Below are 56,942 nucleotides of genomic sequence, written 5' to 3' on the forward strand. Positions count from 1 at the left end.
AAAGCCAAAGCCAAAGCCAAAGCCAAAGCCAAAGCCAAAGCCAAAGCCAAAGCCAAAGCCAAAGCCAAAGCCAAAGCCAAAGCCACTAGTTCCCTGCGAAGCGCTAAAGCCAGAGGTAGTCTTGGCTACTCCTTCTGAAACGCAAACAACCAAAGAATCGCCCCCTGTATCGGCGAGCCCACCCAACTCACGTGATACGTGCCGGCCGCCGCCACTTGCCGATAGGCCACGGCACATTGCACGCCGCTGTTGTCGGGCAGCAGCAAATAGCTGTCGATCATCTGGAAGCCGTTGTCGGGGCGGGTGGTCATGGTTTTGATGCCGGCGTCGCCCCACCACACGGCGACCAGGGTGGCGGGGCCGGTGGTGGTGACGTCGCCGCTGGTCATGACGAGCGTGGGTGCCGGGTAGTTCTGGGCCATGTCCTTGAGTACGCCGGCGTCGCGGACCTCAACGAAGGGCACGGAGATCTCGCCTTCGGGGTAGCCGGATTTGTCGATGCGCACGGTGTGGCCAGCGCCGCCTTTGCCTGCCGTGGCGATGTAGGCGCTTACATCAAAGGCGCCGCCATAGCCGTTGAAGGTCACTCGGCTTCCCACGCGCTTCCAGCGGTTGGCGTAGTTGTCCGTCGGGGTATTGGCGTTTTTGGCGTACCCGCCGTTGAGCACAATGAAGGTGCTGCCGGTCGGTTGGGTTTCGATGGGAGCGGTGATGGCGGGCGATACGCCCATGCCTTCGGAATGGGTGAGCAAAGTGTGCGCGCCGAGAGTGGGGGCGTTTTGCGGCAGCGTGTCGGATGCGTCGGTACGGCTCGCTGGCGCACTCTGCGCGGCAGTGAGAGCAGGGAAGGCGAGCAACAGGGCAACGACGGTGGCATGCCAGTGTTGAGCGCAACGACGACGCAAGCCATGCGGCATGGCATAGCCCGCCATCGTACGGATGGCCGATATTGCGGATGTCCTCATGCTGTGCCCACAATTCGTTGTGCCTGATGTCGATGCTGGTTTCGCCATGGCAGGGGAATCCGGCAGGTCGTTGGTGGTGTGCCACCCGGAGGGGGACCGGCTTGGCTAACGAGACTGATTTTCTCGATATGTATCGGACGCTCGGCCTGCGCCCTGGCTGCTCGCTGCCGATCTTCAAGCAGGCGTACCGGCGCCAGGTGGCGCGCATGCATCCTGATCGCCAGGGTGGCGTCTCCGATCCGGCGACAGCGGCACGTTTGCAGCGGCTTATCTCGCAGTACGACGCGGCGATGGTGTTCCAGCGCGAGCACGGTCGCCTGCCAGGTGCCATGCCACAGGTGCGTTTCACGGTACCGGAAACCAGCGTGCAGGCCGCTCGCACGCCCGCAGCGCGACGAAAGAACAAGTGGCGCGCGGTGTTGGTGTTTGCCTTGCTGGTATTGATCGTGGCCTTGGCGTGGCAGTTCATCAATGAGGGGCCAACGTCCGAGCCTGTGGCCCCTTCCTCCGACGTCCAGGCCTAGTTTCAGGGCACTGTGGCGGCTGCAGGCGAATGGGCGTGCGGCCCGTCGCGGGACGAAATGCGGGCTGTGGAGGGAGATCCAGTAAACGTCCATGGCGATCACTGGTATCGCGCTTCCTTCCAGGTCTGCTCTGCGCATGACCGTGTGGTCGATGGCTATGGTTTGCGGTTTCATACGCTCGGGCCCCCTCCCGCACGCCGGATCGGACAACCTCCGAGGCGTGACACCAGGGAATGAGCTTTGCAGCCCTAGCGAGCGCCTCGGCCAAACAGAACCACTTCCACCGTCTGGATAAGAATCAGCAGATCCAGCAGCAGGTTGTGGTTTTTCACATAGAACAGGTCGTACTTGAGCTTTTCCGCTGCCTCTTCGACGGTGGCCCCGTAGGGGTAGCTGAGCTGCGCCCATCCGGCGAGGCCGGGTTTAAGGCAATGGCGCAGGCTGTAGTAACGGATCTGCGATGCGAGGTCGGCGACGAACTGAGGACGCTCGGGGCGTGGCCCCACGATGCTCATGTCGCCCTTGAGTACATTCCACAGTTGCGGCAGTTCGTCGATGCGCAGCTTGCGGCTGATGCGGCCGACACGAGTAACGCGGTCGTCGTTCTTCGCCGCCCAGCGCGCTATGCCGTCGCGCTCGGCGTCGGTGCGCATGCTGCGGAATTTAAGCAGTTGGAAGGTACAGCCGTGTGCACCGACACGTTCCTGGCGATACAGGATGGGTTGGCCGGGGCCCGATTCCAGACGAATGGCCAGCACTTCCAGCAGCATCAGCGGCCAGCTCAGCAGTAGCAGCAAGGTCGCTGCGCCCAGGTCGAAACAGCGCTTGCTCAACTGGCGCAGAGGCGTGGCATTGAACCCGTCGGAGAACACCAGCCAGGACGGGTCGAGAATGGTGAGCTGCAAGCGTCCCGACTCGCGCTCAAAGAACGAGGTCAGGTCGGTGATGGTGACGCCCATTTGCCGGCATTCGAGCAAGTCGTCCATGGGAAGGTGCCCGCGACGATCGTCGACGCCCACCACAATCTCGTCGATCTGATCTCGCTGGACCAACGCAGGCAGTGGCAGGCTGGTACGAACCAGATGATTCTCCGGAACGGCGACGGTTTCGCTGGCATGAGGGATATAGCCCACCACGCAAAAGCCGCGGCGATCGGTGCGGCGACGCATCTGGTTGTGAATCTGGGAGGCGCGCGTGCCGGCGCCAAGGATGATCACGCGCCGCTTCAGCGCCTCCACTTCTACCAGCTGCAGGAACAGCAGGCGCAGGCCGAACACCAGCACAAAGCCCAGCGTCAGTGCGATGGCCAGCACGCCACGTCCGACGTACGCCTGCGGCACCACGTAGTAGCCCACCACCAGTAGAACGCCGCCGAGTACAAACGCAACAGCCTGCCTTGCCAGCAAGCCAAAACGCGTCATGCGGATGTGCGCCTGGTATTGGCCCATCGCCACCATGCCGGTGACGATGATGGCGGCGAACACGAAGGCGCGCTGCGGCAGATGTACCGTGAACTCGGCCAGCTCGTCTGCGTTGTTCGCGTACCGAATATAGGTCGCCATGGACAACGAAATGGCCAGCAGCAGCAGCTCGCAAAGGCCGAGCATGACGAGCCACCGTACGGATTGGCGACGCAGGAAACGAAGCATCGGATCCCCCCTTACCCCAAGATGTCAGCTAGATCCATTTAGCGTGCAAAAAGGCTAGCGCCTGCTCGTGGCGCAGTCGATGCAACTTACGGAGGAGCGACGGGACAACCGTTCGGCTGTCTCAGCCATGTAACAGGTCGTGCTAAGCCGTGCGATGGGTGGCGCGCGTCGATGGCAAGGTGTGCAAATGGACGCGTGTAATGGCCAACGGTGCGGCCAGTGCACCAGCCAAGGTGGCGGGCAACGCCAATGCATGAAGTCGACAGACCGGTGCATCGCTCACTGCGTTCGGCGGGGCAATGGCGCGGCCCAGTGGCGCGTCGACAGTCGAAGGCGCCACTCGCAGGCCTATGCCGAATGCCTTGAGCAACGCTTCTTTGCGCGTCCATAGCGAGAGCATCGCATCCGTCCGGTCGTCCTGCGGGAGCGCTTGCAGTGCATGCGCTTCGGCGGGTGTGCATAGCAACTCGATCAGATCGCACAGTGATGCGCGGGGTGGTGATTGTTCGATATCCACGCCCACCGTCGATGCTCTCGCGATAGCGATGGCTACCTGTGATCCACTGTGGCTGAGGCTGGTGGCGAAGGGCGTATCTGGCAGCAGGGGTTGACCGTGCGTGCCCCTGCTCAGGGGGACCTCGTCAGTGGCGCAGTCGAGGATCAGCCCAAGTGCCAGCCGCCAGAATGCGTGGGCGAATGCGTAGGTGTTGCGATCCTGGGTGTGACGAAATCGATGGGCACGCGCTACCTCGTGTTCGGGAAGCAACTCGATGGCCTCGTGAATCAGCGGCCACCAGGGTGTGCTGTCGAACTGAATCACGCGCGCTTCGCCGGGGTGGGGTGGTGTGAGACCCGCGTGTTGCAAGGCCGCCATCGCTTCGTATGCGAAGGACGACGGCATGATCTCCGGGCGCATGAGCGGCGGCCTCGCAGGCTAGGCGAGGCCAGTGGTCGCGCAGGTGGCGAGCAAACCACGCAACTCGTCGGCCAGCCGCAAACTCAACGCCACGATGGTAAATGTGGGAAACGCCCACCCGCCGGTGGGAAACACCGAGCTGCCGGCGATGTGCAGGTTGTCCACGCCGTGCACTTTGCAGTCGCGATTGACCACGCCGGTGCGTGGATCGTCGGACATGCGCGTCGTGCCCATGTGGTGGGCAGTGCCGTGCACCTGCGGTTCTAAAGCGTGGCTGTCGGCCAACCACGGCTCGAGATGAAAACGCCCGCAGCTGGCGCGCTCCAGCTCGGCGCCAAACAAGGTCGCGGCCGAGCGATAGGTGTGATGGTCGAGCTCGGTGAGACGCCAGTCCACGTGCACCTTGCGCTGGCCCAGCATATCCAGTTCGTGACCTAGCACGATGCGGCTGTCGGGATTGGGCGCCTGCTCGAAGTAGCCGACGAGATCGATGTGACTGCTGGCCACGGTGGGCCGGTCCGCCAGCTTGTGCGCAAAGGCCCGCACGATATCGCCGATACCAAGACCCAGCTTGAGCGTGGTAAGGCCAAGGCTTTGCGGTGCCGCAATCGCTTCGGCCGCCGGCGCGTTGCGCAACGCTTCGGAAAGGCGTGCTTCCAGCAGTGCGTTTTCGTCCTGCGCGGTTTTCTTCAATGCGGAGCGAAGCTCGCGCAGGGCACGGATGCCACGCGGCAATGGCCCTTCCACGCCGAAAGGATGGACGCGGCCGTTGAGCAAGCGATGCCGGCGTTGATAACGCGGCGACAGCGTGATCTCGGGAAAGGAAGGCGCCCCCTTGCCGGGGCGGCGTTCATAGGGGCGGGTCACGTGATGCAGTTGGTCGGCGGTGAGCCGGCCAAGCGTGCCGCTTGGGTGATCCATGAAGTAACGGCCCACCACATCGCGCTGGTTGCCCAGGCCATGCGGAATCGTCGAGTTCGATAGCAGCAGCTGGCGAGCGTTCTCGATGCCGCCACTGGCAAGCACGTAATGCCGGGCACGCACCCGGCCACGATGACCACTCAGCGAACCGATGCTCGCTTCGTGTACGTGGTCGCCGTTGGGCGATGCTTTCAGCTCCAGCAGGTTGGCATGAAGCAGCACCTGGACGTTAGGCGCCTGATGCAGTTCGTCGCGATACGCGTCGCCGAACAGGATGGGGCTGCGCGCGAACAGCTGGTTGACGAGCTTGTCGTCGTCAAACGAGATGGGGGTGCGTGGCGTGGGAGCGGAAAACGTGCCTTCGGTGAAATCGATGGCTCCCAGCTGGCAGTACGAGCGCGCGCGTGCGTAATAAGGCTCCAACTCGGCGTAGCTGATGGGCCAACCGCTGTGCGGCACCCATTCGCGCGCCATCAGGTCTTCCTTGCTGAGGGGAATGCAACCGCCACCCCACAGATTGCAGCTGCCGCCGAATACGCGCATGCGCGATGTGCCAGGGTCGAATTCCGCGGAGCCCTGTGCGCTGCCTTCGCATAACGCCTGGCTGCGATCCTCTGCAGCGAATCCGCCGCTTTCAAGCAGGCACACACGCACCTGGGTGCCGATGAAAGTTCGTGCGATAGCGATGCCGGCAGCGCCTGCACCCACCACGCAGAGATCCACTTCCACATCCGACGGATGTGTCCCGCTCATGTAGTCGATGATCACACCAACCCCCAAAAGCCGATCCATTGATCCACGTGATTAAGGCAACACCGGAGTGTTGCCCTAAGACATCATGTCGTTTCGTGGATCTGGTCCTTGGCATATCCGCCAGCCGCTCCGGGCTGACCGCGGCCTTAGCCGATCACACGCGGTAATACTCCCTGTACCAGCGTACAAAGTTGGCCACCCCTGTTTCTACCGACACCTGCGGCCTATAGCCAACGGCCTGTATCAGGTCCGTTACATCCGCTTCGGTGTCGGGTACGTCGCCTGGCTGCAAGGGCAGCAATTCCATGACGGCCTTGCGACCAAGGCAGTGTTCCAGCACTTCGATGTAGTGCAGCAGTTCTACCGGGCGCTCGTTGCCGATGTTGAAGAGGCGATAAGGCGCGACACCGCTACAGGACGGGTCGGGCATGTTGCTGTTCCAACCCGCATCGATCGAGGGCACTTTGTCCAGCGTGCGGATCACACCTTCGACGATGTCATCCACATAAGTGAAACTGCGCTTGTGGCGACCGTGATTGAACACACGGATAGGCTCGCCCGCAAGAATGGCGCGGGTGAACAGGAACAACGCCATGTCCGGGCGGCCCCACGGCCCGTACACCGTGAAGAAACGCAAGCCAGTAGCAGGGATGCCGTAGAGATGCGCGTAGCTATGCGCCATCTGTTCGTTGGCTTTCTTGGTGGCGGCGTACAGCGTGAGTGGATGTTCGGCGGATTTGTGCTCGGAGAACGGCATGGCCGTATTGGCACCGTAAACCGAACTGGTGGACGCGAACACCAGATGCTCCACGCCGTGCTGGCGGCAGCCTTCGAGCACGTGCAGGAAGCCCACGACGTTGCTGCTGGTGTAAACGTGCGGGTTCTCTGCCGCATAACGCACCCCGGCCTGCGCCGCCAGATGCACCACGCGTTGCGGGCGGTGCTCGGCGAAGGCGCGTTCCATGGCATGGCGATCGGCCAGGTCGGCATGGATATGCGTGTAGCCCGGGCGATCTGCGAAGCGCGCCAGTCGCGCCTTCTTCAGCGTGACGTCGTAGTAGTCGCTGAGGTTGTCCAGGCCGACCACTTCGTCGCCACGAGCGAGCAGGCGCTCAGCAACATGGGAGCCAATGAATCCGGCGGTGCCGGTAACCAACACTTTCATGTGATAGTCCTCAGAGCCTGTTCCATGTCTCCGCGTGGCCCGCGCAGGGAGCTGTTTGCGCGCCAGCCAAGGAAGAACGAAGGAGTGTATGTCGATACACGACTGAGTGATGACGATGGATGGTGGGCAAACAGCCCCTGCCCGAAGGGTTGGAGTCTGATGGCCGCCAGGGAGCGGCCTGCGGCTCGACCTGACAGCCAGTCAGGCCCAGCGCCTCAGTCCACTCCCTGGCGGCCATCAGATTCCAACGCGGGCTACGCGGAGACATGGAACAGGCTCTAAAGCCTGCCGTCGACGGCTTCGCGTGGCAGCACGTACTTCACGTCGTAGACCACCGATGCCGGCTTGCCGAATGCACGGATACCTTCGGCGCCCAGCGCCACAAACTGACGGTGTCCCACGGCGACAATAATCGCGTCATAGCTGCCGGCGGCTGGTTGCGCCACCGGCGTCAATGCATATTCGTGTTCGGCTTCGGCCACGTTGACCCATGGATCGTGCACGTCCACCTCGGCGTTGTACGAGCGCAAGGCTTGCACGATGTCGACCACGCGCGTGTTGCGCAGATCCGGGCAGTTTTCCTTGAAGGCCAGGCCAAGCACCAGCACGCGTGCGCGCACCGGGTTGATACCCTTGCGCACCATCAGCCGGATCACCTCGTTGGCGACGTGACCGCCCATGCTGTCATTGGTGCGGCGACCGGCGAGGATTACGTCGGGGTGGTGACCCACCTCCTGCGCCTTATGCGTGAGGTAGTAGGGGTCCACGCTGATGCAGTGCCCGCCGACCAGGCCCGGACGGAATGGCAGGAAGTTCCACTTGGTGCCAGCCGCCTGCAGCACTTCGAGCGTGTCGATGCCCAGCTTGTTGAACAGGATGGAAAGGTCGTTGACCAGCGCGATATTGAGGTCGCGCTGGGTGTTCTCGATCACCTTGGCCGCTTCGGCCACTTTCAGCGAGCTGGCCTTGTGTGTGCCGGCGGTAATGATGGAGCCGTACAGACGATCGACGAAATCGGCCGTTTCGGGTGTAGAGCCGGAAGTGACTTTGAGAATACTCGTGACGCGATGCAGCTTGTCGCCCGGGTTGATGCGCTCCGGGCTGTAGCCCGCGAAGAAGTCGCGGTTGAATGCCAGTCCGGAACCCTTTTCGAGCAGGGGGACGCACACTTCTTCGGTGCAGCCGGGATACACGGTGGATTCGTACACCACGATGTCGCCGCGCTTGAGTACTTTGGCGAGCGTTTCGCTGGCGCGAATCAAGGGTGTGAGATCAGGTCGCTTGGCCGAGTCGATCGGCGTGGGTACGGTAACGATATAGACGTTGCGGTCGGCAAGGTCTTCGAGCTGTGAACTGAAGCGCAGCCGAGTGGCTTGCGCGAGCTCGTCGCCGCTGACCTCCAATGTGTTGTCGTGGCCGGCACGCAGTTCGTCGATGCGCCGCTGATGAATGTCGAACCCGACGGTGTCGTAGCGCTTGCCAAATTCCACTGCGAGCGGCAGGCCGACATAGCCGAGTCCAATGATGGCGAGCTTCGTGTCTTCCAGTTTATGCATGCCGGGCTTCCACTGTCTGGTTGGAGAGGGGCAGAGACGTGTTCCCGAGGTCTTCCGGCGGATTACCTCCCGAAATGACCAGAACGTGTACCCCTGATATCAGGCTGACGTGATGTTGATGCATCAAGTGACACATCGCGTCGGCGGCGCAAGGCTAACAGGGTCGGTTGCTCTTTCCGCTAGGCCAGAGGTTGCTTGTCGGATGGCGGATGCGCGAGCTGTGACGAGTTTGTGCGTTGGTTGTTCTGGCAGTCGCTGGTGAAGCTGTGGGTCCGTCCATCGAGACAGCTTGTTGGCGAACGCCGATGGCGCCACGCCGCACTGGGGTATGGCATGTCCTGCAGGCGACAGCGCTGAGGCGTGGCGTGCCGAGGTGCGACACAGTGGCACACGCAAGGTATTGCGAATCATTCTCAATATTGTTACGGTGTATGGGTGCAGCCTAGCTAGAGGGACTTCCTCGCCACGGCTCGCGTTCCCCATTCCCAAACCTTGCAGCGAAAGGGCTCCCCATCCCCGGGACGGCCCGCGTTCGCCTGCCCGAAGGATCGAGCATGACCTCCAAAGCACGTGTGTCTTCCGCGGCTAACCCGCCCATCCGGCTGGTGATGAGCACGCTGGGTCTGGCGCTGGTCTCTACGTCCGCCATGGCGGCAGCCTCCAGCGACATCGCCAGTGACACCACGGCCGATCCTCAGGACGCACAGAACCTCGATGGCGTGAAAGTGCGTTCCACTGTCGTCAACACCACCTCGCCCAAGTTCACCGCGCCACTGTTGGATACGCCGCGCTCGGTGACGGTGATTCCGCAGGAGATCATCCAGCAGACAGCGGCGACGTCGTTGCTCGATGTGCTGCGGCAGGTGCCGGGCATCACGTTTGGTGCAGGCGAGGGCGGTAACCCGAATGGTGATCGGCCGATCATCCGTGGCTTCGACTCGGAGAGCTCGGTGTTCATCGATGGCATCCGTAGCTCCGGTTCGCAGTCGCGCGAGATCTTCGACATCGACCAGGTGGATGTCATCAAGGGGCCGAGTTCTGTCTATACCGGTCGCGGCGCCGTGGGTGGCAGCATCAACCTGGTTACCAAGGCGCCCAAGGCGGATAACTTCGTGCGTGGCACGGCCGGTATCGGTACGGACAACTACTACCGCGGTACGGTCGACTGGAACCAGCAGGTGGGCGCAGATTCGGCGATCCGCCTGAATGTGATGGGGCACAGCAACGATGTGCCGGGCCGCAATGGTCCCGATATGGCGCGCTGGGGCATTGCGCCCTCGGTGACCTTTGGCTTGCATGCGGCGACCAGTGTGACGCTGAGCTATTACCACCTGCAGAGTGACGACACGCCCGACAGCGGCATGCCGTACAACAACCCGTTTGCGGCCAATAGTCCGTACGCCAACCGCAATGGCGACGGCAGGCCGTACTCAGTGCCGCGCGGCACCTATTACGGCTGGCTGGCTCGTGATTATCAGAAGCAGAGCAACGACATCGGCTCGATCCTGATCAAGCACGACTTCAACGACGGTTGGACGCTGCGCAACACCACGCTGTACGCACGTTCGACCAATGACTATATCTGGACACAGCCGGATGACAGTCAGGGCAATTTCCTGGTGAATGGTGGCATCTGGCGCCGCAACAACAACCGCGACAGCAGCACGACCAATCTCACCAACCAGACTGATCTCACCGGCGAATTCGAAACCGGCATGCTGAAGCACAGCTTCGCCGCCGGTATAGAGCTCAGCAGCGAGAAGACGCAGCGTACAAGCTACCTGGTCGATCCGGCCCAGAGCGCATCAGACACCCATAACACGGGTTCCATCGTCAACGGCGCTTGCAGTCCGAAGTACGGCATCGGCGCAGCTTCCGGCTACTGGTGCACGGATGCCCAGCACCCGACACCGAACGATCCGTTCAATGGCGTGATCATCGGTGGCCAGAATCCCACGCGCGTCGTAACCGACACGCGCTCGGCATGGGCGTTCGATACGGTGACGTTCAACCCGCAGTGGTCAGTGAATGGCGGCGTGCGCTTCGACAGCTTCAGCACCCGATCCGTCGCTACCACCACCACGACCGGTGTGGTGACGAACCTCACCAACGATGCGAACTTCTGGAACTACCAGCTTGGCGTGGTCTACAAGCCTGCACAGAACGGCAGCGTTTACCTGTCGTGGGGCACCTCGTCCAATCCGCCGGGCGTGGATGCGGGCGATGGCGCGGATGGCATCGCCGTCACCAATGCGGATCTGAAGCCTGAGAACAGTCGCAATCTGGAACTGGGTACCAAGTGGGATGTGTTGGATCAGCGCCTCTCGCTCACGGCCGCGGTGTTCCGCACCGAGAAGGACAACGCCCGTGTGGCAACGGGTGGTCGCGGCAGTCCGTTGATCAACGCTGGCAAGCAGCGTGTGGATGGTGTGGAGCTGAGCTTCAGCGGTCAGCTGACGGAACGTTGGAACGTGTTCGGTGGCTACACCTATCTCGACAGCAAGCTGGTGAAGACCGGTCCGGGTGATGCAGCAAGCCAAGGCAATCGATTCCCCAATACGCCTGAGAATAGTTTTACGTTGTGGACCAGCTATGCGATCACCTCCCAGTGGAGCATTGGCGGCGGTGCGTATTACCAGAGCAAGGTGTACGGCAACACGGCCAACACCAAGTGGGTGCCGGGCTATACCCGCTTTGACGCCATGGCGTCGTATCAGGTCAATAAGCACCTGACGTTGCAGCTCAATGTGCAGAACCTGACCAACAAGTACTACTTCGACAAGGCCTATGCCTCGCACTACGCCTCAGTGGCGCCGGGGCGGGCGGGCATACTCACGGCCAACTTCAGTTTCTGATAGGGTCAACGAAATCGGTGGCGCGCTTTCCGGTGCGTCACCGATCTGCAAAGTTGAGGAAACACCATGTTGCTCCACGTTCCCGAAGTGCTTACCGCCGATGAGCTGGCGCATTGCCAGCAACGCCTGGCGCAGGCGCCATGGGCGGATGGGCGGGTAACAGCGGGGCATCAATCGGCACAGGCCAAGGACAATCTGCAGCTGCCTGACGACTGCGCTGAGGCGCGGGAACTGGGGGCGCTGGTACGCGATGCGCTGGCGCGCAACACGACGTTTTTTGCGGGCGCCTTGCCACGCCACATTTTTCCACCGCTCTTCAATTGCTATCGCGGCGGGCAGTCGTTCGGTTTTCATGTCGACAATGCGATCCGCTACGACCGCAGCCAGGGCACGGGCACGCCGATTCGTACCGATCTCTCCGCCACGCTGTTTCTCAGCGAGCCTGATAGTTACGAGGGCGGCGGTCTGGTGATTGAAGACACCTACGGCACGCACACGGTGAAACTCGCGGCGGGCGACTTGATCCTGTACCCTGCCAGCAGCCTGCACCGCGTGGAGCCGGTGACCCGCGGTGAACGGGTGGCTGCATTCTTCTGGATACAGAGTCTGGTGCGCGACGAGACTCGTCGCCGCCTGCTGCTGGAACTGGATGTCTCCATTCAGAGTCTGACTCAGGTCAACGCCCCTCAACAGGATCTCTTGAGACTGACGGGCGTCTATCACAACCTGCTGAGAAACTGGTCAGAGACATGAGCGTCAAACAGGGGGCTGTCGCGGACGAATTTCCTCAGTTACTGAGGTCCGCGCCGGCGCGTGCGCATGGGCTGCTGCTCGCGCAGGCGCTTATCGGTGACTGTGCGTCGCAGTTAGCGGTGGGCCAGATGTATCTCGAGGGCATTGGTTGCGAGCGCGATGGCGCCGAGGCCAGGTACTGGTTCCAGCATGCCGCGCATCAGGGTGAACCGATGGCGATGAACATGCTGGGGCGCTGCCTTGAGAATGGTTGGGGCGGCACCGTGAATTATGAGTTGGCCGCCGTGTGGTATCGGGAAGCAGCCGAGCATGGCTCGGACTGGGGCATGTACAACTATGCCCATGTGCTCGCCAATGGACGCGGCATCAAGCAGAACCGTGCGGAGGCGTTCCGTTGGTTCGGGCGCGCTGCGCAAGCGGGCCATGGTCGCGCCATGCATTTCCTTGGGCAATATTACGAACACGGTTGGGAAACCGAGCCGAACTCGTCACTGGCCAAGGAGCTCTATCGTCGCTCAGCGGAGAAGGGCGATTACCGCGGGCAGTGCAGTTGGGCTTCGGTGCTTACCGAGGAAGGGCGCATTGAAGAGGCGTGCACGCTGTTGCGCATGGCCATGGCGGTTGCACCGACCTATTTCGCGGATGCGCTGCGTTGCGACCTGAGCCAGTCGAGTCACCCGGAGTTACGGGCGCTAGCCGCTAGCGTGTCTTAGACACACACCGCAAATTATTCGATGACTTTGTAGTCTCCTCACCGTCATCCCCGCGAAAGCGGGGATCCAGCGACTTGGGCTCTTTTCGCCGAACGTAAAGGCACTGGTTGACTGGCTTCGCCGTTGTGAAGCACTTCTCGCCTTCGCGGGGATGACGGTGAGGGGTTGCGCACGATGAAGCACGCCGCGAAGCGCAATGCTCCTCCGGCTCCCGGCATGCACCCGATGCGTGATCGGGTGCAGCCATCACGCATTACGACCAATCGCTATCGTCGAAGCCGCCGTCGTTGCTGCCATCAAAATCGTCGTTCGACGCAAAGTCCTGATCGTTGCTGACATCGCGCGAGCGTTCGCCGTTGTCGTAGAAGTTGTTCTCCGTGACGTTCTCGATCACGGTGGACTGGCCACCACCGCCAAAAAAGCCTCCGCCGCCGTGATGGCCGCCGAGCAGGCTTTCAATCCCGTCGAACAGGAACATGCCACCGGCAACACCCGCCGCCGTCGTGGCGGCCTGCGTCAGGAAGCTGGGCGCGGCAGCAGGCGGTTGCGCTGGCGCGCCGCCAAACAGTCGATCGCGCCAGCTCGGCGCCGCAGCGGGTTGGGGCTGCTGCGGTGGCATCGGGGGTGGCGTTGCGCCCCATGCCGACGCTTGCTGACCACCCAGAAAGCTGCCGCCGCCTTGCTGTGAGGCGAGTTGCGCCTGCAGTTGCGCGATCTGGGCCTTGGCGCCTTCCAGGGCCTGCTGCTGCAGCAGGCTGCGCTGCACCAGCAGGTAGAGCGCGTCGGGCTGGTTGGCCAGTCGCTGGCGGATCAGTGCATCGGCTTGCGGATCCTTCATCACGCTGCCGGCGGCAGCGAGGCGCTGGAGAAAATCGTCGAGTAGCTGTTGTTCCTGCGGTGTCATGACTTACGAATCTCCGTGGGATGACGAGTGGCACCCAATGTCGCGCTCAGGTTACCGGGTGGTGCAGTGCCGGAAGTGTGCTCTGCCTGCGTGACATCAAGGGGTAAACGACTTTCGTTTTCCTTGCAGTCAGCCTTTTCGCAGGCTCTTTCGAAATTGCACGGCGTCAGGCGGGCGCTGTTCGTATCCCATACGAAAAAGCCCCGGGTCACGAAGTACCCGAGGCTTTCTGTCTGGAATGTTTTGGTGGAGCCAGGGAGGATCGAACTCCCGACCTCGTCATTGCGAACGACGCGCTCTCCCAGCTGAGCTATGGCCCCACATGAGCGAGGCATGTTACCAGCGTGTTCCAGTGCTCGCCAAGCCCCTGAGCGCGTTCCTCAGGGGTGCAGGCGGGCAAGTCCGTCATGCAGCACCTCGCGACGCCAGCCCTCGAGAAACTCCGGCCATGAGTCCGTGACGACGTATTCCTCCAGCACCTTGCGAGGGCACAGCAGGCCGGCCGGCAGGTCCTGCTCGACCGCGCACTTGTCCACGACCTCCTTCATGGCGGCGAGCGCTCGCTTGGCCTCGCCCTGGGGCGATTCGGGAATGGCCGCGGTTGCCGTTACCTCATCACCGTCGATGGGCTGCTGGAGCACTTCGAGCAACTCGTTGCGCTGAGGAGAGCGCAGTGCGCGCTGACCGCGCGTGCGTTGCTCCAGGTCGCTGGCGGTGCGCGGCGACTGCTGCACCAGATTCATCACTAGTGCGTCCTCGAGCAGCCAGGGGCGTGGCCGGTCGAGTGTGCGTGCGACCTGGTCACGCCACAGCAGCACGCGACGCAGCAGGGCGCGTTGTTCCGGGCGCCATTCCGACGCGCTGCGGAAGGCGCGTTGGGGTTGCGGGTCACCTTCGCGATAGCAGGCGCGGCGCTTGAGTCGTTCGCAGTCTTCGGCATGCCAGGTGGCGCGGTCACGCTGCGCGAGTCGCTCGGCCAGTTGTTCGTGCACCGGCTTGAGATAGACCACGTCCAGCGTGGCGTAGGCGCGTTGCGAATGGGTGAGCGGGCGCTGCAGCCAGTCAGAGCGCGTTTCGCCCTTGTCCAGTTCGGCACCGGTCAACTCGGCCACCAGAGCGCGGTAGCTGATACCCAAACCCATGCCGACAAAGGCCGCAGCGATCTGTGTGTCGAACAATTGGTGAGGACCATGCGGCAGCAAGGGCGAGAGTGCCTCCAGGTCTTCACTGGCGCTGTGCATCACGGTGACGGCATGTCCATCGCCGATCAGCGGGCGCAGTGACTCGCCAATGGTGAATGCCAGCGGGTCAACCAGCGCATACCGTCCATTCCAACCCAACTGGATCAGGGCCAGCTGCGGGTAGAACGTGTTACGGCGCATGAACTCGGTATCGAAACCCAGTGCGGCGTCGTCAGGCAGCGTGGCGAGCCACGCCTGCAAGTCGTCGCGCTGGTCGATCCATGCGGCGTCGGGGGATAGGGCGGTTTCTTGTTGCATGCGTCTTCCTGGTGATGCAGAACGCGCGCTCGCGCATTGTCCTGACATCGGTTTCTGCCTATGGTTAGGCGGTCCACGATAACAGGCCGCCCAAGGTCCCCCAACATGCCGAGTAAGGAAACCGTACGACGACAGCGTGCCCTCGGTGGAGCCGTTGGCGTCGTCGTGCTGGCCATGGCGCTGGTCTATCACTTCTTTCCGCGCGTGTTCCATGTCGAGCCGTCGGCAACGGCCGCGCATCGGGCGATGAATCTCGGGCCGATGACCTCGGCTACGCCAACCCGGGCGGCGCACCCCAATGCCGTGCCCGAGGTGGATGCTGGGCCGCCGCTCACGCTCGCCCCAACGAATGTCATCGTGTCCCGCCTAGGCAACAAGAACGCGAACCTGCCCGAGCAGCTCAGTGCGGATACGCCCGAAGTGGAGGCACTGCTTGCCCGCGCCGGCAAGGCGCTGCGCGCTGGACAGATTGCCGGTGACGAGAACAGTGCTGCGTCGCTTTATGAGCAGGCGCTCAAGCTAAAGCCGGATAGTCGCCGTGCGGCCCAGGGTCTGTATGAAGTGCGTCAGCGCCTGGTTGCCGAGATCAATCAGGACCTGGCTGTCGGTGATGCCGATGCCGCCAGCGATCTCCTCGACACGCTCAAGACGCTTCCTGATTCGAGCGACGATGTGGCCCAGTTGCAAGGCAAGCTCAAGACGTTGGCACAGGCGCGGCCGTTGTTGGCCAAGGCGGCAACGCTGCTGCAACAAGGCAACGTTGACCAGCCTGCCGGCAACAACGCGCTGGAACTCTATCGACAGGTGCTGCAATTGGATCCAAGCAACGCCGTGGCAGAACAGGGCATTCTGCAAGTGCAGCGTGCCGTGCTCGATCGCGCGCTGGCCGCCGTGGCGCAGAACGATTTCAAGAGTGCGGATCAGGCCCTGGCCGAAGCGAGCCAGGTGTCGCCGGATTCGACGGCATTGCGTGATGTGCGCACCCGCGTGGATGGCATGCGCCAGTCCCGCGCCAACGGACTGTTGACTCAGGCGCGCTCGGCGCTTGATGCCGGCAACCTGACGCTGGCCCAGCAGTTGGCGGATCAGGCCAAGGCGATCAGTCCCGATCTTGCGGGGCTGACCGAATTCGGCGAGCGGCTGACCAACGCGCGGCTATACGCCAGCTACAAGCCTGGGCAGGTGTTCGCTGACCGCTTTGTCGACATTCCTGGGCAGACGCCCTCCATGGTGGTGATTCCCACCGGCTCGTTCCAGATGGGCGCGCCCGATGCGGAGGAGGGGCGTCAGGATTCGGAAACTCCTCAGCATGAAGTGACCATCGCGAAGGGATTTGCGCTTTCCCGTAGTGCGATAACCGTTGGGGATTTCCGTGAATTTATACGGGCAACCGGTTATCAGCCGGACTCGGTGAAGCTCGGCGGCGCTAGCGTCTATGACGAGAGTACGGGGGCCATGCGCGACGACCCCGGTGCAACCTGGCAGCACGATTACGCCGGCCGCATCGCCGATAGCAAGCTGCCCGTCGTCAATGTGTCCTGGAATGATTCGAAGGCCTATGCGGAGTGGCTCAGCCAACGCACGGGCAAGACCTATCGGCTGCCCAGCGAGGCCGAATTCGAATACGCCCTGCGTGGCGGCACGACCACGCGTTACTGGTGGGGCGATGGCGCACCCGCCTCCAAAGTCGAAAACCTGACTGGCAGCGGTGATCGTTCACCCAGTGGGAGGCGCTGGAGCAATGCCTTCTCCGGTTACCGGGACGGCTACTGGGGGCCGGCACCGATCATGAGCTTCGCACCCAATCCGTTCGGGCTGTATGACATCAACGGCAATGTCTCCGAGTGGGTTCAGGACTGCTGGCATGACAGTTACCTACGGGCGCCCCGCGATGGCGGTGCATGGGTCAACCCGGGGTGCGGTGTACGAGTGGTGCGCGGCGGCTCGTGGGGCAGCTCGCCGGACCAGGTGCGCTCTGCCTACCGACAGGGGGCTGATGCGAGCTTGCGTAGCGGTCGCGTGGGTTTCCGCGTGCTGCGGGAGCTCTGATCGGGTTGTCCGTTTGAAGGGCATGTCGCAAGACGAGCGAGACCCCTTCGATGGCGGCTATAGCACGGCTTGTGCTGCCCCCTGCACGAACCGTAAAATGGCCCGCTTTCGTGTAAGGGAATCATCGACTTAGGGTGGAGTGTCCGGAAGCTGGCGGGACGGGGTGTGAGGGTGTTTTTGCCTATCTTTTCCCTTGGAAATCCGATGCTTGCGGGAAGCTCCTCAGAGTTGTTCTGATGCGAAAGTGGCGGAATTGGTAGACGCACTGGATTTAGGTTCCAGCGGGTAACCCCGTGAGGGTTCGAGTCCCTCCTTTCGCACCATCCCTTGTGTTTTGTGCAGGCGGCCAGTGGCTGCCAAGCGCCCTTTGAGGCGCTTTTATTGGTATTCCAGGAGACGTCATGCAGGTTTCGGTTGAAAACGTCGGTAAGCTCGAGCGCAAGCTCACGGTGAAGTTTCCCGCAGAGCGCTTCGAGTCGCAGGTAAGCGCGCGGATCGCCGAAATGGGTCGCACGGTGCGCCTGAAGGGCTTCCGCCCGGGCAAGGTGCCGACGGCGGTAATCCAGCAGCGTTTCGGTGACCAGGTGCGTGGCGAAGTTCTTTCCGACCTGATCGGCAGCACGTTGCGTGAAGCCGTCAACCAGGAAAACCTGCGTCCGATCGCCAACCCGTCGATCGACACCACGGGCCGCCCGGAAAATGGCGAAATCGCCTACACCGCCACCTTCGAGGTGATGCCGGAGTTCCCGGAAGTCGACGTGGCCAAGCTTGAAGTCTCGCGCCCGGTGGCCGAGGTCAGTGACGCCGACATTGAGAAGATGGTCGAAACCCTGCGCGCCCAGCGCCGCAGTTTCGACCCGGTCGAGCGCGCCTCGGCTGAAGGCGATTTCGTGATGTTTGAATATTCGGCGCAGGCCGGCGACTACCGCTTCCCGGCCGAGGGCCTGGAGCGCGCCGGCAGCGTGCTGGGCTCGGGCAACCTGTTCAAGGCGCTGGACGACGTGCTCGCCGGTCGCAAGGCCGATGACGCGTTCGACGCTGATGTCGAATTCCCGGCCGATTTTCGCAATGAAAACCTGGCTGGCAAAACGACCCAGTGCCACTTCCAGATCGTGAAGGTGCAGGAGCCCAAGCTGCCGGAAGTGAACGCCGAGTTCGCTCAGCTGTTTGGTATTGCCGATGGCGACCTGGAGCATTTCCGCAAGGAAGTTCGCGCCAACCTCGAGCGCGAGCTCAAGGCCACCCTGATGGCCCGCCTCAAGTCGGAAGTGGCTGAGAAGCTCGCCAACGCGTACCCGGATCTGGATGTGCCCAATGTCATGGTGCAGTCCGAGGCGCATGCACTGGCCCAGGGCAGCGTGCCGCGTGGACAGCAGGTGCCGCCGCAGCTGATCGAGGCCGCAGCACCAATGGCTCGCAAGCGCGTCATTGCCGGTCTGCTGATGGGTGAGATCGCCCGCAAGCAGTCGCTGGCCATCGACCGTACCCGCGTGGCCGAGCAGCTGGCAGCCATTGCCTCGACCTACGAGGAGCCGGAGAAGGTCATTGAACTCTACAACCGTGACCCCCAATTGATGTCTGGGCTGCAGAACCGCGTAATGGAAGACCAGGTCGCAGAGTGGGTGGCAGATCACGCTACGACCACCGTGCAGAATCTGGGCTTCGATGAGGTGATGCGCCCGGTCAGCGCCTGAGGCATCCTTCAGGCCACACACCGGAGAACGACACGCATGGCTATGGACCCGATCCAGAACCTCAACCTGGTACCGATCGTCGTTGAGCAGACCGCTCGCGGCGAGCGCTCGTACGACATCTACTCGCGCCTTCTCAAGGAGCGCGTGATTTTCCTCGTGGGCGAGGTGAACGATCAGGTAGCCAACCTGCTGGTCGCACAGATGCTGTTCCTTGAATCGGAAAATCCGGACAAGGACATCCATCTGTACATCAACAGCCCGGGCGGTGCAGTGACCGCCGGGCTGGCGATCTACGACACCATGCAGTTCATCAAGCCTGATGTCAGCACCATGTGCATCGGCCAGGCCTGCAGCGCAGCGTCGCTACTGCTGATGGCTGGCGCCAAGGGCAAGCGCTACTCGCTGCCCAACTCGCGCGTGATGATCCACCAGCCGTCGGGCGGCGCCCGCGGTCAGGCGACCGACATCGAAATCCAGGCCCAGGAAATCCTGTACCTGCGTCGCCGCCTGAACGACATTTACGTTCAGCATACCGGTCAGCCCCTCGAGAAGATCGAGCGGGACATGGAGCGCGACCGCTTCATGAGCGCCGAGGCCGCAAAAGAATACGGTCTGATCGACCAGGTCCTCGACCGTCGCGCCGTCGACACGGTGAAATCGGCCTGATTTCAGGTAGTTGGTATCGGGTTTGCAGGCAGGTCCGCGTCTCGCTGCAGACGCGGAACGCTGTGCTATTCTCAAACCGTAATCGATTTTTCAGCAGGATCCAGGCATGAGCGACGACCGTCAGGGCCGTTCCAACGACAGCGGCAAGATTCTCTACTGCTCCTTCTGCGGCAAGAGCCAGCATGAAGTGCGCAAGCTGATCGCGGGTCCGTCCGTGTTCATCTGCGACGAGTGCGTAGAGCTTTGCAACGACATCATTCGCGAGGAGCTGGAGGAGAAGGCCGCCTCCGGGCGCAGCCAGCTGCCCAAGCCCCGCGAAATCATGGAAACGCTCGACCAGTACGTGGTCGGCCAGACCCGCGCCAAGAAGGCGCTGGCTGTTGCCGTGTACAACCACTACAAGCGCATGGAGTCGCGTCAGAAGAGCGATGACGTCGAGCTGGGCAAGTCCAACATCCTCCTGATCGGTCCGACTGGTTCGGGCAAGACGCTGCTGGCCGAAACGCTGGCACGCCTGCTCAACGTGCCGTTCACCATTGCCGACGCCACCACGCTGACCGAAGCCGGTTACGTGGGCGAGGACGTGGAAAACATCATTCAGAAGCTGCTGCAGAAGTGCGACTACGACGTCGACAAGGCGCAGTCGGGCATCGTCTACATCGACGAAATCGACAAGATCTCGCGCAAGAGCGAAAACCCGTCGATCACCCGCGATGTGTCCGGTGAAGGCGTGCAGCAGGCACTGCTCAAGTTGATCGAAGGTACGCTGGCCTCGGTGCCGCCGCAGGGTGGTCGCAAGCATCCGCAGCAGGAGTTCCTGCAGGTTGACACCAAGAACATCCTGTTTATTTGCGGTGGTGCTTTCGCCGGCCTGGAGAAGGTGATCCAGCAGCGTTCCGATACCGTGGGCATCGGCTTCTCGGCCGAGGTGCGCAGCAAGGAGCGCAAGGAAAACCTGGGCAAGTTGCTGGCGGAAGTTGAACCGTCGGATCTGGTGCGTTATGGCCTGATTCCGGAATTCGTCGGTCGTCTGCCGGTGGTGGCTACGCTTGACGAACTGGATGAACCGGCGCTGGTGAAGATCCTCACCGAGCCGAAGAACGCCGTCACCAAGCAGTTCAAGAAACTGTTCGAGATGGAAGGTGTGGAGCTGGAGTTCCGTCCGGAAGCTCTGCAGGCCATTGCTCGCAAAGCACTCAAGCGCAAGACGGGTGCTCGTGGCCTGCGCACCATTCTCGAGCAGGTGTTACTCGATACGATGTACGAGCTGCCGTCGCTGGAGCATGTCAGCAAGGTGGTTGTGGATGACGCTGTGATCGAGGGTCAGGCTGAGCCCTATCTCATCTACCGCGGCAATCTGAAACAGCCGCGCGCGGCAGGTGAGGGTGGCGACGCCGCCTGATCACGCGAAACATCGCATTAACCCTTGTGATGGCCCTGGCAGTATTGCCGGGGCCATTGCGTTTATGTGGTTTGTCATGCACTTGAGTGCGTGGGTGTTTGCCACCACTTGACGTACAGATGGCCCCGGCGCAGTGTCGGGACAAAAGACGCTATTCATCCCTGAGAGATTCTCTTCGATGGCAAAGAACGCCCCCAATCCCCTCGCCACCGGAGCCGCGCTCGACGCACTACCCGTGCTGCCGCTGCGCGACGTGGTGGTTTATCCCCACATGGTCATCCCGTTGTTTGTGGGTCGTGACAAATCCATGCGCGCGCTGGAGCGTGCGATGGAGGGTGAGCGCCAGATCTTGCTGGTGGCGCAGAAGAGCCCGGACATCGACGACCCCAAGATCGGTGATCTCCATGAGATCGGCACGCTCGCCAGCGTGCTGCAGTTGCTGAAGTTGCCCGACGGCACCGTGAAGGTGCTGGTCGAAGGCCAGTCGCGCGTTGCGATTGAGCATTACGACGAAGACGGCGGCATGCTTACTGCTACTTCGCGCGTGATTGAGCCGGTCTACAGCAACAAGGAGCGCGAGCTCGACGTCGTTTCGCGCACGCTGATCTCGCTGTTCGAGCAGCTGGTGAAGCAGAGCCGCAAGTTGCCCCCGGAAGTGCTCGCCACGCTGTCGGGCATTGATGATCCCTCGCGCGTCGCCGACTCCATTGCGGCGCACTTGTCGGTGCGTATGGCCGACAAGCAGAAAGTGCTGGAGACCGCGGACGTGGGGCAGCGCCTGGAGCTGCTGATCGGGCTGGTCGACGGCGAAATGGATCTGCAGCAGGTGGAAAAGCGCATCCGTGGCCGCGTCAAGTCGCAGATGGAAAAGAGCCAGCGCGAGTACTACCTCAACGAACAGATGAAGGCCATCCAGAAGGAGCTCGGCGAGAGCGAGGAAGGGCCGAACGAAATCGAAGAGCTGCAGAAGAAGATCGACAACGCGGGCATGCCCAAGCCGGTGCTGGCCAAGGCGCGCGCCGAGTTCGGCAAGTTGCGTCAGATGTCGCCGATGTCGGCCGAAGCCACGGTGGTGCGCAACTACCTGGACTGGCTGGTCGGCGTGCCGTGGAAAAAGAAGAGCAAGGTGCGCAAGGACCTGCAGCTGGCGCAAGACGTGCTCGATGCCGATCACTTTGGCCTGGAGAAGGTCAAGGAGCGCATCCTTGAGTACCTCGCCGTGCAGCAGCGTGTGAACACCATGCGCGGTCCGATTCTGTGCCTTGTTGGCCCGCCGGGTGTGGGCAAGACCTCACTGGGCCAGTCGATCGCCAAGGCGACCAACCGCAAATTCGTCCGCATGAGCCTGGGTGGCGTGCGCGATGAAGCAGAGATTCGTGGCCATCGCCGCACCTACATCGGTTCGATGCCGGGCCGCATCGTGCAGAATCTAAACAAGGTGGGTTCGAAGAATCCGCTGTTCGTGCTCGACGAAATCGACAAGATGTCGATGGACTTCCGTGGTGACCCGTCGTCGGCGCTGCTGGAAGTGCTCGACCCCGAGCAGAACCATGCATTCAATGACCATTACCTGGAAGTCGATCTCGACCTCTCCGAGGTGATGTGGATCGCCACGGCCAACTCGTTGAATATCCCTGGTCCGTTGCTGGACCGCATGGAAGTCATCCGCATCCCGGGTTACACCGAGGATGAAAAGCTGGGCATTGCGCTGAAATACCTGTTGCCCAAGCAACTCAAGGCCAATGGCCTGAAGGTAGAAGAGCTGAGTGTCGACGCGGAGGCCATTCGCGACATCGTGCGCTACTACACCCGTGAGTCTGGCGTGCGCAATCTCGAGCGTGAAATCTCCAAGATTTGCCGCAAGGTGGTGAAGGAGCTGACGCTGGCGCAGGTCAGCAAGAAGAAGGTGGAGGCCAAGAAGGCAGACGCCAAGAAGGCTGCAGCCGTAAAGACGGCCAAGGCGAAGAAGGCGGTCAAGGTGACCTCGGCCAATCTCGAGCAGTACCTGGGGGTGCGTCGCTTCGATTTCGGTCGCAAGGAATTGCAGAACGAAGTCGGCCTGGTGACCGGCCTGGCATGGACGCAGGTGGGCGGTGATCTGCTCAGCATCGAAGCCTCGGTCGTGCCGGGCAAGGGTCGTCTGGTCAATACCGGTCAGCTGGGTGACGTGATGAAGGAGTCGATCCAGGCGGCGTTGTCGGTGGTGCGTGCGCGTGCCGATCGCCTGGGCATCGATCCGGAATTCCACCAGAAGTACGACATCCATATCCACGTGCCGGAGGGCGCAACGCCCAAGGATGGTCCGAGTGCAGGTATCGCCATGTGCACGGCGCTGGTGTCGGCCTTGACCAAGGTGCCGGTGCGATCCGAGGTGGCCATGACCGGCGAGATCACCCTGCGTGGTCGCGTTTTGCCGATCGGTGGCCTCAAGGAGAAGTTGCTGGCGGCGCACCGTGGCGGTATCACCACCGTGATCATCCCGGATGAAAACAAGAAGGATCTGGCCGACATTCCGGAAAACATCACCGGGTCGCTGGATATCCATCCGGTGCGCTGGATCGACGAAGTGCTGGACATCGTGCTTGAACGTCCGCTGCGGCCGCTCCAGGCGACCGAGGGCGAGAACAAGTCGAAGAAGGTCGAGCCACCGATGGAAGAGAATCAGGACGAGTCGCAGGAGTCATACGCGCGGCCTCATTGATTCGTGATGAGAGTCACCAAAGAACGGGCGGGTAACTGCCCGTTTTTCATGCCCGGGTCACAACCATAGAGCAGAGCTCGCATAGCGTTTCAGTCATCACTTTGCAAGCGTTTGCAAAGCATGCTGAACCGCGCGAACCCTTGGTATTGCTCGTCATTGCGGACCCTGGGGGCCACTGGTATAAAGGCGGCACCGCAGCCTGACGCCGAGCACAATGCGCAGTGATGCGGGGTTGCTTGGCGATGTCCCGGTGCAATGCCACAAGAGGCGTCGCCTGGTCCCAGAATGACCACGCGGGCTGCATAACCGTTTAAGGGAGTGTCTCAATGAATAAAACCGATCTGATCAATGCCATTGCCGAAAAGGCCGAACTCACCAAGGCTGACGCCGGCCGTGCTCTCGAGGCTTTCTTCGAGACCGTGCAGAAGGCGCTGAAGAAGGGTGACGACGTGTCGGTGGTCGGCTTTGGCACCTTCACCGTGCGCAAGCGTGCTGCCCGTACCGGCCGCAACCCGCGCACCAATGAGACGATCAAGATCAAGGCCTCGAAGGTTCCGGCGTTCAAGGCTGGTAAGACCCTCAAGGATGCCCTAAACTAAGCGGCTACTTGCTTAGTTTCGGGTGCTTAGCTCAGCGGTAGAGCGTCGCCCTTACAAGGCGAGGGTCGTAGGTTCGATCCCTACAGCACCCACCAGAAACATGTGGAGCGGTAGTTCAGTCGGTTAGAATGCTGGCCTGTCACGCCGGAGGTCGCGGGTTCGAGTCCCGTCCGCTCCGCCACAGTTCGCAAGGGCGCCCGTGTGGCGCCCTTGCTATTTAAGCGCCGCGCACTTGGTGCGCTGAACAAAAAACGAGAGCCGGGAACATCTCCATGCTGCAGGCACTGCGTAACAAGCTTCACGGATGGCCTTCCATTGTCATTCTGGGCATTTGCGTTTTCGCGATCTCGTTTTTTGGCATCGAGTCTTATTTCAGCTCACGCACCGACACCTATGTGGCGATGGTGGGCAAGCATGAAATTTCCCAGCGGGATTTCCAGGACCGCATGAATGAAGCCCGCCGCGACGCACAGGCGCGCATGGGTGACCAGTTCAATGCGGCCCAGTTCGAGCTGCCGGAAACCAAGCGGCAGATTCTCGACCAGCTGATCAACGAGCAGCTGCTGCGCCAGGCCAACGATAAGCTCGGCCTGAAAGTATCGAGCCTGGAACTGCGTGATCGCATTGCCAACCAGCAGGCTTTCCAGGTCAACGGCCAGTTCGATCCGGCGACGTATCGCGCCATCCTGGCCACACAGAACATGAGCCCCTCGATGTTCGAAGCCGGCCAGCGCGCATCGCTGGAACCGGGGCTGGTGCCGCGCGCCATCATTGCCAGCACGGTCATCACTGACACGGATATGGATCGTTACCTTGGCCTGCTTTACCAGCGCCGTGACCTGCGCTGGTTTGCCGTGCCACGCCCCGCGCTGACCGACACGGAAGTGTCGGATGCGCAGCTGGAGGCGTTCTACAAGGAGCACCAGGCCGACTTCATGAACCCCGAGCAGGTGTCCTTGAAGTTCATCGAGGTCAACGGTGCCGATCTGAAGATCGACGCGCAGCCTAGCGAAGACGAACTCAAGAAGCGCTACGAGGAGCAGAAGCAGCGCTTCATGCAGCCGGAGCAGCGCCTGGTGTCGCACATTCTGATCAACGTGCCGAAGAACGCCACGCCGGATCAGCAAAAGGCCGCACTCGCCAAGGCAGAGAAAATCGCCAGCGAAGCCAATGCAGAAAACTTCGCCAAGCTCGCCGAGCAGGATTCGGAAGACTTGGGTTCGAAGCGTACCGGTGGTGATCTCGGCTGGCTGGAAAAGGGTGTGACCAACCCGGCGTTCGATTCGGCGTTGTTCTCGCTGCAGAAGGGTCAGATCTCCAAGCCCGTGCTGTCCGACGAGGGCTATCACGTGCTGTGGCTGCGCGACGTGCGCAGCGGCGACGCCAAGCCCTTTGCCGAAGTGCGCGATCAGATCGCCAAGGATTACTTGGCCACTGAGCGTGATCGTCAGTACAGCGAGTTGGCTGGCAAGCTGACCGACCAGACCTATCAGAACCCTTCGTCGCTGGAACCGGCATCGCAGGCTCTGAGCCTTCCCATCCAGACCACGGGCCTGTTCTCGCACAAGGGTGGTGAGGGTATCGCGGCCAACCCGAAGCTGGTCCAGGCGGCGTTCTCGGATGACGTACTGGTCCAGGGCAATAATTCCGGCTTGATCGACCTGGGCTCGGACCATGCTGTGGTGGTGCGCGTGGACAAGCACATCCCGGCGGCGGCGCGTCCGCTGGCTGAGGTGCGCGATCAGGTGCGTCAGAAGATTCTCGACGAGCGCATCGCCAGCGAAGCACAGAAGCGCGCGGATACCTTGCTGGCCCGCTTGCAGAAGGGTGAAGAGATGCAGGCGGTGGCGGCGTCGGTGGGTGCCAATCTGCAGGCTGTGCCTGAAGCCCTCCGCATGCAGCCATCGCTTCCGCCGGAAGTGCTGAAGCAGGCGTTCCTGCTGCCCCGCCCTGTCGGTGGCAAGGTACAGTTTGCCCGTGTCGCTACGGCGGATGGCAACTTTGCGATGGTGGCTGTCGACAAGGTGCAAGAGGGCGATCTGAGCAAGATCTCCTTCGAACAGCGCAGTGCGCTACGCGATCAGATGGCTCAGGCCTACGGCATCCTTGCCACGCAGGAGTTCATCGATGCGCTGAAGGCGAAGACCGAGATCAAGATTGCTGCTGATCGCATGTAAGCCTGACCGGACCGCGTGACACGAGAAAGGGTGGCCAAACGGCCACCCTTTTTTGTTTCCGGAGCGGAAGAAGCTTAGACGCCGGTCATGCCAAGGATGTGGTAACCGGCATCCACGTGAGTGATTTCGCCTGTGACGCCCGATGCCAAGTCGGAACATAGGAACGCACCAACGTTACCCACCTCGTCGATGGTGATGCTTCGTCGCAGTGGGGCATGGGCGTCGACGTGGTCAAGCATCTTGCGGAAGTTGGCAATGCCCGCAGCGGCCAGCGTCTTGATCGGGCCCGCCGAAATCGCGTTGACCCGTGTGCCTTCAGGGCCCAGGTTAAAGGCAAGGTATCGAACGTTGGCTTCCAGGCTGGCCTTGGCCAGTCCCATCACGTTATAGCTGTCCATCGCGCGTTCGGCACCCAGGTAGCTCAGGGTGAGAATGGCGCCGCCACGCCCACGCATTTGCTGGCGCGCCGCTTTGGCGAGCGCAGCGAGGCTGTAACTGGAAATGTCATGCGCGACGGCGAAGTTTTCGCGAGTCAGATGATCGAGAAACTCCCCCTGCAATGCATCGCGAGGTGCAAAACCTACCGAGTGAACCAGGATGTCGAAGCCGTCCCAATGCCCGCCAAGATCAACGAACAATTGATCAACCTGCGAGTCGCTGGCCACGTCACATGGCAGCACGATGTTGGAACCGAATGCGATGGCAGCCTCGTCGACGCGATCCTTGAGGCGTTCGTTCTGGTAGGTGAAGGCCAGCTGCGCACCTTCACGATGCATCGCATTGGCGATGCCCCAGGCGATCGAGCGCTGGCTGGCAATGCCCACGATCAGTGCGCGCTTGCCGTGCAGGAATCCCATACGTCCTCCCGAGAGCCCGTTGGCCTGATGCCGCGAGTTTAAGGCAATACTTGATCAGTGTTGCCTTGACGGTGGACGTCGTTGGCCTGGGTCAGCCCGGCGTGATCTTCAATACCTGCCCAGGTTTCACGCCCGGGCCCTGAAGGTGGTTCCATTGCTCGAGTTGCTTGATGTCGACCGAGTAGAGGCGCGCAATCGACCACAGGCTCTCGCCGGACTTCACCGTGTGGGTTTTCTCGGTATCTGCGCGGCGCTTTGTCGAAGCCTTTGTTGAATCGCCGGCGCTGGTCGCACCGCTGAGTGCCGCGCCCAGTGGTGGCAGCGACGCCGTGCCGGGCACGCTTTGCGTTTGGCCGTTCGCATCGGTCATCAGCGAATTGCGGAACTGCTGCGCGCGGCCGCTCGGGAGCAGCAGGTAGGGGGACGAACTGGAGTCGACAACGCCATTGCGGAAGGCCGCGTTGAGATCCTTGAGCTCATCCGTCGACATGCCGGCGTTGCTGGCGGCATGGGCGATGGGCATGGAGTTGTCGATGCTGACCTTTACCAAGCGTTGCTCGGATGACAGCGTAGGCAGGCTGACGTTGAAGCGGCCCGGATCGCGGATCACGCAGGCAATGGCCAGCAGCTTGACCAGATGTTCGCGGGTGACCGGCTTGACCGGCATCCTCGGAATTACCGGTTCGGCAGGCGGTGTGCCGTGCTGGCTCACCATGCGCTTGATCCCGAATTCGCCGGCGTTGAAGGCGTAATCCACCATGCGCCAGTCGTCGAGATCGTCGTGGTAGCGGCTAAGCAATGCCATGATGGCATCGGTGGCCGCAGGGACGTCCATACGGCCATCAAAGTTCTTGTTGACGCGGATACCTATGGCATCGGCAGTGGCCGGCATGATCTGCCACATGCCGGCAGGCATGCCCTTGCCGCCGGATACCGGGCGATACTGGCTTTCTACCCAAGGCAGCAGTGCGAACTCGCCGGCGACGTGGTGCTTGGCGGCGATCTGTTGCACGTAAGCGAGACGTGGCGCAGCTGCGGCAATCTGGCTTTCAAAGCGATCCGGGTTTTGCGTGTAGCGGCGGGCCCACAAAGTGATGCCGGGGTCGGCATCGCAATCGGCCATGGCGAAACTGCCGCGCAGGTCGTCCCAGATGTTGCCGTTGTCACTGTCCGGTATGACTGGCACGCTAATCGGATGACGAAGGTCGCGCACCGGCTCTGGCTTGGGGGCCTGAACGCTGGGCGCTTGCGGTTTCTGAGTGGGCCCGGTGGCGCAGGCGGCCAGAAACACCGTCATGGCGAGATGCAGGGGACGTAGGCGCCGGGTATTCATGACTTGAAGACGTCCTTGTTGGCGCGCAGCGCGGCGAAGCGGGCCACACGGTCCCCGCTCACGCCGTGATGGCGACTCCACTCGATGACGGCATCACTGTCCGTGCGCAGAAATGGATTGGTCGCTCTTTCCGTTGCCAGGGTCACAGGCAAGCTGGGTTGGTTATGCGCGCGAAGCGCTGCCACTTCCTGCTGCCGTGTTGCCAATGCGAGATTGTCAGGTTCGATGGTGTGCGCAAAACGCCCATTGGCTGCGGTGTATTCGTGCGCACAGCACACCAGCGTCGTGCCTGGCAGCGATGCGAGACGATCGAGCGATGCGAGCATCTGTGCCGGCGTCCCTTCGAACAGACGGCCGCAGCCCATGCTGAAGAGCGTGTCCCCGCATAGCAGGATGCCTTCACCCGCATAAGCGATATGTGTGGTGGTGTGGCCGGGGACAGCCATGACTTCAAAACGCACGCGCGGTTGCTCCAACGATACGATGTCGCCATCGTCCACACGCTTCGTCACCTTCGTCATGCGTTCGTCGCGAGGAGCGATCACCGGCACGTGATGCCGCGCCAATAGCGCATCCACGCCGCCGATATGGTCGTGGTGGTGATGAGTCAACAAGATCGCGCGGAGCTGCAAGTTCCGCTGTTGCAGCGCTGCCTCAACCGGAGCGGCGTCGCCCGGGTCGACCACGATGGCCTGGCCCTCGTCGTCGTGCAGCAGCCAAATATAATTGTCGGCAAGCGCCGGTAACGGTACGACGTGCAAGGAGATCACCCTCCGCGGTGTTCGTATCGACTGACGCAGGCATCCTTGGCTTGCGCGAAGTGGGGGACTATAGACCGCCCGGCCGGCGCACTCGTTAGTGAGACGTTAACGGCTGGTTGGGTTGTTCAGCCTTGTGGGCCCGTCGTCGGTTCGCCTGCAAACCAGGACACGTTATGTCCGGGGTGCAAGTACACTGTGCCCATCGATACGACCGGGCCGGCCAGGGCATGTCTCAGCGCGATCAAGACATCTATTCCAGCGTGCCATTGCGCAGCCTGTTGGCCGAGGAGACCGTGGCGTTGGGGCCGGGCCTGCAGCGTTGCAGTGGTGCGCATGCGCTGCTGGTGAGTGCGGCCAGGGATGACACACCGCCGGTGCTGCCCTTGCTCGGCAACTGGACCAAGCTGAACATGACGGCGGGACGTTACGCTGGCGACGTACGGGCGCGCACCAACGAGCCTTTGCCGTTCACTGATGATGCGTTTGACCTGGTGCTGTTGCGCCACGCTCTTGAAGTATCCACGACGCCGCTCGATATGCTGGAAGAGGTCTCCCGTGTGCTGGCGCCAGGTGGAGTACTCGCGCTGACTGGCTTGCATCCCTTCAGTGCCTGGGTACCGTGGATGATGTGGCGCACCAGGGGGCATGCCCCCGCGATGCACTCACCCATTCTCCTGGAGCGCTGGGTTCGTCGGATCGAGATGGACATCGAGCGCGTGGAGCGAGTGGGGCGACTGTGGCCAAGCAGTCGTGTCGGCCTCGACGCCTCACATGCATTCGGTGGTGGCTATTTGCTGATCGCGCGCAAGCGTCGACGCATGGCGGCTCCGATTCGACTGAAAACCAAAGCCTTGCCTGCCACTGTCAATGTGGGGCTGGCACCGGGCGCACGCCGTAACGCGGCGTCCTGAAAACTATTCTGATTTTGCTGATGGGTGACAATGACTGAAGTGGAAGCTTTTACCGATGGCGCTTGCCTGGGTAACCCCGGGCCGGGTGGCTGGGCCGCTCTGCTGCGCGCCAAGGGAACCGAACGCATGATCGCAGGTGGTGAGCCGGACACCACCAATAATCGAATGGAACTGATGGCCGCCATTGGTGCCCTCGAAGCGCTGACGCGCCCGTGCAAGGTTGCACTCACGACCGACTCGCGTTACGTCATGCAGGGTATCGAGGAATGGGTGCCCAAGTGGCGTGCCAACGGTTGGCGTACCGCGGACAAGAAGCCGGTGAAGAATCAGGATCTCTGGCAGCGCCTGTCGGCTGCTGTCGAGCCTCATCAGGTGCGCTGGCATTGGGTGCGTGGCCACAATGGTCACGTGGAAAACGAACGTGTTGATGTAGCGGCCCGAGAGCAGGCCGAGCAGTTCAGGAGCAAGGCATGAGGCAGGTTGTACTGGATACCGAGACCACCGGTCTTGAAGTACGCCAGGGTCATCGATTGATCGAAATTGCCTGTGTGGAGATGGTCGAGCGACGCCCGACCGGGCGCCACTACCAGACCTATCTCAATCCGGACCGCGCGATCGACGAAGGCGCGAAACAGGTCACGGGTATCGAAGATGAGTTCCTGCTCGACAAGCCTCATTTTGCCGATGTCGTTGACGAGTTTCTCGCCTTCATCGACGGTGCTGAGCTGATCATCCATAACGCCACCTTCGACGTCGGCTTCCTCAATGCAGAGCTCGCGCGCATGGGCGAGCAGTATGGCCGCATCGAAGATCGCTGCAACGTGCTCGATACATTGGTGATGGCGCGCGAGCGCTATCCCGGTCAGCGCAACAGTCTCGATGCGCTGTGTAAGCGCCTGGGTGTCGACAACTCAGCGCGTGATCTTCATGGCGGTCTGATCGACTCGCAATTGCTGGCCGAAGTCTATCTTTCGATGACCTCGGGTCAGGTCGTGCTTGACCTTGGATTCGAGGGGGCACAGGAGCAGGGCGCGACGGTGGCGCTGGCGCCGATCGTGCTCGATCGTCGTCCGCGTGTGTTGCGCGCCAATGACGACGAAATGGCTGCTCACGAGAAGCGTCTTGATTCGCTCGACAAGAGTGCAGGTGGCGCGAGTGTGTGGCGGCGCGACGACGGGTCGGCGGTTCACTGAACCGCCGAGCGAGCATCAGTTGATGCGTGCGAGTATCGCCGTGACGTTATCGCTGCCGCCGGCGTCCAGTGCGGCGAGCAGCAAGTGCTCGGTGCACTCCTGGGCCGACAGGTCGTAACGCGAAACGATGTTGGCGATAGCGGTATCGTCCACTTCTTCAGTGAGTCCGTCACTGCACAGCAGGAAACACATGCCCTGTTCCAGTCGGCCACGCGCCATGCCGATGTGCAGTTGCTCCGCGGCGGTGATCCCCAGTGCCTGAGTGATCACGTTGCGCTGAGGATGGCGTGCGGCCTGCGCGGCATCGAGTGTGCCGGCTGCTACCAGTTCCTGTACCAGCGAATGGTCGTGACTGACCTGGCGCAGTGTTTTCTGCCAGAGGTAGACGCGGCTGTCACCAACCCAAACCACCTCGTAGCTGTCCGCATGCAGACGCAGCGCTGCGATGGTGGTGCCCATCGGGCGCGGATCGTGGAAGCCACGGCTGTGCTGGATAAGGCGTTCGTCCGAGGCGCGTACGGCTTCGACGAGGCTATGCCCGCGCGTGACCAGGTCGGCTACCGCGTCGCGAACCAGAGCCGAAGCGACTTCACCGTGCTGGTGGCCGCCCATGCCGTCGGCCACCAGAAAGAGGCCGAGTGATGCGTCGGCATAGTAGGTGTCTTCGTTGCGCGTGCGGCGCAAACCGACGTGTGTTCCGTGTCCAAATTCGATCATGAGTGACTTGGTGTAGCGGGTCGGTGGGAGCATGACGGAAGTGGAGGGAATGCGCAAAGAAAAGGGTGGTATGGGGCTTTGCTCGTCATCCCAGCGAAAGCTGGGATGCAGGGACCTTCAGGCTTGTGAATGACGCACGACGATCACCGTGCGCAAGTTTGAAATGCCGCTTTCTGGCGTTGCTTCGTTTAGCGACGGGGAGACGTATAGGGTGGGATTGTCGGGTCCATCCTTGGACCCGACCCCTCCGCGCTTGCGCGCTGCGGGGCCAGCCTTTGGCTGTCCAAATTCGTTCCAGACGAATTTGTCGAACCCGGCGAGGCTTCTCACCCACCCTCTCCGCCAGAAACGCAAAACGCCCCACGAGGGGGCGTTTTGCGTTTCTGGCGGAGAGGGTGGGATTCGAACCCACGGTACGCTTACACGTACGCCTGATTTCGAGTCAGGTACATTCGACCACTCTGCCACCTCTCCAAAGCGGTGCGTGTGGTCCACGCGAGCCGACAATTGTACGCACCGATGGGCGGTGTGGCAATGGGGAGGGGCCGTTTATTGCAGCGCCACGCCCCAGCGGCCGCTGCGGGGCAGGTAGTGGTTGGCAGGGTCCAGCGAAACGGCGACGCGGGTCGCACGCCCGGTGATCTCTTTACGGGGGAAGAATCCGAAGTATCGTGAGTCTGCGCTGTTGTCGCGGTTGTCGCCGAGCAACAGGTATTGGCCAGGTGGCACGGTGATCGGGCCGAAGTCGCTGGTGTGCCCTTGCTGGGCGATGGACCAGCGTACGGCATGATGTGTTATTCCCGCATGCTCCACGGCGTATAGCGCTGGATCTTGGCGGTCGTCGCGAATGCCTTGAATCGTGATGGGCCGGTAATCGGCCGCCACACCGTTGACGTAGAGGCGGTTCTGAATCAGTGCCACCTGATCACCGGGCACGCCAATGACGCGCTTCACCAGTCGCTCGTTTGCTGCGTGGGAATCCAGTACCACGATATCGCCATGCCGTGGATCAGCGCGATGCAGCAGAGAAACGTGGGTGAACGGCAGGCGCAAGTCGTAAGCGGCCTTGTCGACCAGGATGCGGTCGCCGATCTGGATGGTCGGCTGCATGGAGCCCGTGGGTACCGTGTTCCAGTCCGCGATGGCGCTGCGGAACATGAACATGCAAAGCATGAAGGCGAGGAAGCCCTTGTTCCTCTTAAGAGATGTGGTCAGCCACCGCATGGGCGTTCTCCGTTCGCTCGCAGGTCAGCGGTGGACCTTGCCGCCGGGCAAAGGTTCCGGAGCGGTAAAACAGCAAGCGCGGGCATGCGCGGCGAGCTGTGTCGCGAGAGGCTAGGGCTCTGTACGAAACATCAAGGAGACCTGCATGAATCTGATGGGCATGCTGATCCTGGCTGCCGCAACAGCTGCACCTGCGCATTCAGAGCCGACGCCGCAAGCGGTCGTGCAGGCCATGTTTGATGCCTTTAACCGCCATGACGCCACCGCCATGGCAGAGCTAATATGCGGAAGATGCTGCGCTTACCTCATCGGATTTCTGTGCGCCGCGAGTCGGGCGTGAGGAAGTGCGGAGGACCTACCGCGCGCTGTTTACAGCGTTTCCCGAGATCCATGACGAGGTGAAGCAGGTGATTGTCCAAGGCGATCGCGTGGCAGTGCGATTCGTGGCCAGGAGCGGGCAGGCCAGTGCTCCACTGACCTTGCGGATAGCTACGTTCCTGACCGTTCGGCAGGGGCTGATCCAGACCGACGACAGTACGTTCGACACGCAGGGGCGTCCTTGCCAGCGTTGAAGCTGCGGACACGAAAAAGGGGCGGTGTCACCACCGCCCCTTGATTCATGCCTGATGCTTAGGCCGCTTTCTTCTTGGCGAGACGCAACCAGGTGTCCACAACCGTATCCGGGTTGAGGGAGACGGACTCGATGCCCTGATCCATCAGCCACTCGGCAAGGTCCGGATGGTCGGACGGGCCCTGGCCGCAGATGCCCACGTACTTGCCCTTTTCGCGCGCCGTCTGGATGGCCATCGAAAGCAACTTCTTGACCGCCGGGTCGCGTTCGTCGAACAGGTTGGCCACGATGCTCGAGTCACGATCCAGGCCCAGCGTGAGCTGGGTGAGGTCGTTAGAGCCGATGGAGAAGCCGTCGAAGATGTCGAGGAACTCAGAAGCCAGCAGGGCGTTGGACGGCACTTCGCACATCATGATGACCTTGAGGCCGTGCTCACGCTGCTTGAGGCCATTCTTGGCCAGCACGTCGATGACCTTGCGGCCCTCGTCGAGCGTGCGCACGAACGGAATCATCACCCACGCATTGTCCAGGCCCATCACTTCGCGCACGTGCTTGACTGCCTTGCATTCCAACGCAAACGACTCGGCGAAGCCCGGATCGACGTAGCGGCTCGCACCGCGATAGCCAATCATCGGATTCTCTTCGTGCGGCTCATAACGCGAACCACCGATCAGGCCGGCGTATTCGTTCGACTTGAAGTCGGACAGCCGCACGATCACCGGCTTCGGATACACCGAGGCGGCAATGGTGGCGATGCCTTCGGCGAGACGATCGACATAGAACGACACCGGGTCGGCGTAGCCGGCCATGCGCTCGTCGATCTTCTTCTTGGTCTCGGCGTCCTGCTTGCTGTACTCGAGCAGGGCCTTGGGATGCACGCCAATGTGGCTGGCGATGATCATTTCCAGACGAGCCAGGCCGATGCCGGCGTTCGGCAGCATGCCGAAGTCGAAGGCGCGCTCAGGGTTGGCGACGTTCATCATGATCTTGAGCGGGGCCTCTGGCATGTCGCCGAGGTCTGCAGTCACTCGATCGAACTTCAGCTGACCCTGATAGATCATGCCGGTGTCGCCTTCGGCGCAGGACACGGTGACTTCCGCGCCGTCCGGAATAGCTTCCAGGCCATTGCCGGTACCGACCACGGCCGGCACGCCCAGCTCACGGGCGATGATGGCGGCGTGACAGGTGCGGCCACCGCGATTGGTCACAATGGCGGCCGCACGCTTCATCACCGGCTCCCAATCGGGATCGGTCATGTCGGCGACCAGCACGTCGCCCGGCTGCACCTTGTTCATGTCAGCCAGCGAGCGGATCACGCGAGCCTTGCCAGAACCAATCTTCTGGCCGATGGCGCGGCCTTCGGCCAGCACCTTGCCCTTTTCGTTGAGGTGGAAGCGCTCGAGCTGGGTGGCATGCGCGCGCGACTTCACCGTTTCCGGGCGGGCCTGCACGATGTAGAGCTTGCCGGTGTTGCCGTCCTTCGCCCACTCGACGTCCATCGGGCGGCCGTAGTGCTGCTCGATGATCAGCGCCTGCTTGGACAGCTCCTGTACGTCTTCGTCATTGATGCAGAACTTGTTGCGCAGTTCGGCAGGCGTCTCTTCGATCTTCACACGCTCGCCGGGCTTGTTCGAATACACCATGCGTTGCTGCTTGGCGCCGAGGGCGCGACGCAACACGGCCGGCTTGCCCTGCTTGAGGGTGGGCTTGAACACGTAGAACTCATCGGGGTTCACTGCACCCTGCACGACCATTTCGCCCAGGCCGTAGGAGCCCGTGACGAACACCACGTCGCGGAAGCCGGATTCGGTATCCAGGGTGAACAGCACGCCAGAGGCGCCCACGTCGGAGCGCACCATCAGCTGCACGCCGGCGGAGAGGAACACGTCCTCGTGCTTGAAGCCCTGGTGTACGCGATAGGCGATGGCACGGTCGTTATAGAGCGAGGCGAAGACCTCCTTCACCTTGTGCAGTACGTCTTCGATGCCGACCACATTGAGGAAGGTTTCCTGCTGGCCGGCGAACGAGGCGTCCGGCAGGTCTTCGGCGGTGGCGGAGGAGCGCACAGCTACCGCGATGTTGTCGGCGCCGGCGTCCTTGCAGAGCTTGGCGTAGGCGTCGCGGATGGCTTGGTCCAGCTCGGCCGGCAGCGGGGTTTCGGTGACCCACTCGCGGATTTCCTTGCCGGCGGTGGTCAGCGCTTCCACATCATCCACGTCCAGCGGGGCCAGGCGCGCCTGGATGCGCTTGGCCACGCCGCTCTTGTCGAGGTACTGCTGGAACGCGTCAGCGGTGGTGGCGAAGCCACCGGGCACCGACACGCCGAGTTTGGCGAGATTACCGATCATCTCGCCGAGCGACGCATTCTTGCCGCCGACCTTGCCCAGGTCGGTCATGCGCAGCGTGTCGAGCCAATGCACCAGATCGTTCAAGGGAGTCTCCTCAAGAGCTCTTTAGGTTTGGAAGTGGGCTTGCCCCCGGTCCGTGGGGGAAACCGGGCTACAAAGAACTGGTATTGTCCGCTGTCGATGGTGCGGAGCACAAGAAGACCATTCGGGCCAAAACCCATACCAGTCAGCCGTGAGTCAAGCAAAGACAGGCTTTTGACGTTGCGCTAAGGTGATGGGCAGGAACAGTCAGGGACTTCGGGTTACCTATGCAGCGAACGGTTTTTTATATCTCCGACTCCACTGGTATTACGGCGGAGACAATCGGAAACAGTATTCTGGCGCAGTTTGAGGGGGTGCAGTTCGAGAAGCACCGTCTGCCCTTCATCGACGACTCGCACAAGGCGGAGGCGGCAGCGCTGCGCATCAAGACCCGTTACGCGCAAACCGGGCAGCGCCCCATCGTGGTCAACACCATGGCCTCGCGCTCACTGTGCGAGATCGTGGCCGAAAGCGGCGCGCTGATGCTGGACGTGTTTGCCCCCTTCATCGGGCCGCTGGAGGATGAGCTGGGCGCCAAGCGTTCTGGTGCAGTGAACCGCTCGCACGGCCTGGTCGACTTCGACAAATACGAGGCGCGTATCAACGCGACCAACTATGCGTTGTCCCATGACGACGGCATCGACGTGGACTACGCGCAGGCCGACCTGATTCTGGTGGGTGTGTCACGCTCGGGCAAAACCCCGACTTGCCTATATATGGCCTTGCATTACGGGGTGAGCGCCGCCAATTACCCTCTGACCGACGACGACCTGGATAAGCTGGAACTGCCGGCGCGCCTGCGCCCCTATAAGGATCGCCTGTTTGGTCTCACCATTGACCCGCAGCGACTGGCGCAGATCCGTGAACAGCGGCGTGCCGGCAGCCGTTACGCCACGTTGGAGCAATGCCGCTGGGAGCTGGCGCAAGCCGACAAGCTGATGCGACGGGAGGGCATTCCCAGTCTCAACACCACGCACGTGTCGATCGAGGAAATAGCGAGCAAAATCTTTGATCGCTTCGGTATCGAGCGAACCATGTTCTAAGGAGTCTGCACCCCCCATGAGTGCCGTACTGGACAGCCGCAATGCCTTGCTACCGGGACGCTTCGGCTTCCTGATGGGGCTTTATGCGGAGAACTATCACCGGCTGGTCAGCCTGTTTGCGCCGCAGGAGCTGCCGCCGGGGTTCTACCTGTCGAGTGTGGATGATGGGCTCGATGTGCGACTGCAGGTGCAAGAGCGCCACCCCTATACGCTCGAGCTGGAGCTCACCTACAACTTCGTCGATGCGCACACCGGGCAGCCGTCGCCCTCGGCGCAGTTGCGCATGTATACCGACGCGCATGTGGCTGAGGCGCTGCATTGCCATCCGGGCCGGCACCTGTGGCAGGTGCTTGGCCCATTTCCACCAGCGCATACGGTGTTCCAGCATCGTCTGCGCATGAATGGGTTTCTCTCACGCTGGCTGGAATACCTGGCGGAGCAGGGGCATTCCCGGGGAACCCTCGAGCGGCTCGAAGATCATCACTCACCCGATGAGGCCCCACTCTAGGAGCGCACTTGTGCGCGACCGCGGAGGTTCATCGTTACTGCTGCGTAGGCTTGTCGCGCACCCGTGCGCTCCTACAGAAGGAACCGAGTCCTTAACGAATCGGGGTCTCGTTTTTTCTTCAGGCAACAAAAAACCCGCCAATGGCGGGCTCTTCGTAAAGTGGCGGAGCGGACGGGACTCGAACCCGCGACCTCCGGCGTGACAGGCCAGCATTCTAACCGACTGAACTACCGCTCCGCATTTTTACTGCTTCCAGTACTACACCAACTAGACTACATCCATGTCCACTCTGACTGCTTCGCCGGAACCCGGTTTGGCTTTAGAGTGGCGTCCCCACGGGGATTCGAACCCCGGTCGCCACCGTGAAAGGGTGATGTCCTAGGCCTCTAGACGATGGGGACGTATCTAAATTTGGTGGAGCCAGGCGGGATCGAACCGCCGACCTCCTGCATGCCATGCAGGCGCTCTCCCAGCTGAGCTATGGCCCCGAAGTGCCTCTGGAAGCCCGAAAGAATAGATAGGGATCGCGATTTCGTCAAGCGTTCGATGTGAATTATTTTCAACTTTCTTTCACGAACGAATAACAACAAGTAGTTACGCCGATCCTCGCAGATGTCGATGGATCGTCGGAAGAGTCCTAAATGCGTGCAAGCGATCTACATCGTCGCGCAGGGCTGTGCATCGCGTGCTCGATTGTTAGTCTTGCCAGACGTCCCCACGGATTTCATTGATGCACGATCTGCACTTCATCCAAGACCTCGCGACCGTCATGTTGATCGCGGGGCTCACGACGGTGATTTTTCAAAAGCTGCGTCAGCCAGTCGTGCTTGGATACATCATTGCGGGCGTGTTGGTTGGGCCGTATACGTTTCCCGTGGTGTTCATCCACGACGAGCAGACCATTCGCACCTTGTCCGAGCTGGGCGTGATCCTGCTGTTGTTCGCGCTAGGGTTGGAATTCAGCCTGAAGAAGCTGCGCGAAGTAGGTGGCGCCGCGCTGGTGGCGGCGGTCTGCGAAATCGTGTTGATGCTGTGGCTCGGCTACGAAATAGGGCGCTTTTTCGGCTGGAGCCCGATGGATGCGCTGTTCCTCGGCGCCATGCTCTCGATGTCGTCGACCACCATCATCATGAAGGCGCTGGATGATCTGAGCCTCAAGCGCGTCCGCTTCGCGCAGCTGATGTTCGGCATCCTGATCATTGAGGACGTGATCGCCATCGTGCTGATGGCACTGCTTACGGGCATCGCCAGCACCGGCGGCCTGGAAGCGAGCGAGGCGATGGCCGCGATCGGCAGGCTCACGCTGTTCATGGTGGTGTCGTTGGTGGTGGGTCTGCTGCTGGTGCCGCGCGTGGTCGACTACATTGCGCGTGTCAGTCGCGACGATGTGTTGCTGGTGGCTGTGCTTGGCCTGTGTTTCGGCTTCTGCCTGCTGGTGACCGAGATGGGCTACAGCGTGGCCCTGGGCGCCTTCATGATTGGCGCCATCGTGGGCGAATCGCAGAGCGTAGAGCGCATCGAGCGCATCATTGGTCCGGTACGCGACGTGTTCAGCGCCATCTTTTTCGTGGCGATCGGCATGCTGATCGATCCCTCGATGCTGAAGCAGTACTGGCTGCCCATCCTGGTAGTGACGGCGGTCGTGGTGGTGGGCAAGGTGATCACCTGCGGCTTCGGTACGTTTGTGGCCGGTAACGATGGGCGCACCTCGCTGCGCGTGGGCATGGGGCTGGCGCAGATCGGCGAGTTCTCGTTCGTGATCGCGTCGCTGGGTGCGAGCCTGAAAGTCACCAGCCCCTTTCTTTATCCGGTGGCCGTGGCGGTGTCGGCCATTACCACCTTCCTCACGCCGTACCTGATTCGCGCCTCTGACCCATTGGCGGGGGTCTTGGCAAAACGTCTGCCGCAAGGCTTTACCGGGTTGTTTGGCGCGTATACGGAGTGGATGGGCAACCTCAGCCTGAGCGGGCAGGGCGCGGTGGTGGCCAAAATGATCCGGCGCCTGGTGTGGCACATCATCATCAACATGATGCTGGTGGTCGCTGCCTTCCTGATCATGTCCTTCCTCTATCGGCGTGGCTTTTTCCACTGGGAATTCCTTGCCGACAAACCTCAGGTAAAGCGCAGCCTGGCATGGTCGATCGCGGCCCTGGTGTCGCTGCCAATGATCGTGGCGGCCTACCGCAAAGCAACCGCGCTGGGCATGTTGCTAGCAGAACTGAGCATTCCCGAGCGCATCGGCGGTGCTTACAACATGCGCATTCGCGCCGTGCTCGCGCGCTTCATTCCGCTAGCGACAATGGGAGTGTTGGGGCTGCTGGTGGCGGCGTTAGCCTCGACCATCCTGCCTCCTCGCCAGGTGGCCGTGGTACTGGTGCTCGTACTGCTGTTGCTGGCGTGGCTGCTCTGGCGTGGCTTGGTGCAGGTTCACGCACGCCTACAAGCGGCGTTGCGCGACACGCTCGAAAAGCCCGGGCGGTCGGATGATGGACACGCGTGACATGCCACAGTAGGCGTCCAGAAATCGTAAAAAACCGCGCTTTGTAGCCGTATTGTGAACTTTTAATCACGACTGACGGTCATAGGGTCCACATCGTTGCCAAGACTCGACAAGCGCCGCACAATGCGGGGCCTGCCTCCATCGGGGGGGCCAGTCCGGTAGCGCCGGCACATCCAAATACGAGGGAGTTCCACATGAAGCATTTTCTGCGTCCCACGCTGACGGCGGCCGCTCTGGCCGTTGCACTGGGCATGACCGCTGGCGTGCACGCACAGGCAGCCAAGCCCGCCGCCGCTGCCGCTCCCGCAGCGGTCGACAAGACCAAGGCCAGCTATGTGGTCGGTTGGGATCTGGCCAGCTCGCTGCCGCCGCTGGTGCGCGAGGAAGTGGACCCTGCCACCGTGGCCCGCGCGCTGCAGTCCGCTCTGTCCGGCCAGAAGCCGACCATGAGCGAAGCCGAAGCCAAGCAGGTGCGCGATGCTTTCGTGGCCAACCTGCAGGCTAAGGCCAAGGCTGAGTACACCCAGGTCGCTTCCAAGAACAAGACCGAAGGCGACGCCTTCCTCGCCAAGAACAAGGCGGCTCCGGGCGTGAAGACCACCGCTTCGGGTCTGCAGTACCAGGTGATCAGCCAGGGCACCGGCGCTCGCCCGGGTCCGAGCGACACCGTGCAGGTCACCTACGTTGGCACCTTCGTCAATGGCGAAGTGTTCGACGACTCGTCCAAGCACGAAGGTGGCGGCCCGGCTTCGATCCCGCTGGCTGGCGTGATCCCGGGCTTCCGCGAGGGCATTCAGCTGATGCAGGTTGGCGGCCACTACAAGTTCTTCATCCCGGCCAACATCGCCTACGGTGCTCAGCCGCAGAACGGTTTCCCGCCGAACGCGACGATCATCTTCGACGTCAACCTGGTCAAGACCGGCCCGACCGCGGCTGGCGAGCAGGCTGGCGGCGCGAAGTAATCGCCGACACCGACTGCAAGGTCATGGCACGGGGCGCGAAGCGATTCGCGCCCCGTGTTGTTTCTGGCGTTCCGATGGCGGCTTGTCAGAGGTTCGCTGATATCCATCAGGCATGGCGTCATCTGCAGCCTGCTAGAATCTGCGGTCTTGTTTCCGGGAGTTCTCGCGACAATGAAGGTCACCATTTTTGGCACTGGCTACGTGGGTCTGGTCACCGGTGCCTGCCTTGCGGAAATGGGTAATCACGTGGTCTGCGTCGATATCGACGCGGGCAAGGTCGAGCGCCTCAAGCAGGGCGAGATTCCCATTTTCGAGCCGGGCCTGGAGCCCATCGTCAAGCGCAACCATGCGAGCGGACAGCTGGATTTCACTACGGACCCAGCACCGGCGATCGACCATGGCCAGGTGGTGTTCATTGCGGTGGGCACGCCGCCCGACGAAGACGGCAGTGCTGACCTGAAGTATGTGTTGGGCGTGGCTCGCACCGTGGGCCAGCACATGGATCGCTATACCGTGGTGGTGAACAAGTCGACCGTGCCCGTGGGCACCGCCGATCGCGTGCGCGCGGCGATTGCCGATGAGTTGGCCAAGCGTGGCGTATCGGTGGAATTCGACGTGGTCTCCAACCCCGAGTTCTTGAAAGAAGGCGATGCGGTGGAAGACTGCCTGCGCCCGGATCGCATCATCATCGGCAGCTCCAGCGAGCGCGCAGTAGGCGTGCTCCGCAAGCTGTATGCGCCATTCAATCGCAATCACGATCGCACAGTGGTGATGGATGAGCGTTCCGCCGAGCTGACCAAGTACGCCGCCAACGCGATGTTGGCGACCAAGATCAGCTTCATGAATGAGATCGCCAACATTGCCGAGCGTGTGGGCGCCGATGTGGAGCTGGTGCGCCAGGGTATCGGTTCCGATCCGCGTATCGGCTATCACTTCATCTATCCGGGAGCCGGCTACGGCGGCTCCTGCTTTCCGAAAGACGTGCAGGCGCTGGAACGCACGGCGCGTGGCGTTGGTTACGACGCACGCCTGCTGGGTGCGGTCGAAGCGGTGAATCACGACCAAAAAACCAAGCTGTTCGAGCTGATCCTGCGTCATTTCGACGGCAAGCTGGTTGGCAAGACCATCGCCCTTTGGGGGTTGGCGTTCAAGCCCAACACGGACGACATGCGTGAGGCTTCCAGCCGGAATCTGATGGAGGCTCTGTGGGAAGCGGGTGCGACGGTGCGGGCGTTCGATCCGGAGGCGCGCAAGGAAACGCAGCGCCTTTATGGTGACCGCAGCGACCTTGTCCTGTGCGATAGCGCTTATCAGGCACTGGAAGGGGCCGACGTGCTCGCGATCGTCACCGAGTGGAAGGCTTTCCGCAGCCCGGATTTTGGGCGCATTCGCACCATGCTCAGCAGCCCCGCTATTTTTGATGGCCGCAATCTCTACGATCCCCCCGTGGTCGAAGAGGCCGGTTTGGCGTACTACGGTATCGGCCGCGGACGCAGTCTGAGGCAGTGATCATGACTGACGAATCGTTGCAGCAGCGCTTGACCGAGCTCGAAGTGCGGCTCACCTTCATTGATGACACGGTGAATGCACTGGCGTCTGCGGATGCCGAACAGTCTGTGCGCATCGCTACACTGGAGCGCATCATTCACGACCTGCGTAATGAGTTGTCGTCAATGCGGATTTCGCAGGGGCATGATCCGCACAGCGAGCCCCCGCCGCCGCACTATTGATAGCCACACGTTCATACCCGTTCCACGTTAGCGAGTTTCCATCATGGCCGAATCCCTGCGCGATCAGCTGCTAAAGAGCGGCATCGTCAAACAGGTCCGCGAAGAAAAGCGTCCGGCGCCGCCGCAAGGGGGTAAGCCGTTCCACCAGCGTCATGCTGGCGCGCCTTCCAAGGGCGGCAAGCCTGGGCAGCACAAGCCGCAAGGCAAGCCCCAGACCAAGCCGCAAGGTGGCAAGAGCCAGGAAGATATTGATCTGGCCAAGGCGTATGCCATTCGCGCGCAAACCGAGGCGAATGAGCGCAAGCGAGCCGAACAGGCTGCTGCCGAAGAAGCGCGAGTGCGACGTGAGCGGAAATTGAAGATCCAGCAGTTGCTGGAGGGCAAGACGCTCAACAAGCCCGACGTGGATCACGTGCGTCACTTCGAATACGGCGGAAAGATTCGCCGTATTCACGTGGATGCCGATCAGCTGGCCGCCCTCAATGCGGGTCAACTGGGCGTGGTGCAGCAACAGGGCCGCTATTTGCTGGTGCCGCGCGAGCTCGCCGAGCAAGTGAAGGCGATCGACGTGCATCAGATTGCATTGTTGATCGCGCCCGGTAGCGAGGGCAGCGTCGGCGAAGATGGCGTGCCGGATGACCTTATGTGGTGAGGTCATTCGTCACCCGATGATTCAAGACAAAACGCCCGGCACTAGCCGGGCGTTTTTCGCTGGTTGCCTAGGTGATGCTCAGGCCTCGACGGCGGAGTCCTGCGTTGTTTCGGCAGGCAGGTCGAAACCGGTCTTGTTGAGCGTCGGCAGATCCCACCCGTTCTTCGGCGAGAAACGTTCGCCATACCGTTGGGCCAGACGCTCCAGCTTGCCCTTGATGACGGTGGCACCTTCGCTGCGTGTGTATTGGATCGGACCACCACGGAACGGTGCAAAGCCGGTGCCGAAAATCACACCCGCATCGAGCAGGTCGGCGTCGTCGACCACACCGTCGGCGAGGCAGGCAACGGCCTCATTGACCATGGGCAGAATCATGCGGTCTTGCAGGTCGGCGGGTACGGCGTAATCCGGATCCACTTCCGGCTTCTGCGGCTTGCCGTCCTGCCACACGTAAATGCCCTGGCCATCCTTCTTGCCACGCTTGCCAGCGGCGAGCTTGTCTTCCAAGCCAGGCGGCAGTTCGAGGCCAAGGAAAGGAGCGAGCTCCTTGCCGACGGAGGCGCAGACATCCAGACCGACCGTGTCGGCGAGTTCGATCGGGCCCATGGGCATGCCGAATTTTTTCGCTTCCTTGTCGAGTACCGGGCCCGGCACACCTTCGCTGTACAGGCGCATCGCCTCGAGCAGATAGGGCATCAGGATGCGGTTGACCAGAAAGCCGGGCGTGCCCTTGACTGCCACGGGCAGTTTGCCGATCGCCTTGCAGAAGGCGAGCGCTCGCTTTTCGGCAGCAGCGTCGAGTTGGTCGTGACGCACCACTTCCACCAACGGCATCTGAGCGACCGGGTTGAAGAAGTGCAAGCCAAGGAAGCGTTGTGGTGCCTTCAGTCCCCCGCGCAGTTCATCGAGCGGAATACTGGATGTGTTGGTGGCCAACAGTTCGTTGGACTGGAACTGTGGTTCGATCAATGCGTACAGCGACTTTTTCGCTTCGGCATTCTCGTAAATGGCTTCAATGGCGAGGTCCGCCGTAGCCACACCCTTGCCTTCGACATCCGCACGCAGCCGGCGCACGGTGGCTTCCACCTTGTCAGCGGCCTTCAGCTTCTTTTCGTAAAGCTGACGGGCCCGATCCAGCGCCGGCTGGATGAACTTCATCTCGCGGTCCTGCAGCGTGACCTCGAAACCCTTGAATGCGGCCCACGCAGCAATATCGCCACCCATCACTCCAGCGCCGACGACGTGAACGTGCTTGATGCCGTGCTCGATACCGCTGCCCTGGCCCTTCAGGCGTTCCTGCAGGAAGAAGATGCGAATCAGGTTTTGCGCCGTCGACGTTTCCGCCAGCTTGGCCACCGAGCGTGCTTCGAGTTTCAGTCGTTGCTGGATGCTGGCGCCGCCGCGCTTCCATACGTCGATCATTGCGAACGGTGCAGGGTAGTGCTCCTTGCGCACTTTCGCTGCGGTCTGCTTGATGACCATGGGCGCCAGGATCTGGCGGGCGGCCCAGGTGTTGGTCGCCCACGCCTTGGCGCGCATGGCGAACGGACGGGCGTGCGGGCGGCGCAACAAGGCACGTGCCTCAGCCATTAGCTCGGCAGGCGGGGCCAGGCGATCGACCACGCCGAGCGACAACGCGCGCCTGGCCGACAAGGCCTTTCCGGCGAGCATCACGGGCAAGGCGTCGGTGGCACCGATCAGGCGCGGCAGACGGGCGGTGCCACCCCAGCCGGGGTGAATGCCGAGCATCACTTCCGGCAGGCCGATGCGGGTCTTTTCGTCGTCCGCCGCGATACGCTGGCGGCAAGCCAGGATCAGCTCAGTACCACCGCCCATGCAGGCGCCATGGATGGCGGCCACCGTCGGGCAGGGCAGTCGGGCCAGTGATTCGTAGACGCGCTGGCCGTTTTCGATGTTCTCCAGCACCGTGCCCTGCTGGGCATAGGTCACGAATTCCTTGATATCCGCGCCTACCGCGAAACCGAACGGTTTGGCGGAATGGATGAGCACGCCCACCGGCTTCTCGATGGCCAGTCGTTCGACAATCTGGCCGAGCTCGTCCAGCACCTCGCGAGAAATCGCGTTGACGCTGCTGCCGGCACGGTCGAGGGAGAGGGTGACGATGCCGCTGTCATCCAGGCTCGTCTTCCAATGATTGAAGCGCAATCCTTCGAACATGGGGATAAACAGGTGACCGGGAAGCCTTGCACCATACCTTCCCGTAGCGAGGATTGCGAGACGGGCGCGTATGTTGCGCCCAATGATGAATATCTCGTAAAAACGCGACCTGTGCGCTGCCGCATGAAATGCGGCGTGGATTCCGGCGAGGCTTTCCTCCTCCCTAGGCGAACGCACCCGGACCACGTAATTTAAGCCCCGCATGAGTACCCCTATTGCATCCCCTGCCAGCCAGGCTGGCGCCGATATCCTTGAGCGCATCCTGGCCGCGCGCGGAAATTTGCTCGCGCTCGAGGGAGGTGAGGAAGTGGGCCTGGTCGGGCAGTTACGTCCGCTGATCCGGCGCAGTGGTCAAGCGGTCTATCTCTGGACCCCGGAGAGCGGGCTCGGCAACCTTCGCGAGGAGCACATCGCACTACCCGGCTCACAGCGACTCAACATTGCGCTGCGCTACATGCTGCAGAGCAATCATTTCGGCGTGTATCTGCTGCAGCGGTTGCCGCTGCCTTTGCCCATGGGCGATGCCACCTTGCTCAGGCAGCTGGCTCGAGCGACTGCGGGGCATGTTCGTCGCGTGGTGCTGCTCGATCCTCCGGAAGCCGTGATGACCAGCTTCAATGATGTACTCGTGCGCCTGAGCTGTCAGGCCAAGCCGGCGCAGCGTCCGCGTTTGCGCGACGGCAAGTGGATGCTCTGACATGGGCAGTCCTGCCGGCATTCTCGTGGTGGCGGCGCAGCGTGAGCTGCGCCGGGCCTTATTTGATACGTTCGAGCGCGATGGGCATTTCGTGGTGCACTCCGCCCGCGATGCAACGCATGCGGGCATTCTGCTGGAAGGCAGGCTCCCGCTGGCGTTGGTCATCATGGTGTTCGATGGTGATGGCCGCGAGGCCATGGCCGGCATGGAGGTGTTGCGTGGCCTGCCGGCCTGTGCCGCCGCGCCGGTTTTGGCCGTGCTGGACGATGCGGCGGTGCTCAAGCCCAATGTATTGCCCGCCGGCATCGCCGACTGGTTGTATGGCTCGCAGATCGAGCACGAGTTACTGCCGCGCTGGCAGCGCATGCAGCGTACCGTCGCACGCGCAGGCGTGCCTTTGGGCGGTGAGGCAGTGGTTGCATCGAGTGATGGCGACTACCGCTTTGCCTTTGAGGAGGCGGAGCGGGAGTGGCTGATTGTCGACCCGGCTCGTGGGCGCGTCGTCGAATACAGTCCGGCGCTGGCGCGTCATAGTGGCCTGGGCGATCACGAGTTGCGTGGTCGTCCGCTGCAGGAAATTCTCAGTTTTGCCGACGTCACCGTTGAGCAGGTGATCGCCGAAGGTGCGCGCCGCTGGTACACCGGCAGGCGCCGTTCGGTACGTGGTGTGGATAGCGGCGAGGCAAGCGCACGCGCCGTGCGGCACGCCGGACGTGATGCGGTGGCGCTGGTGTTCCGCAGTGACCGCGCGGGTGCACGTGCCGAAGTGGCCCTTGCCCTGCTTGCGCGGATGTTCGGGGCAGGCAGTGGTGATGAAGGCATCGCCGCCGCGGCCCGTATGCTTTATGAAGAGATGGGGCTGGACTACGTGGCCGTGTGGTCGTCGCGGCCGGACGAAGCGGGTTCGCCGGTGCAGTTGGTGCAGTACTGGCGCGGCGACGAACAGCTGTGGCCTGGGCCTCACCTGCAAAGCTCGCTGCGGCTCGTGCTTTCGGGTCAGGCCATGCTGCATCAGGCGGATGCGGCGCGACTGGCACCGATGGATCCATTACTTGCGCAGCTTGGCTTGGCCGGTTTTGCCGGTTGGCCTCTGCAGGATGAGCGGCGCACGGTGCTAGGCGCGCTGCTGGTCGGTACGCGGCAGCCACTGCCATCGTTGGATATCGTGCAGCCGGTGCTGCGTTGTGCAGCGTCGCGGTTCGCCCATGCGCTCGAGCTGCGCCATACCCGCGAACAGGGGCGCGCCGAGGGGCTGCTGGACGCCCTCACCGGGTTGCCCAACCGTCTGCTGTTCAACGACCGTCTGGACACGGTGATCCGCGAGGCCAATCGCACGGGCGAATCGTTCGCGCTGCTGTTTGTCGACCTAGATCGCTTCAAGACCATCAACGATACGCTCGGGCATGCGATCGGCGACCAGGTGCTGCTCACCACCACGCAACGCCTGCGCGGCACCGTGCGCGCATCCGACACGGTGGCGCGCTACGCTGGCGACGAGTTCGTGGTGATCTTGCGCCACATCGTGAAGAACGAAGACGTGCTGCGCATCGCCGAGAAGATCGTGCAGGTGATGGGTGCGCCACTGCGCATCGACGACGGCACCGAGCTGCAGGTCACCGCATCCATCGGCGTGAGCTTCTTTCCTGATGATGCGCCCGACGCCGAGACCCTGCTCAAGCACGCCGACGAGGCGATGTACGCGGCCAAGAGTCTGGGGCGCAACAACTATCAGATCTTCGAGGGGCGTGCCGAGCAGTCGCAGCAGCAAAACCTCGCGCTCAAGTCCGGCCTGCGCCACGCCGAACACAAGGGCGAGCTTCGTGTGTTCTACCAGCCGCAGGTCGATGCGGTGACCGAGGACATCGTCGGCATGGAGGCGCTGGTGCGCTGGGAGCACCCCGAGCTGGGCTTCATCGGGCCAGGCTTCTTTATCCCGCTGGCCGAAGAAACGGGGTTGATTGTCTCCATCGGCGAGTGGGTGCTGCGTACCGCATGTCGGCATGCCCAGGAATGGGAGCGTCGCTTCGGCCTGGGCCTGCGTTTGGGTGTCAACCTGTCCGCAGTGCAGCTGATGCAACCCAATCTGCTCGAAGTGGTGGCTGCGGCGCTCGACGAGAGTGGTCTGGAGGCCAACCTGCTGGAAATGGAAGTGACCGAGAGCATCAGCATCAAGGCCGCTCCTAACCTGGTGGAAAACCTGCAGGGCCTGCACCGGTTGGGCTGCCGCATCGCCATTGATGACTTCGGCACGGGTGCGGCCTCGCTGGACTATCTGCGCAAACTGCCGGCCGACCGCATCAAGATCGACCAGAGTTTCGTGCGCAACATCGGCGTTGATCCGGACGACGAAGCCATCGTGCGAGCGACCATTGAAATGGCGCATCGCCTGAATCGCGGTGTGGTGGCCGAAGGCGTGGAAACCGAGCAGCATATGGAGTTTCTGCGCAACAATCAGTGCGATGAATTGCAGGGCTACCTGTTCTGCCGTCCACTGCCACAGCCGGTCTTTGAAAAGCTGCTGCAGGAGCGCCAGCGTCTGGTGGGTGGCATCAGCGGCACCGCCGCCTGACTTGCATGGGCCGATCTGGCCCCCATACTTCCATCAGCCCGTTCCGTGTTTAGGCATGGGGCGGGCGCTTAGGGCGCTTGACGCGCCTGTTGGCTGCGCCCAGGGGAGGGTGACGGCTTGCCGAGGGGCGGTGCGCCTCTGCCGCATTCGTGCGTTTAGCCAGGAAGTGTCGCTGGTTGGCGCACTCCCCGGCTGGGGTTGGTAAATGCAAGCCGTCATGCTGAACTAGGAAGCGTTGTTCTTGTCTGAGCAATCCGCTCCCATCCTTAGGCATCCCGAGGCGCGTGGCAGCATCGACGAAGGAGATGGCCCGGATGGGCGAAAACGAACTGGACAGTGCGCTGGTCGAGCGCGTCCAACAAGGGGACAAGCGTGCCTTTGACCTGCTGGTGCGCAAATACCAGCACAAGGTCATAGGCCTGGTTTCCCGTTATGTGAAGAACCATGCCGAAAGCGAGGACATCGCCCAGGAGGCCTTTATCCGGGCATGGCGGGCGATCGGCTCGTTCCGCGGCGAAAGTGCTTTCTATACTTGGCTGTACAAGATTGCCGTGAACACGGCCAAGAACCATCTAGTGGCCATGGGTCGCCGCCCGCCAGCCGACGATATCGCCATTGACGATGCCGCATTTGTGCCCGGCGCCGACCGCATGCAGGAGAGCGCCACCCCGGAGCGCGAACTCATGCGGCAGGAAATTGAACAAACCGTATTTTCCACTGTCCAATCGCTGCCTGAGGAATTGCGGACCGCAATCACGCTGCGTGAAGTGGACGGCCTCAGCTACGAAGAAATCGCCGAGGCGATGGGTTGCCCGATCGGTACGGTACGTTCGCGTATCTTTCGGGCGCGCGAAGCTATCGATGAGAAACTGCGGCCGCTATTGTCCGACCGCGAGGACAAAAAACCATGACAGACACCCAACGCGAAGACCTTTCTGCAAGCTTGGACGGCGAGCTGTCGAAGGAAGAGCTGCGCTTTCTGTTGCGCCGGCTCGACCACGATGCCTCGCTGCAGCAGGCATGGTCGCGCTATCACGTCGCCCGTGATGGTTTGCGTCGCCAGCTGCCGCCGCTGGCATCACAGGGCTTCGCCGCTCGTGTGATGCAGGCAATCGAGCAGGAAGGTGTGGTGGTTCATGGCAAGCGCCGGCACTGGCTGCACTGGTCGGCTGGCGGCGCCATCGCTGCCAGCGTGGCGGTCGCGGCCCTCATGGTGACCCAGCCGGCGGGGCCGAGCGCAGATCATGTGGCGTCCCAGGTGGCCTCCGCGCCATCGGTCGCAGTAACCCATAGTGGCATGCAGGTGGCTGCCCACCAGGACATGCCGGCTGTGGCGCCGCCGTGGGTCAATGCCTATGCCGACTCCCCCTACAAGCTCAGCCAGCAGGCCTCCGCAACGCTTGAAGGGGACAACAGCACGCTGCTGTATTCGCGCAACAGCCTCACCCCTTATCGCGTAGCGCGGTATCCCGCGGCCAATGGCGACGGCAGTTATCTGTTGTTGATCCACCCCGATCAGCAGCAAGCTGCGCAGGCCCCCGCAAGCGCTCAGTGATGCTCGGCCGTGTGTTCACTTCCACGGCTTGACCAGTTTTCCTTGTTAATCACCCATGCGAGTCCGCGTTGCGGGCTGGCGTGGGTGCGCCTGACCCAACCTCGGAGGAATGCATGAACCGACTCGTTTTGCGCACGCTGTCGTGCGCCGTCCTGATGAGCCTGGCACTGGCTGGCGGCGTGCAGGCGCAGAATGCAGCGCCCGCCGTTACTGGGCTGCCGGACTTCACTGGCATCGTGCAAAAGAATGCACCGGCGGTGGTGCATGTGGAGGCCAAGTACAGCGGGAAGAAGCAGGCCAAGGGGCGCTCTGCGACACGTGGCATGCCGGATACGCCGGACGACGATGATCCGCAGGCAGAACTGTTCCGCCGCTTTTTCGGTATGCCCATGCAGCCTTCGCCTGAGGAGCAGCAACGTACGTCGTTGGGCTCGGGCTTCATCATTTCCGCTGACGGCTATGTTCTCACCAACAATCACGTGGTGGACGGTGCGGACACCGTGACGGTGCGCCTGCAAGACCGTCGCACGCTGACCGCCAAGGTAGTGGGCAGCGATCCGCAATACGACATTGCGCTGCTCAAGGTCGACGCCAAGGGCAGCTTGCCTGCCGTCACCATTGGTGACTCCCGTGCTCTCAAGCCAGGTCAGTGGGTGCTGGCCATCGGCTCGCCCTTCGGTTTTGATTACACAGTGACACAAGGCATCGTGAGCGCCGTGGGACGTAACCTGGGCAGCCAGGATCAGCCTTACACCTCTTTTATCCAGACCGATGTGCCGATCAATCGTGGCAATTCGGGCGGCCCGCTGTTTGACCTGCAGGGTCGGGTGGTTGGCGTCAATTCGCAGATCTATTCCAACACCGGTGGCTACCAGGGCGTCGCGTTCTCCATTCCGATCGATGTGGCCATGAACGTGGTCAAGCAGATCAAGGAGAAGGGCTACGTATCGCGTGGTCAGCTTGGCGTGATGGTGCAGCCGATCAGCGATGCCATGGTGAAGGCGTTCAAGCTGGACAACGCATCGGGTGCCGCTGTAGCCGAAGTGACCAAGGGCGGACCGGCCGAGAAGGCGGGACTGCGCGCAGGCGATGTCATCCTCGCCTACAACGGTCAGAGCATCAGTTCGTCCACCGATCTGCCGCCGCTGGTTGGACAGACGCCGCCTGGCACCAAGGCGACCGTGCAAATCCTGCGTGATGGCAAGAAGCAGGATGTGAACGTCACCGTGGGCGAGATGCCACGCGACAAGAATGCCGTGCTGGCATCCGCGGATGCCGACAAGCCTGCGGCGGCCAGTGCATCCAGAGCACTGGGCCTTTCCCTGCAAGATCTGGATGCGAGTGATCGCCAGCAGTTGGGCCTCAAGACTGGTGAAGGCGTGGGCATCAGCAACGTCACCGGTGCGGCGGCCGCGCGTGCAGGCCTGCAGCCAGGTGATGTGGTTTTGATGGTCAATCAGCAGAATGTCGGCAGTGCCGCTTCGTTCCATGAAGCGACCAGGGGCGCCAAGCCGGGCGATACCGTGCTACTGCTGGTGCGGCACGGCAATCAGAGCGGCTTCGTTGGCCTGACGGTGCCTGGTGGCAAAGACGACTGAGGGTCATCGTCGCGGCGTGGCAGTGCTGCGGCAGGGGCGTCAGGTTTCCATCTGACCAACCCCTCAGGCGTCAAAGGCCTCGGGGCGATGGGTGCTTGGGCCACCATCGTCCCGGGGCAGGGCGGTAGATCATCGGGTGCTTCAGGAGCGCCTGCCCGGTGTCATCGGGCACCATGGCCGACAGCCACCCGTTCCATGCGATAATGCCGGGTTCGTATCGCCATCCCCGGTGATACGCTGCCTGCGCGCCGCGCAGAGCAGTAAACGCAGCTAGCGTGCTCCATGGAACTGATCCGAAACTTCTCCATCATTGCCCATATCGATCACGGCAAGTCGACACTGGCCGACCGCATCATTCAGATCTGCGGTGGACTGACCGAGCGCGAGATGGAGGCGCAGGTGCTCGACAACAATCCGATCGAGCGCGAGCGCGGCATTACCATCAAGGCTCAGTCCGTGTCGCTGCCGTACAAGGCGCGCGACGGCAAGACCTATCAGCTGAATTTCATCGACACCCCGGGCCATGTCGACTTCTCTTACGAGGTGAGCCGCTCGCTCGCCGCGTGTGAAGGCGCGCTCCTTGTCGTGGATGCGGCCCAGGGTGTGGAGGCGCAATCGGTCGCCAACTGCTACACGGCAGTGGAAATGGGCCTGGAAGTGGTGCCCATTCTCAACAAGATCGACCTGCCGACGGCCGACCCGGAAAAGGTCAAGGGCGAGATCGAGGCCGTCATCGGCATCGACGCAACCGATGCCGTGGCTGTCAGCGCCAAGACTGGCCAGAACGTCGTGGAAGTGCTCGAGGCCATCGTGGCGCGCATTCCGCCGCCGAAGGTGGGTGATACCGATCGCCTGCAGGCACTGATCATTGACTCGTGGTTCGACAATTACCTTGGCGTGGTGTCCTTGGTGCGTGTCGTGCAGGGTGACATCAAGCCGGGCGACAAGCTGCTGGTGATGTCCACCGGGCGCGCGCACGAAGTGAGCGAAGTGGGTGTATTCACGCCCAAGCGCAAGAAACTCGACAAACTCTCGCCCGGCGAAGTGGGCTGGATCACCGCGTCGATCAAGGATGTGCACGGCGCGCCGGTCGGCGATACGCTGACTTCGGCCGGCAAGCCAGCCGCGAAGCCGCTGTCCGGCTTCCAGACCATGCAGCCGCGCGTGTTTGCGGGTCTGTTCCCAGTGTCCGCTGACGACTATCCGGCACTCCGCGAAGCACTCGACAAGTTGCGCCTCAACGATGCGGCGCTGTTCTTCGAGCCGGAAAGCTCCGAAGCGATGGGTTTCGGTTTCCGCTGCGGCTTCCTTGGCATGCTGCACATGGAGATCGTGCAGGAGCGCCTGGAGCGCGAATACGATCTCGACCTCATTACCACCGCGCCGACGGTGGTCTATGAAGTGCTCAAGGGCGATGGCTCGGTGATGATGCTGGATAACCCAGCCAAGCTGCCGGCAGCGAATCTCATCGAAGAGATCCGCGAGCCGATCATTGTCGCCAACATCCTCACCCCGCCGGACTACATCGGCAACATCATCACGCTGTGCGAAGAGAAGCGCGGCGTGCAGCGCTCCATCCAATATCTGGCTACCCAGGTGCAGATCACCTACGAGATGCCGTTGGCCGAGGTGGTGCTGGACTTCTTCGATCGCCTGAAGTCAGTGTCGCGCGGCTATGCCTCGATGGACTACCACTTCGAACGCTTCGAGGCCGGTCCGTTCGTGCGCGTGGACGTGCTCATCAACGGCGACCGCGTGGACGCGTTGAGCCTGATCGTGCACCGTGTCCATGCCGAACGCCGCGGTCGTGATCTGGTTGAGCGCATGAAGGACTTGATCCCGCGCCAGCAATTCGATGTGGCGATCCAGGCCGCCATTGGTGCGCAGATCGTGGCGCGCTCCACGGTGAAGGCACTGCGCAAGAACGTGCTGGCCAAGTGCTACGGCGGCGACGTCAGCCGCAAGAAGAAGTTGCTGGAGAAGCAAAAAGAAGGCAAGAAGCGCATGAAGCAGGTCGGCCGCGTGGAAATTCCACAGGAAGCCTTCCTTGCCGTATTGAAGGTGGACAAATAATAAACCTGCGGATTCGGCGTCCCATACGCCGAGCAACCTTGGAGTAGGGCATGGATTTCGATTTTTCGGCGATTCTGCTTGGCCTCACCGTGCTGTTCGGCGTGGTGTGGGGCCTGGACCGCCTGTTCTTCCACAAGTCGCGCAAGGCCAAGGCCGAGGCGGCCGGTGCGGAAGAGCGCGAGCCGGTGCTGGTGGATTGGTCTCGCTCACTGTTTCCGGTCGTACTGGTGGTGTTGCTGCTGCGTTCGTTTGTGGCAGAACCGTTTCGCATCCCCTCCGGTTCGATGATGCCGACGCTGGATGTGGGCGACTTCATTCTGGTGAACAAGTTCGCCTATGGCTTGCGCATGCCGGCCTTCAACAACAAGTTTCTGAGCCTGGGCGAGCCCAAGCGCGGCGATGTGGTGGTGTTCCGTTTCCCGGGTTACCTGTGCGAGGACGGTGGCAAGCTGGTCCGTAGTGGTGACCAGAACTGCGTCGATCCACATGCGCCCGTGCCCAGCCAGAACTGGATCAAACGCATCGTGGGCATGCCTGGCGATCGCGTGGAAATGCATGGCGACCAGCTGGTCGTCAACGGTGAGCCGGTGGCTGCCGATCTGATTGGCCCATATGAAGGCGACCCGAAGCGGGCAGAGTCCCGTTTGATGCTGGAAATGGGCGCTACGGTGTGGAACGAGCATCTGCCCAACGGCCAGGGCGGCGTGGTCAACCACCTGACGGCGCGCATGCCAAATTATGCGGTGCCGCCACCGCTGCCCAACCCGCGCGTGCCGCTGGTGGTGCCGCAGGGTTGCTATCTTGCGATGGGCGACAACCGTTACAACAGCACCGACAGTCGCTGGTGGGGTTGTCTGCCGGAACAGAATCTGGCCGGCAAGGCCTTCCTGATCTGGCTGAGCTGGACCGGCTCGGGCGTTGCTTTTCATCGCATGGGCACGGTCATCCATTAAAAAGCGTGACGGACATAGGCTGTGCGCCGGTGACGGTGAGGCGGCTAACAGCGACAATAGGCGCGCCGACCGGGCTGCCGGGGCGGGTCGGTGGCGTATGGCCAGTCAGCCGGAAATCGTAGCGTACGGCATAGCGAGGGGACTATGAAATCGAAGCAGACAGGTATCACCCTTATCGGGTTTATGGTTGTGCTGGCAGTAGCGGGCTTCTTTGCCTTCATGGCCATGAAGCTGGTGCCGGCATATCTCGAGTACATGGGGGTCGACAAGGCCATGACCCAGGTTGCCAGCGCTGGAGTGGAGGGTAAGTCGCTGGAAGATCTGCGCCGCGACCTGCTCTTCAAACTGAATTTCCAGTACGTGGACGACGCGACCATCAAGCCCAAGGACATCACCATCAAGCGTGCCAATAACGCGGCGCAGCTGAGCGTGAGCTACGACAAGCGCATTCCTTTTATGTACAACATCGACTTCCTGCTGCACTTTGAAAAAAGCGTGCTGCTGCAGGGCAATGTCGGCAGCTAAGCCAGGCCCAGGATTTGACCAAGCTCGCCTATCGTTTTCTTGACCCCACGCTCGCGCAGCTGGCGCTGACTCATCGCAGCGCCGGCAAACCAAACAACGAGCGCATGGAGTTCCTGGGCGACGCACTGCTGGGCGTCGTGGTGGCCGAGCTACTCTACGAAGCGCACCCGAACGCCAGTGAGGGTGAGCTTTCCAGGCTGCGCGCGCAACTGGTCAACGGGCAGGCGCTGGCGGTCATGGCACGCGAACTGGAGCTGGGCGACGAGCTCAAGCTCGGCTCCGGCGAACTGAAGAGCGGCGGATTTCGCCGCGACTCGATCCTAGCTGACGCCTTCGAGGCGATGGTAGCCGCGGTCTACCTCGACGCCGGCTTTACCGAGTGCCGCACCGTCGTGCGCACCCTGTTTGAACCCCTGGTGGCGGCCATCCCGCGCTCCTCCAAGGACGCCAAGACCCGCCTGCAGGAATTGCTGCAGGCGCGCGGATGGCCCTTGCCGCAGTACGATCTGATCGACAGCCACGGCGAGGATCACGCCAAGACCTTTGACGTCTCCTGCGAAATCGCTGAGCCCGCCATAGTCCGGGCCGAGGGTCGCGGCAGCAGTCGCCGAGCCGCTGAACAAGACGCCGCCGAAACCGTGCTGCGTCGATTGCAGGAATTGAATTCATGAACGACAACGACCAACTCGACCTCGGCGCACCCGCCGAACTCCCGCACGACGATTTCCGTTGCGGCACCGTGGCATTGGCTGGGCGCCCCAATGTGGGCAAATCCACCTTGCTCAACGCGCTGATCGGCTTTCGCCTATCCATTGTCAGTCCGCGTCCGCAGACCACCCGCCACCGCATCCTTGGCATCGCTACCAGCGAAGCCGGTCAGATCATGTATGTGGATACGCCGGGCCTGCATCGCGGCGCCAAGCGTGCCATGAACCGCAGCCT

The 56,942-nt window shown here is 62.0% G+C and carries 47 protein-coding genes, 8 tRNA genes and 1 pseudogene (1 of these 56 cut by a window edge); 36 read left to right on the plus strand and 20 right to left on the minus strand.

All coding sequences use genetic code 11. From position 1 onward, the window contains the following. Nucleotides 1–125: 125 nt before the first annotated feature. The gene (locus AC0GUR_RS17085; RefSeq protein ID WP_472878711.1) at nucleotides 126–965 is read right to left on the minus strand and encodes a hypothetical protein; all 840 of its coding nucleotides are present in this window, start codon (nucleotides 963–965) and stop codon (nucleotides 126–128) included. 101 nt (nucleotides 966–1,066) lie between these two features. On the opposite strand from AC0GUR_RS17085, the gene AC0GUR_RS17090 reads away from it, so the two are divergent. After that, entirely contained in the window at nucleotides 1,067–1,489 is a 423-nt protein-coding gene (locus AC0GUR_RS17090; protein ID WP_472878712.1) for a J domain-containing protein, read from the plus strand. Between the two features lie 248 nt (nucleotides 1,490–1,737). On the opposite strand, the gene AC0GUR_RS17095 is transcribed toward AC0GUR_RS17090, so the two are convergent. The 5 genes from AC0GUR_RS17095 to tviB form a co-directional block, all read right to left on the minus strand. Next, nucleotides 1,738–3,138: a TIGR03013 family XrtA/PEP-CTERM system glycosyltransferase gene (locus AC0GUR_RS17095; protein ID WP_472878713.1), complete on the minus strand. Its 1,401-nt coding sequence runs from the start codon at nucleotides 3,136–3,138 to the stop codon at nucleotides 1,738–1,740. Nucleotides 3,139–3,280: 142 nt separating this feature from the next. Next, nucleotides 3,281–4,054 carry a 4'-phosphopantetheinyl transferase family protein gene (locus tag AC0GUR_RS17100; protein WP_472878714.1) on the minus strand — a complete coding sequence of 258 codons (774 nt, stop codon included), beginning with the start codon at nucleotides 4,052–4,054 and terminating at the stop codon, nucleotides 3,281–3,283. Between the two features lie 18 nt (nucleotides 4,055–4,072). Then, nucleotides 4,073–5,767 (minus strand): GMC oxidoreductase, encoded by a 1,695-nt coding sequence (locus AC0GUR_RS17105; protein ID WP_472878715.1) that lies wholly within the window; start codon nucleotides 5,765–5,767, stop codon nucleotides 4,073–4,075. Nucleotides 5,768–5,882: 115 nt separating this feature from the next. Further along, nucleotides 5,883–6,893, minus strand: a complete 1,011-nt coding sequence (locus AC0GUR_RS17110; protein WP_472878716.1) for an NAD-dependent epimerase — start codon at nucleotides 6,891–6,893, stop codon at nucleotides 5,883–5,885. A gap of 278 nt (nucleotides 6,894–7,171) precedes the next feature. Beyond that, nucleotides 7,172–8,449, minus strand: a complete 1,278-nt coding sequence (tviB, locus tag AC0GUR_RS17115; RefSeq protein WP_472878717.1) for a Vi polysaccharide biosynthesis UDP-N-acetylglucosamine C-6 dehydrogenase TviB — start codon at nucleotides 8,447–8,449, stop codon at nucleotides 7,172–7,174. Between the two features lie 554 nt (nucleotides 8,450–9,003). On the opposite strand from tviB, the gene AC0GUR_RS17120 reads away from it, so the two are divergent. The 3 genes from AC0GUR_RS17120 (at nucleotide 9,004) to AC0GUR_RS17130 (ending at nucleotide 12,770) form a co-directional block, all read left to right on the plus strand. Continuing rightward, nucleotides 9,004–11,304 carry a TonB-dependent receptor gene (locus AC0GUR_RS17120; protein ID WP_472878718.1) on the plus strand — a complete coding sequence of 767 codons (2,301 nt, stop codon included), beginning with the start codon at nucleotides 9,004–9,006 and terminating at the stop codon, nucleotides 11,302–11,304. A gap of 66 nt (nucleotides 11,305–11,370) precedes the next feature. Further along, nucleotides 11,371–12,057, plus strand: coding sequence for a Fe2+-dependent dioxygenase (locus tag AC0GUR_RS17125; RefSeq protein ID WP_472878719.1), 687 nt, complete (start codon nucleotides 11,371–11,373; stop codon nucleotides 12,055–12,057). After that, nucleotides 12,054–12,770 (plus strand): tetratricopeptide repeat protein, encoded by a 717-nt coding sequence (locus AC0GUR_RS17130; protein ID WP_472878720.1) that lies wholly within the window; start codon nucleotides 12,054–12,056, stop codon nucleotides 12,768–12,770. The genes AC0GUR_RS17125 and AC0GUR_RS17130 overlap by 4 nt, the downstream gene beginning before the upstream one ends. A 253-nt stretch (nucleotides 12,771–13,023) precedes the next feature. On the opposite strand, the gene AC0GUR_RS17135 is transcribed toward AC0GUR_RS17130, so the two are convergent. From AC0GUR_RS17135 to rnd, 3 genes are all read right to left on the minus strand, one after another. Then, on the minus strand, nucleotides 13,024–13,674 hold the full coding sequence (locus AC0GUR_RS17135) for a DUF2076 domain-containing protein (RefSeq protein ID WP_472878721.1): 651 nt from the start codon (nucleotides 13,672–13,674) through the stop codon (nucleotides 13,024–13,026). A gap of 244 nt (nucleotides 13,675–13,918) precedes the next feature. After that, nucleotides 13,919–13,994 (minus strand) — tRNA-Ala (locus AC0GUR_RS17140). Between the two features lie 60 nt (nucleotides 13,995–14,054). Next, nucleotides 14,055–15,173: a ribonuclease D gene (gene rnd / locus AC0GUR_RS17145; protein ID WP_472878722.1), complete on the minus strand. Its 1,119-nt coding sequence runs from the start codon at nucleotides 15,171–15,173 to the stop codon at nucleotides 14,055–14,057. A gap of 105 nt (nucleotides 15,174–15,278) precedes the next feature. Here rnd and AC0GUR_RS17150 point away from each other — a divergent pair, with 105 nt between their 5' ends. From AC0GUR_RS17150 to AC0GUR_RS17195, 10 genes are all read left to right on the plus strand, one after another. Then, complete coding sequence (locus AC0GUR_RS17150) at nucleotides 15,279–17,222, plus strand: SUMF1/EgtB/PvdO family nonheme iron enzyme (protein ID WP_472878723.1); 1,944 nt, start codon at nucleotides 15,279–15,281, stop codon at nucleotides 17,220–17,222. A gap of 238 nt (nucleotides 17,223–17,460) precedes the next feature. After that, nucleotides 17,461–17,545, plus strand: a tRNA-Leu gene (locus tag AC0GUR_RS17155). 78 nt (nucleotides 17,546–17,623) lie between these two features. Next, nucleotides 17,624–18,916 carry a trigger factor gene (gene tig / locus AC0GUR_RS17160; RefSeq protein ID WP_472878724.1) on the plus strand — a complete coding sequence of 431 codons (1,293 nt, stop codon included), beginning with the start codon at nucleotides 17,624–17,626 and terminating at the stop codon, nucleotides 18,914–18,916. Nucleotides 18,917–18,952: 36 nt separating this feature from the next. Beyond that, complete coding sequence (gene clpP, locus AC0GUR_RS17165) at nucleotides 18,953–19,582, plus strand: ATP-dependent Clp endopeptidase proteolytic subunit ClpP (protein WP_472878725.1); 630 nt, start codon at nucleotides 18,953–18,955, stop codon at nucleotides 19,580–19,582. Nucleotides 19,583–19,688: 106 nt separating this feature from the next. Further along, complete coding sequence (clpX, locus tag AC0GUR_RS17170) at nucleotides 19,689–20,984, plus strand: ATP-dependent Clp protease ATP-binding subunit ClpX (RefSeq protein ID WP_472878726.1); 1,296 nt, start codon at nucleotides 19,689–19,691, stop codon at nucleotides 20,982–20,984. Nucleotides 20,985–21,162: 178 nt separating this feature from the next. Then, on the plus strand, nucleotides 21,163–23,685 hold the full coding sequence (gene lon, locus AC0GUR_RS17175) for an endopeptidase La (RefSeq protein ID WP_472878727.1): 2,523 nt from the start codon (nucleotides 21,163–21,165) through the stop codon (nucleotides 23,683–23,685). Nucleotides 23,686–24,011: 326 nt separating this feature from the next. After that, complete coding sequence (locus tag AC0GUR_RS17180; protein ID WP_019465590.1) at nucleotides 24,012–24,284, plus strand: HU family DNA-binding protein; 273 nt, start codon at nucleotides 24,012–24,014, stop codon at nucleotides 24,282–24,284. A 20-nt stretch (nucleotides 24,285–24,304) separates the two neighbouring features. Then, nucleotides 24,305–24,379, plus strand: a tRNA-Val gene (locus AC0GUR_RS17185). Between the two features lie 9 nt (nucleotides 24,380–24,388). Then, nucleotides 24,389–24,465, plus strand: a tRNA-Asp gene (locus tag AC0GUR_RS17190). A 91-nt stretch (nucleotides 24,466–24,556) separates the two neighbouring features. After that, a complete protein-coding gene (locus AC0GUR_RS17195) occupies nucleotides 24,557–26,461 on the plus strand; it encodes a SurA N-terminal domain-containing protein (protein WP_472878728.1) in 1,905 nt (634 codons plus the stop codon). A gap of 74 nt (nucleotides 26,462–26,535) precedes the next feature. On the opposite strand, the gene AC0GUR_RS17200 is transcribed toward AC0GUR_RS17195, so the two are convergent. The 3 genes from AC0GUR_RS17200 to gloB form a co-directional block, all read right to left on the minus strand. Next, complete coding sequence (locus tag AC0GUR_RS17200; RefSeq protein WP_472878729.1) at nucleotides 26,536–27,318, minus strand: enoyl-ACP reductase FabI; 783 nt, start codon at nucleotides 27,316–27,318, stop codon at nucleotides 26,536–26,538. Nucleotides 27,319–27,409: 91 nt separating this feature from the next. Then, the gene (locus AC0GUR_RS17205; RefSeq protein ID WP_472878730.1) at nucleotides 27,410–28,651 is read right to left on the minus strand and encodes a LysM peptidoglycan-binding domain-containing protein; all 1,242 of its coding nucleotides are present in this window, start codon (nucleotides 28,649–28,651) and stop codon (nucleotides 27,410–27,412) included. Then, a complete protein-coding gene (gene gloB / locus AC0GUR_RS17210) occupies nucleotides 28,648–29,412 on the minus strand; it encodes a hydroxyacylglutathione hydrolase (RefSeq protein ID WP_472878731.1) in 765 nt (254 codons plus the stop codon). The genes AC0GUR_RS17205 and gloB overlap by 4 nt, the downstream gene beginning before the upstream one ends. Nucleotides 29,413–29,639: 227 nt before the next feature. Here gloB and AC0GUR_RS17215 point away from each other — a divergent pair, with 227 nt between their 5' ends. From AC0GUR_RS17215 to dnaQ, 3 genes are read left to right on the plus strand one after another with little or no spacing between them, the layout of a single operon-like run. Then, nucleotides 29,640–30,323: a methyltransferase domain-containing protein gene (locus tag AC0GUR_RS17215; RefSeq protein ID WP_472878732.1), complete on the plus strand. Its 684-nt coding sequence runs from the start codon at nucleotides 29,640–29,642 to the stop codon at nucleotides 30,321–30,323. Nucleotides 30,324–30,353: 30 nt separating this feature from the next. Continuing rightward, complete coding sequence (gene rnhA / locus AC0GUR_RS17220) at nucleotides 30,354–30,797, plus strand: ribonuclease HI (RefSeq protein ID WP_472878733.1); 444 nt, start codon at nucleotides 30,354–30,356, stop codon at nucleotides 30,795–30,797. After that, nucleotides 30,794–31,516, plus strand: coding sequence for a DNA polymerase III subunit epsilon (gene dnaQ, locus AC0GUR_RS17225; RefSeq protein ID WP_472878734.1), 723 nt, complete (start codon nucleotides 30,794–30,796; stop codon nucleotides 31,514–31,516). Before rnhA ends, dnaQ begins: the two co-directional genes overlap by 4 nt. 15 nt (nucleotides 31,517–31,531) lie before the next feature. Here the strand turns inward: dnaQ and AC0GUR_RS17230 are convergent, their stop codons facing one another. From AC0GUR_RS17230 to lepB (AC0GUR_RS17240), 3 genes are all read right to left on the minus strand, one after another. Then, on the minus strand, nucleotides 31,532–32,233 hold the full coding sequence (locus AC0GUR_RS17230) for a PP2C family protein-serine/threonine phosphatase (RefSeq protein ID WP_472878735.1): 702 nt from the start codon (nucleotides 32,231–32,233) through the stop codon (nucleotides 31,532–31,534). Between the two features lie 384 nt (nucleotides 32,234–32,617). After that, nucleotides 32,618–32,707 (minus strand) — tRNA-Ser (locus tag AC0GUR_RS17235). A gap of 75 nt (nucleotides 32,708–32,782) precedes the next feature. Next, nucleotides 32,783–33,457, minus strand: a complete 675-nt coding sequence (gene lepB / locus AC0GUR_RS17240) for a signal peptidase I (protein WP_472878736.1) — start codon at nucleotides 33,455–33,457, stop codon at nucleotides 32,783–32,785. Nucleotides 33,458–33,602: 145 nt separating this feature from the next. Between lepB (AC0GUR_RS17240) and AC0GUR_RS17245 the strand changes: the two genes are divergently transcribed. Both AC0GUR_RS17245 and AC0GUR_RS17250 read left to right on the plus strand, forming a co-directional pair. After that, on the plus strand, nucleotides 33,603–33,797 hold the full coding sequence (locus AC0GUR_RS17245; RefSeq protein WP_472878737.1) for a hypothetical protein: 195 nt from the start codon (nucleotides 33,603–33,605) through the stop codon (nucleotides 33,795–33,797). A gap of 1 nt (nucleotide 33,798) precedes the next feature. Further along, nucleotides 33,799–34,029 (plus strand): annotated as a pseudogene (locus AC0GUR_RS17250) (nuclear transport factor 2 family protein); the annotation flags it as partial. A gap of 58 nt (nucleotides 34,030–34,087) precedes the next feature. On the opposite strand, the gene ppsA reads toward AC0GUR_RS17250, so the two are convergent. Further along, nucleotides 34,088–36,460 (minus strand): phosphoenolpyruvate synthase, encoded by a 2,373-nt coding sequence (gene ppsA, locus AC0GUR_RS17255; protein ID WP_472878738.1) that lies wholly within the window; start codon nucleotides 36,458–36,460, stop codon nucleotides 34,088–34,090. A gap of 224 nt (nucleotides 36,461–36,684) precedes the next feature. Between ppsA and ppsR the strand changes: the two genes are divergently transcribed. Next, nucleotides 36,685–37,500, plus strand: coding sequence for a posphoenolpyruvate synthetase regulatory kinase/phosphorylase PpsR (gene ppsR, locus AC0GUR_RS17260; protein WP_472878739.1), 816 nt, complete (start codon nucleotides 36,685–36,687; stop codon nucleotides 37,498–37,500). A 16-nt stretch (nucleotides 37,501–37,516) separates the two neighbouring features. Then, nucleotides 37,517–38,008, plus strand: a complete 492-nt coding sequence (locus AC0GUR_RS17265; protein ID WP_472878740.1) for a DUF1249 domain-containing protein — start codon at nucleotides 37,517–37,519, stop codon at nucleotides 38,006–38,008. 160 nt (nucleotides 38,009–38,168) lie between these two features. Here the strand turns inward: AC0GUR_RS17265 and AC0GUR_RS17270 are convergent. From AC0GUR_RS17270 to AC0GUR_RS17280, 3 genes are all read right to left on the minus strand, one after another. After that, nucleotides 38,169–38,245, minus strand: a tRNA-Asp gene (locus AC0GUR_RS17270). Between the two features lie 88 nt (nucleotides 38,246–38,333). Continuing rightward, nucleotides 38,334–38,409: transfer RNA gene (locus tag AC0GUR_RS17275), tRNA-Glu, on the minus strand. Nucleotides 38,410–38,420: 11 nt separating this feature from the next. After that, nucleotides 38,421–38,496: transfer RNA gene (locus tag AC0GUR_RS17280), tRNA-Ala, on the minus strand. Nucleotides 38,497–38,738: 242 nt separating this feature from the next. Between AC0GUR_RS17280 and AC0GUR_RS17285 the strand changes: the two genes are divergently transcribed. The 5 genes from AC0GUR_RS17285 (at nucleotide 38,739) to AC0GUR_RS17305 (ending at nucleotide 43,852) form a co-directional block, all read left to right on the plus strand. Next, on the plus strand, nucleotides 38,739–40,508 hold the full coding sequence (locus AC0GUR_RS17285) for a cation:proton antiporter (RefSeq protein WP_472878741.1): 1,770 nt from the start codon (nucleotides 38,739–38,741) through the stop codon (nucleotides 40,506–40,508). Between the two features lie 194 nt (nucleotides 40,509–40,702). After that, on the plus strand, nucleotides 40,703–41,470 hold the full coding sequence (locus AC0GUR_RS17290) for an FKBP-type peptidyl-prolyl cis-trans isomerase N-terminal domain-containing protein (RefSeq protein ID WP_472878742.1): 768 nt from the start codon (nucleotides 40,703–40,705) through the stop codon (nucleotides 41,468–41,470). 171 nt (nucleotides 41,471–41,641) lie between these two features. Continuing rightward, complete coding sequence (locus tag AC0GUR_RS17295) at nucleotides 41,642–42,979, plus strand: UDP-glucose dehydrogenase family protein (protein WP_472878743.1); 1,338 nt, start codon at nucleotides 41,642–41,644, stop codon at nucleotides 42,977–42,979. 2 nt (nucleotides 42,980–42,981) lie between these two features. Then, entirely contained in the window at nucleotides 42,982–43,200 is a 219-nt protein-coding gene (locus AC0GUR_RS17300) for a SlyX family protein (RefSeq protein ID WP_472878744.1), read from the plus strand. A gap of 43 nt (nucleotides 43,201–43,243) precedes the next feature. After that, entirely contained in the window at nucleotides 43,244–43,852 is a 609-nt protein-coding gene (locus AC0GUR_RS17305) for a DUF2058 domain-containing protein (RefSeq protein WP_472878745.1), read from the plus strand. Between the two features lie 78 nt (nucleotides 43,853–43,930). On the opposite strand, the gene AC0GUR_RS17310 is transcribed toward AC0GUR_RS17305, so the two are convergent. Further along, the gene (locus tag AC0GUR_RS17310; protein WP_472878746.1) at nucleotides 43,931–46,030 is read right to left on the minus strand and encodes a 3-hydroxyacyl-CoA dehydrogenase NAD-binding domain-containing protein; all 2,100 of its coding nucleotides are present in this window, start codon (nucleotides 46,028–46,030) and stop codon (nucleotides 43,931–43,933) included. Nucleotides 46,031–46,232: 202 nt separating this feature from the next. Between AC0GUR_RS17310 and AC0GUR_RS17315 the strand changes: the two genes are divergently transcribed. The 10 genes from AC0GUR_RS17315 to era form a co-directional block, all read left to right on the plus strand. Next, nucleotides 46,233–46,727: a hypothetical protein gene (locus AC0GUR_RS17315; RefSeq protein ID WP_472878747.1), complete on the plus strand. Its 495-nt coding sequence runs from the start codon at nucleotides 46,233–46,235 to the stop codon at nucleotides 46,725–46,727. 1 nt (nucleotide 46,728) lies between these two features. Then, nucleotides 46,729–49,296 (plus strand): putative bifunctional diguanylate cyclase/phosphodiesterase, encoded by a 2,568-nt coding sequence (locus AC0GUR_RS17320; RefSeq protein ID WP_472878748.1) that lies wholly within the window; start codon nucleotides 46,729–46,731, stop codon nucleotides 49,294–49,296. Between the two features lie 314 nt (nucleotides 49,297–49,610). Then, nucleotides 49,611–50,207 (plus strand): RNA polymerase sigma factor RpoE, encoded by a 597-nt coding sequence (gene rpoE, locus AC0GUR_RS17325; protein WP_472878749.1) that lies wholly within the window; start codon nucleotides 49,611–49,613, stop codon nucleotides 50,205–50,207. Continuing rightward, entirely contained in the window at nucleotides 50,204–50,851 is a 648-nt protein-coding gene (locus AC0GUR_RS17330) for a sigma-E factor negative regulatory protein (protein WP_472878750.1), read from the plus strand. Before rpoE ends, AC0GUR_RS17330 begins: the two co-directional genes overlap by 4 nt. A gap of 113 nt (nucleotides 50,852–50,964) precedes the next feature. Beyond that, nucleotides 50,965–52,449, plus strand: coding sequence for a DegQ family serine endoprotease (locus tag AC0GUR_RS17335; RefSeq protein WP_472878751.1), 1,485 nt, complete (start codon nucleotides 50,965–50,967; stop codon nucleotides 52,447–52,449). Nucleotides 52,450–52,731: 282 nt separating this feature from the next. Next, nucleotides 52,732–54,522 carry a translation elongation factor 4 gene (gene lepA / locus AC0GUR_RS17340; protein ID WP_472878752.1) on the plus strand — a complete coding sequence of 597 codons (1,791 nt, stop codon included), beginning with the start codon at nucleotides 52,732–52,734 and terminating at the stop codon, nucleotides 54,520–54,522. Between the two features lie 50 nt (nucleotides 54,523–54,572). Beyond that, nucleotides 54,573–55,475: a signal peptidase I gene (gene lepB / locus AC0GUR_RS17345; RefSeq protein ID WP_472878753.1), complete on the plus strand. Its 903-nt coding sequence runs from the start codon at nucleotides 54,573–54,575 to the stop codon at nucleotides 55,473–55,475. Between the two features lie 144 nt (nucleotides 55,476–55,619). Continuing rightward, complete coding sequence (locus AC0GUR_RS17350) at nucleotides 55,620–56,000, plus strand: DUF4845 domain-containing protein (protein ID WP_472878754.1); 381 nt, start codon at nucleotides 55,620–55,622, stop codon at nucleotides 55,998–56,000. A gap of 14 nt (nucleotides 56,001–56,014) precedes the next feature. Continuing rightward, on the plus strand, nucleotides 56,015–56,671 hold the full coding sequence (rnc, locus tag AC0GUR_RS17355) for a ribonuclease III (RefSeq protein WP_472878755.1): 657 nt from the start codon (nucleotides 56,015–56,017) through the stop codon (nucleotides 56,669–56,671). After that, nucleotides 56,668–56,942, plus strand: partial view of a GTPase Era gene (gene era / locus AC0GUR_RS17360; protein ID WP_472878756.1) — the start only. Its footprint extends 667 nt past the window's final position; 275 of the gene's 942 nt are visible here — the first part of the coding sequence; the start codon lies at nucleotides 56,668–56,670; the stop codon falls past the right edge of the window. Before rnc ends, era begins: the two co-directional genes overlap by 4 nt.

This window comes from Dyella sp. PARNA 12/25, from assembly GCF_055702865.1.

Bases quoted from the DNA above. Each gene is read 5' to 3' on its own strand.
- AC0GUR_RS17085 (WP_472878711.1), bottom strand. From the start codon at position 965: ATGAGGACATCCGCAATATCGGCCATCCGTACGATGGCGGGCTATGCC.
- AC0GUR_RS17095 (WP_472878713.1), bottom strand. From the start codon at position 3,138: ATGCTTCGTTTCCTGCGTCGCCAATCCGTACGGTGGCTCGTCATGCTC.
- AC0GUR_RS17100 (WP_472878714.1), bottom strand. From the start codon at position 4,054: ATGCGCCCGGAGATCATGCCGTCGTCCTTCGCATACGAAGCGATGGCG.
- AC0GUR_RS17105 (WP_472878715.1), bottom strand. From the start codon at position 5,767: ATGGATCGGCTTTTGGGGGTTGGTGTGATCATCGACTACATGAGCGGG.
- AC0GUR_RS17110 (WP_472878716.1), bottom strand. From the start codon at position 6,893: ATGAAAGTGTTGGTTACCGGCACCGCCGGATTCATTGGCTCCCATGTT.
- tviB (WP_472878717.1), bottom strand. From the start codon at position 8,449: ATGCATAAACTGGAAGACACGAAGCTCGCCATCATTGGACTCGGCTAT.
- AC0GUR_RS17120 (WP_472878718.1), top strand. From the start codon at position 9,004: ATGACCTCCAAAGCACGTGTGTCTTCCGCGGCTAACCCGCCCATCCGG.
- AC0GUR_RS17125 (WP_472878719.1), top strand. From the start codon at position 11,371: ATGTTGCTCCACGTTCCCGAAGTGCTTACCGCCGATGAGCTGGCGCAT.
- AC0GUR_RS17130 (WP_472878720.1), top strand. From the start codon at position 12,054: ATGAGCGTCAAACAGGGGGCTGTCGCGGACGAATTTCCTCAGTTACTG.
- AC0GUR_RS17135 (WP_472878721.1), bottom strand. From the start codon at position 13,674: ATGACACCGCAGGAACAACAGCTACTCGACGATTTTCTCCAGCGCCTC.
- rnd (WP_472878722.1), bottom strand. From the start codon at position 15,173: ATGCAACAAGAAACCGCCCTATCCCCCGACGCCGCATGGATCGACCAG.
- AC0GUR_RS17150 (WP_472878723.1), top strand. From the start codon at position 15,279: ATGCCGAGTAAGGAAACCGTACGACGACAGCGTGCCCTCGGTGGAGCC.
- tig (WP_472878724.1), top strand. From the start codon at position 17,624: ATGCAGGTTTCGGTTGAAAACGTCGGTAAGCTCGAGCGCAAGCTCACG.
- clpP (WP_472878725.1), top strand. From the start codon at position 18,953: ATGGCTATGGACCCGATCCAGAACCTCAACCTGGTACCGATCGTCGTT.
- clpX (WP_472878726.1), top strand. From the start codon at position 19,689: ATGAGCGACGACCGTCAGGGCCGTTCCAACGACAGCGGCAAGATTCTC.
- lon (WP_472878727.1), top strand. From the start codon at position 21,163: ATGGCAAAGAACGCCCCCAATCCCCTCGCCACCGGAGCCGCGCTCGAC.
- AC0GUR_RS17180 (WP_019465590.1), top strand. From the start codon at position 24,012: ATGAATAAAACCGATCTGATCAATGCCATTGCCGAAAAGGCCGAACTC.
- AC0GUR_RS17195 (WP_472878728.1), top strand. From the start codon at position 24,557: ATGCTGCAGGCACTGCGTAACAAGCTTCACGGATGGCCTTCCATTGTC.
- AC0GUR_RS17200 (WP_472878729.1), bottom strand. From the start codon at position 27,318: ATGGGATTCCTGCACGGCAAGCGCGCACTGATCGTGGGCATTGCCAGC.
- AC0GUR_RS17205 (WP_472878730.1), bottom strand. From the start codon at position 28,651: ATGAATACCCGGCGCCTACGTCCCCTGCATCTCGCCATGACGGTGTTT.
- AC0GUR_RS17215 (WP_472878732.1), top strand. From the start codon at position 29,640: ATGTCTCAGCGCGATCAAGACATCTATTCCAGCGTGCCATTGCGCAGC.
- rnhA (WP_472878733.1), top strand. From the start codon at position 30,354: ATGACTGAAGTGGAAGCTTTTACCGATGGCGCTTGCCTGGGTAACCCC.
- dnaQ (WP_472878734.1), top strand. From the start codon at position 30,794: ATGAGGCAGGTTGTACTGGATACCGAGACCACCGGTCTTGAAGTACGC.
- AC0GUR_RS17230 (WP_472878735.1), bottom strand. From the start codon at position 32,233: ATGATCGAATTTGGACACGGAACACACGTCGGTTTGCGCCGCACGCGC.
- lepB (WP_472878736.1), bottom strand. From the start codon at position 33,457: ATGCGGTGGCTGACCACATCTCTTAAGAGGAACAAGGGCTTCCTCGCC.
- AC0GUR_RS17245 (WP_472878737.1), top strand. From the start codon at position 33,603: ATGAATCTGATGGGCATGCTGATCCTGGCTGCCGCAACAGCTGCACCT.
- ppsR (WP_472878739.1), top strand. From the start codon at position 36,685: ATGCAGCGAACGGTTTTTTATATCTCCGACTCCACTGGTATTACGGCG.
- AC0GUR_RS17265 (WP_472878740.1), top strand. From the start codon at position 37,517: ATGAGTGCCGTACTGGACAGCCGCAATGCCTTGCTACCGGGACGCTTC.
- AC0GUR_RS17285 (WP_472878741.1), top strand. From the start codon at position 38,739: ATGCACGATCTGCACTTCATCCAAGACCTCGCGACCGTCATGTTGATC.
- AC0GUR_RS17290 (WP_472878742.1), top strand. From the start codon at position 40,703: ATGAAGCATTTTCTGCGTCCCACGCTGACGGCGGCCGCTCTGGCCGTT.
- AC0GUR_RS17295 (WP_472878743.1), top strand. From the start codon at position 41,642: ATGAAGGTCACCATTTTTGGCACTGGCTACGTGGGTCTGGTCACCGGT.
- AC0GUR_RS17300 (WP_472878744.1), top strand. From the start codon at position 42,982: ATGACTGACGAATCGTTGCAGCAGCGCTTGACCGAGCTCGAAGTGCGG.
- AC0GUR_RS17305 (WP_472878745.1), top strand. From the start codon at position 43,244: ATGGCCGAATCCCTGCGCGATCAGCTGCTAAAGAGCGGCATCGTCAAA.
- AC0GUR_RS17310 (WP_472878746.1), bottom strand. From the start codon at position 46,030: ATGTTCGAAGGATTGCGCTTCAATCATTGGAAGACGAGCCTGGATGAC.
- AC0GUR_RS17315 (WP_472878747.1), top strand. From the start codon at position 46,233: ATGAGTACCCCTATTGCATCCCCTGCCAGCCAGGCTGGCGCCGATATC.
- AC0GUR_RS17320 (WP_472878748.1), top strand. From the start codon at position 46,729: ATGGGCAGTCCTGCCGGCATTCTCGTGGTGGCGGCGCAGCGTGAGCTG.
- rpoE (WP_472878749.1), top strand. From the start codon at position 49,611: ATGGGCGAAAACGAACTGGACAGTGCGCTGGTCGAGCGCGTCCAACAA.
- AC0GUR_RS17330 (WP_472878750.1), top strand. From the start codon at position 50,204: ATGACAGACACCCAACGCGAAGACCTTTCTGCAAGCTTGGACGGCGAG.
- AC0GUR_RS17335 (WP_472878751.1), top strand. From the start codon at position 50,965: ATGAACCGACTCGTTTTGCGCACGCTGTCGTGCGCCGTCCTGATGAGC.
- lepA (WP_472878752.1), top strand. From the start codon at position 52,732: ATGGAACTGATCCGAAACTTCTCCATCATTGCCCATATCGATCACGGC.
- lepB (WP_472878753.1), top strand. From the start codon at position 54,573: ATGGATTTCGATTTTTCGGCGATTCTGCTTGGCCTCACCGTGCTGTTC.
- AC0GUR_RS17350 (WP_472878754.1), top strand. From the start codon at position 55,620: ATGAAATCGAAGCAGACAGGTATCACCCTTATCGGGTTTATGGTTGTG.